Raw genomic sequence first — 56,205 nt, forward strand, 5'->3', positions numbered from 1 at the left:
CGGCACGAAAACACCGCGGCCGGAGGTCTGCTGTTGGCGCAGCCAGTCATCCTGCCAAGCGCGCACAAAGGCAGCGACCCGCCGGTACGAGCCGTCATAGCCGAGCCCGGCCAGTTCCGCGTGGAACTGCCGGGCCGTGCGTTTCTGTTTGCGCGGTCTGCGGGCATCCGTCCGCAGCCAAGCTGCCAGCCGCTCGGCAAAGGGATCCAGCTTGCTGGGGCGATCAGGTGTCCTGAAAACAGGCTCCACCGCCTCGGACCGCAGGTACTTGCGGATGGTGTTCCGCGACAAACCGGTCCGGCGGGTGATCGCCCGGATCGATAAGTGGTCCCGGAAATGCCAGCGCCGAATAACGCTCAACAACGCCATGTCCAACACTCCCGCCGCCTCCGCCCAGAAAGCCGAGGCTAGCGTCCGAACATGGGTCAACTCTCAGTGGCAACTTCACCCCAAACCAGGTCAGATCTCAGTGGCAATCAACACCGACCGTGCATCTGTGTGCCGAGATGATATTGCCGCACACCATTCACGCCGCTCCCTGCCAATCTGAGGGGGACTGGCGCCGCCAGTCGTGGTCCCAAGCTGAATGGAGACGTCTAATGGTGATGCTGATCGCTCTGGCCCTGGCTCTGCCTCTCACTACAGCAGGCGCAATGGTCGTCCGACACGACCCTGGAGCTGCGGCGCTGCTCTGGTCAGGCGTGGGATTAGTCAGCGGCTTGGCTTGGTACGCATCCATTTAGAGCAGAAATGGGCGTAGAGCTGGGTACTATCTACGTGCTCGTTGTACCGGTGACGCGCTGACCCTCTACGACCGTCTCCTCCGCATCGCCAGTCGCCTGGACCAAGTCGGCCCGCTGGCAGCATCCGTGCGGAAATTTACGGTAAGGGCCTGAGCGGGGTCAGATCGAAGCCGCCTCGGCCGTCTCGTCCTGCGGCCAGCCCAGGAAGTAGGTGCCGTTGGGGATGATGCGGGCGTGCTGGAGCGGCCAGACGTGGGCGAGGTCGGCGGGATCGATCTCGGCCCCGCCCGCGCGGAGGCGCCCCACCACGCGCTCGATCTGGACCGTGTTCCACAGCACGGCGGCGTTGGACAGCAGCCCGAGGCAGCTCGCCTTGCTCATCACCTCCTCGTAGTTGCCGACCCGGAACTCGCCGCGGTTGGCGAAGAACAGCCAGCGCGCGAGCGAATGGCACGCCTCGCCGCGGTTGAGCTGGCGCTGGATGGCCAGGCGCGTCGGCTCCTCGTGGATGTAGCGCAGGATGAAGAGCGTCTTGCAGGCGCGGCCCAAGGCGGTCAGCGCCTTCGAGACCCGGTCCGCCGGCGAGGCGTTGATGAGCCGCTGCAGCACGACGTGCGCGGGAGCGGTCCTGTCCCGCAGCGAGGCGGCGATGCGCACGAGCTGATCCCACTGCTCGGCGATCAGCGCCGTGTCCACCACGCCGCGGAACAGCGGCTCCAGCGGGCCGTGATCCGTGGTCTTGTCCAGCTTGTAGAGCTGCTGGTCGGGCAGGTCCTTCAGCCTGGGCATGAAGGCGATGCCCAATAAATGACACAACCCAAACAATTGCTCGGTGAAGCCGTGCGTATCTGTCGTGTGGGCCAGCGGTCGGACCAGCGTGTCGTTCTCCAGCAGCCCGTCCAGCACGTAGCCGGCCTCGCGCGGGGCGCAGGAGATCGCCTGCGTCGCGAACACGCCGAACCGGTCGGAGAGGTGGGTGTAGAGGGTGATCGCCCGGTCGTAGTAGCCGAAGTAGCGGGGGTAGACCGCGCCGAGCAGGCCGTCGCGCTGCACGGCGAAGCGCTGGCCGTCGGAGGAGGACAGGGTGCCGTCGCCCCAGGTGGCGCTGAACGGCAGCGCGTGGTGGTGGTCCACCACCGCCTTGCTCGCCGTCTTCAGCGTCGCCTCGCGCAGGAACCACTGCGAGGCGTGGTGCAGGCGGTCGGGCGTCATGCCCTCGATGCTGCCGGCCATGGCCGCGACCCCGAGGTTGGTGCCGTGCGCGATGAGCGCGGCCAGCAGCGTGCGGTAGGTGTCCTCCCCGCCCCTCGGCTCGTAGCCGCCGAGCGGGGCGAGCGCGCGGGTCAGGCCGGTCCAGCGGTCCACCTGGCGCAGCATATCCTCGACGCGGACCTGCGGCAGGCTGGCGGCGATGACCGCGCGCAGCTTGCGCAGCGCGGGCGTGACCGGCAGCGCGTCGGCCTGGCGCAGCCGCAGCTCGCCGTCCTGGATGCGCGCGAACAGGTTGCGCGGAAGGCCGCGCGCCGCCGCGCCCGCGGCCTCGGCGAAGCGGGCGCGCAGGGCACCGAGCGCCTCGTCGGGACGGGGCGGCACGGGCAGGTGGGCGTAGGCGTCCGCCTTTGCCTCGGCCCACTGCCGCTCGCCCATGAGCAGGTTCCAGAACGACACGTGCCGGCGGCTCGCGGCCAGGAACAGGTCGCCCGAGCGCAGCGCGTCGCGCACCGCGAAGGCGAGGGCGATCTCCCACAGCGCCCGGCGCGGCCGCTGGCCGGCCGGGCAGGCCACCTTGCGCCAGGCGGCCGGGACGAAGTGCCGGGGCGCGTCGTCCAGCAGCCTCTCCGAGGCACCCGCATCCAGCCTGCGCGCGACCTCGACGGCGGCGAGCAGGGCCTCGCTGCCGGCCGCCGCCTCGAAGGGCAGCCGGAGGAAGGCGGGCAGGTAGCGGCGCAGGTCGCCGTGGCGCGCGGCCAGCTCGTCCAGGAGGCCGCGCTCCTCCAGCCGGGCGAAGGCGCGGCAGTCCGCCGCCGCCCCGCGCAGCGCGGCCTCCTCGACGGCCTCGTAAAGCCGGGAAATGGGTGCGTCGCGGTCGGCGTCGAGCAGCACGTCCACGGCGCCGAGCAGGGTGTCCAGCCCGCTCTTGGCCCGCCGGCGCAGGGCGCGGTGCTTCTCCTTGTATGCGAGCCGGGAACGCCGCTCGAACCCGGTCATGTACTGGTCGTGCATGGCCACGACCTGGTCGAGCAGCCCCTTGCGGGTCTCGACCAGGAAGGCCGCGACGAGGGCGTGCCGCTTGGGCGGGGCGAAGCGCCTGAGCGCCTGGGCGTCGTAGCGGCGCCCGAGCTGGGCGAGATGCTGCTGCAGCTGCGGCGTCGCGGCCGAGAGGTCCGCTCCGGCCCCGAGCAGCTCGTCCAGCAGGTCGAGCCGGGCGAGACGAGCCGAGATCGCCTTGGCCCGCGCCGCGGGCGGGGGTTCCTTGAGGTGGGCGAGCGGGGAGCGGTGCTCGCCCTCGGGCACGTCCACCAGGTCCTCGATGGCGTCGCGCAGCCGTTCCGGCAATCCGGCGGCGATGCGCTCGAACAGGTCCTGGACGGCGTGCGCCGCGGCGGAGGCGACCAGGCGCTCCAGCGTGCCCGGCGCTGGCAGCACGACGCGCGCGGTGCGCAGCAGGTCCTCGGCCAGCGCCAGCAGCGGCCCGGGCGTCATGCCCTCGGCCGCGCGCTCCTGCAGCCGGTCGCGCAGTCTCTGTTCGGCGGCGTGATCGAACTCGCCCCAGCCCAGGTGCCGGCGGATGCGCGCGAGCTGGGCGCTCTCGGTGGCGGGCCGCTCCGGCTTGGGCAGCGCCAGCACCGGGTCGAGGCCGAGCTGGGCGGCGAGGTGGTTCACCGCCTCGGGCGGCACGCGCCGGTAGTCCGCGGCGAAGCGGCCGGTGGCGCGCAGGGTGCAAAGCTGGACGGCGCAGCGCAGCCGGTGCTCCGCCCCGCGTGCCCGGAGCACCTCGGCCGCGTCCGCTGCGGTCAGTGTCCAGCGCCGGGCGAGGGCGTCCTCGCCCGTGTCGCCCCGAGGTGCGTTGGCCCGGGAGCCCACCCGCGGTCTCGGTCAGGACGCGTGGGGCGGGCGCTCGGCAGCGCGCCCGGCGCCGAGCAGCGCGAGGCCCGGCGCCTTGAGCGTGCCGTCGGCGTGCAGGTAGTGGTACAGCGTGCTCGCGGGCACGCCGCCCAGCTCGCGGCAGATCGCGGGGACGCTGCGGCTCCCGTCGGCCATCAGGTGCTGGGCGTAGCGCAGGCGTTCGGGCGTCATCCGGCGCGGGCGGCCGCCCTTGCGTCCCCTCGCGCGCGCGGCGGCGAGGCCCTCCTTCACGCGCTGGCGGATGACGTTGCGCTCCATCTCGGCGAAGGCGGCCTGGATCTGCAGGAAGGCGCGGCCCATGGGGGTGGTGGTGTCGAAATCGGCGTTCAGCGCGCGGAAGCCGATGCCGCGGCCCTCCAGCGCGTCCACCAGCCGGATCAGCTCGCCGGCGAGCCGCCCGAGGTGGTCGAGGTCGAGCACGACCAGCACGTCGCCCCTGCGCAGGTAGTCCAGGCACCCCTTGAGGCCCGGCCGGTCGGCGTTGGCCCCGCTGCCGCGGTCGTCGAAGATGCGTTGGCACCCGGCGGCCCGGAGGGCGTCGATCTGGCGGTCGAACACCTGCCGCTCCTCGCGGGTGGACACCCGGGCATAGCCGACCAATTCCATCGCCTTCGCGCCCCTGCCCGCTCACGACAACCTCTGCCAGGGCGGGTTATTCATCAACTGATTGCTGCGGGGTTGTCGTGAAGCGAAAGGCCGGATCCGGCGTGCCGGCCGGCCGCTCACGACAAGGACGTGGTTTTCGCGAGTTCGCGCCCGCCGTCGGCGTGCAAGGGGTCGCCGTACGGTTTGCTGGAGGCCGCGCGTCGAGGCGGCGGGGCCCGGGCCGGGCCAGTCACTCGGCTCCGCCCCCGGTGCCGGACCGCGCCGGCGTGGCGGCGGCGGCCGCGGCGCCGATCCGCCCCGCGCCCATCCGCCGCAGCGAGACCTCCAGCCGGGCCTCGGCCTCGCGGATCTCCTTCAGCGCGCCGTGGGTGAAGCTGATGTGGCGCTCGGCCGCGGCGCGGGCGGCCTCGGGGTCGCGCGCGGCGATGGCGTCGTGGATGGCGCGGTGCTGGTCGCGCAGCAGGTCGCGCACCTCGGGGCGGTTGTAGAGCTTCTCGCGGCTGTAGAACACGCCGGCGCGCAGCATCTGGGACAGCGCCCGCATCACGTGCAGCAGCACGGCGTTGTGGGTCGCCTCGTAGATGGCGATGTGCAGGTCGGCGTCGGCCTCGGCCTCGGGGATCGGGTCCCGCCCGCCATGCGCCGCGTCGATGCGGCGCATGCAGGCGGCGATCGCCTCGAGGTCCACCTCGGTCGCCCGCTGGGCGGCGAGGGCGGCGGCGTCGCCCTCGATGAGCTCGCGGAACTCCAGGTAGTCGTAGGTGGTCTCGGGGCGGGAGGCGAGCAGCGCCACCAGTGCGTCGGTGACGCTGGCGCCGAGCGGGGCGACGTGGGTGGCGCCGCCGGGCTCGCCGACGAGCAGGCCCTTCTCCTCCAGGATCTGGATCCCCTCGCGCAGGGTGGGGCGGGAGACGCCGAGGCGCTCGGCGACCTCGCGCTCGGGCAGCAGGCGCTCGCCGGGGCGCAGCGAGCCCTCGAGGATCAGGCCCTCGACGTGGCGCGCCACGGTCGCGGCGGCGCGTCCCGGCGGTTTCTGCGTCGAATCGGGGGGCAAGGCCGGCGCCTCCGGTCGGTTTCGCTTCGGCAGCCTGACACGGGAAAGCGATCTGTCCAGGGCAGATTACACGGTCTTCATAATTTCCTCTTTGGCGGTGATGGTAAATCTATTTTACCAAACCTTGTTCAATGGGCAATCGCGTTGCCACCGCCCGCCAGTGCGGACCGGCAGCGAACCGACCCGGTGGGAGGATACGATGCGTGACAGACCAGGCAGGGCTTGGCCCGACACAGCCGGCGCCACCCGCGGCGGCGCAACCACCCGCATCGCCATCCCGTGCCGCCGACGCCGGCCGGCGGCGTGCCCGGAGCGGCACCCGGCCCGATGGCTGCCGCCCTGACCGGCCGGCACGCCCGGTTCCGCGGCCCTCTCAACCCGCTCACCACCGCGCCGCGCCCGCGCCGTCCGTCGGCCGGGTGAGGTCGCCCGCCGCCTTCCCGCCACCCCCAGTCAGGGAAACGCCTCATGGTCTGGTCGCAGGTATACGATCCGCTGAACAACATGTGGCTCTCGACGCTGCTCGCGGCCGTGCCGATCGTCGTGCTGCTCGGCGCCATCGGCCTGCTCGAGATCAGGGCGCACATCGCCGCCGCGCTCGGCCTGCTCGCCGCGCTCGCCATCGCCGTGATCGGCTTCGGCATGCCGGCGGACATGGCCGCCGCCACCACCCTCTACGGCGCCGCCTACGGGCTGCTGCCGATCGGGTGGATCATCCTCAACGTGATCTTCCTCTACCGCCTGACCGAGGAGGCGGGGCTGTTCACGGTGCTGCGCGACAGCATCGCCGCGATCACCCGGGACCGGCGGCTGCAGCTGCTGTTCATCGCCTTCTCCTTCGGCGCCTTCTTCGAGGGCGCGGCGGGCTTCGGCACGCCGGTGGCGGTGACCGGCGCCATGCTGATCGGCCTCGGCTTCTCGCCGCTCGCCGCCTCCGGCCTGTCCCTGATCGCCAACACCGCGCCGGTGGCCTACGGCGCGCTCGGCACGCCGGTGATCGCGCTGGCGGCCGTCACCGGGCTCGACCTGCTCGAGCTCTCGGGCATGATCGGGCGGCAATTGCCGCTGTTCTCGCTCATCGTGCCGTTCTGGCTGATCTGGGCCTTCGCCGGCTTCCGCGGCATGCTCCAGGTCTGGCCGGCGCTGCTGGTCAGCGGCCTCTCCTTCGCCGTGCCGCAGTACCTGGTGTCGAACTTCCACGGTCCCTGGCTGGTGGATGTGGTGGCCGCCATCGCCTCGATGATCTGCCTCGCCGGCTTCCTGCGCGTCTGGCACCCGAGGACGTTGTGGCTGGCCACCAGCCGCACCGAGGACCCGACGGTGGACAACGCGCCGGCCTCCGAGCCCCGCTCGGCCGGCGCCGCGGCGGCGCCGCGCGCCGAGGGCGGCGCGGTGCTCCGCGCCTGGCTGCCCTGGGTGATCCTCTCCGTCTTCGTCTTCCTCTGGGGCGTGCCGCAGGTGAAGGCCTTCCTCGACGGCCTCTGGATCTGGCGCCTGCCGGTGCCGGGGCTGCACAACATGGTCATGAAGGTGCCGCCGGTGGTCGCCGAGCCGCACGCCGAGGCGGCGGTCTACAGCCTGAACCTGCTCTCCGCGACGGGCACCGGCATCCTGCTCGCCGCGATCGTCGCCGGCCTGGTGATGCGCTACTCGCCGCTCGCCCTGCTGCGCGCCTACGGCCGGACCTTCTGGGTGATCCGCTACTCGCTGCTCACCATCGCGGCGATGCTCGCGCTCGGCTTCGTCACCCGCTACTCCGGCACGGACGCCACGCTCGGCCTCGCCTTCGCGCAGACCGGCTGGATCTACCCGCTGTTCGGCACGCTGCTCGGCTGGCTCGGCGTGGCGCTGACCGGCTCCGACACCGCCGCCAACGTGCTGTTCGGCGGGCTGCAGAAGGTGACGGCGCAGCAGCTCGGCCTCTCGCCGGTGCTGATGGCGGCGGCCAACTCCTCCGGCGGCGTCATGGGCAAGATGATCGACGCGCAGAGCATCGTCGTCGCCTCCACCGCGACCAAGTGGTACGGGCACGAGGGCGACATCCTGCGCTACGTCTTCTTCCACTCCATCGCCCTGGCGGTGCTGGTCGGCCTGTTCGTGATGCTGCAGGCCTACGTCTATCCCTTCACCCTGCTGGTGCCCTAGAATCAGGAGCCACGCCGCGCGGGGCGGATCCGCCCCGCGCGGCGCACCTCCTTCCATCCATCCGAGAAAGAGGCCGCGCCGCCATGACCGCCACCCCCAGGGGAACCGAGCAGCGCCCCCGCGTCGGCCTGTTCGTCACCTGCCTCGCCGACGCCATCCGCCCCCGGCTCGGCTTCGCCGCCCTGCACCTGCTCGAAGCCGCGGGGTGCGCGGCGGAGGTGCCGCGGGCGCAGACCTGCTGCGGGCAGCCCGCCTGGAACTCGGGCGACAGCCGGGGCGGGGCGGCCCTCGCGCGCCGGGTCATCGCGGCGTTCGAGGGCTACGACTACGTGGTCGCCCCCTCCGGCTCCTGCGCCGGCATGATCCGCATGCACTACCCCGAGGCGCTGGCGGAAGACCCGGCGTGGCTGCCCCGCGCCGAGGCGCTCGCCGCCAGGACGCACGAGCTGCTGAGCTTCCTCGTGGACGTCAGGGGGTGGCGGCCCGAGGGCGTGTCGCTCGCGGCCAGCGCCACCTACCACGACTCCTGTGCCGGCCTGCGCGAACTGGGCATCCTCGCCCAGCCGCGCGCCCTGCTGCGGGAGGTCGAGGGGCTGGAGCTGCGCCCGCTCACCGGCAACGACGTGTGCTGCGGCTTCGGCGGCACGTTCTGCGTGAAATACCCATCCATCTCCGACGCCATCGTGAAGGAGAAGGCCGTGCTCATCGAGGCCACGGGGGCGGAGCTGCTGCTGGGGGGCGATCTTGGCTGCCTGATGAACATGGCGGGCGCCCTGCACCGCCGGGGCAGCAAGGTGCGCGCCTTCCACACGGCCGAGGTGCTGGCCGGCATGGGCGGCGGCCCGGCCATCGGCGAGGAGGGCTGAACCGTGGCGGCGGTATTCCAGCAAGGCGTCGCCCGGGCGCTGTCCGACCCGACCCTGAAGCTCGCCATCGACCGCACCACCGTCACGGCCGAACGCAAGCGCGCGGCGGCGCTGGCCGACTACCCGCAGTTCGCCGCGGCGCGGGAACGCGGGACGGCGATCAAGGACCACGTCGTTGCCAACCTGGACCACTACCTCGATGAGTTCGAGCGCAACGCGACGGCGAGCGGTGCCGTGGTGCACTGGGCCGCGGACGCGGACGAGGCGTGCCGGATCGTGCTGGGCATCTGCCGGGGCGCCGGCGCGCGCCGGGTCACGCGGGCGAAGTCGATGCTGGGCGAGGAGATCGGCCTGCCGCACGCCCTGGAGGAGGCGGGGATCGAGCGGGTGGAGACGGACCTCGCCGAGCACATCGTCCAGCTCGCGGGCGAGACGCCGTCCCACATCGTCTGGCCCGCCCTGCACAAGACGCGCGAGCAGGTCTCGGCCCTGTTCAAGGCCGCGCACCGCGTCCCGCACGAGGCCGACACCGTGGAGGCCATGGTCGAGAGCGCGCGGCGGGAGCTGCGCGACCGCTTCCTCTCGGCCGAGGTGGGCATCTCCGGCGCCAATTTCCTGATCGCCGACAGCGGCGCGGTCTGCACCGTGACGAACGAGGGCAACGCCGAGCTGACCACGACGCCGCCCCGGGTGCACGTCGTCACCGCGGGGATCGAGAAGCTCGTGCCCTCCCTGGCGCACGCCTTTGCGATGCTCCGTCTGCTCGTGCGCTCGGCCACGGGCGCGGACCTGACGCAGTACACCACCTTCCACTGCGGCCCGAAGCGGCCCGGCGACCGCGACGGGCCGGAGGAGTTCCACATCGTGCTCGTGGACAACGGCCGCAGCCGGATGCTGCGGGACGCGGGCCTGCGCGAGATGCTGCGCTGCATCCGCTGCGGCGCCTGCATGAACCACTGCGTCGTCTACCGCCAGATCGGCGGGCACGCCTATGGCGGGACCTATCCCGGCCCGATGGGCGCGGTGCTGACCCCGGCGCTGGAGGGGGTGGACAAGGCGCGCGACCTGCCGCACGCCTGCACGCTGAACGGCAGGTGCCAGGAGGTCTGCCCGGTGGGCATCCCGCTGCCCACCCTGCTGCGGGGCTGGCGCGACCGGAGCTGGAAGGAGGGGCTGGTGCCCCGCGGCGTGCGGTCCGGCCTGGGGCTGTGGCGTTTCGCGGCCGAGCGGCCCTGGCTCTACCGCCTCGGCACCGCGGCGGCCGTGCGGGCGATGCGGCTGTTCCGCCGGGGCGGCTGGATCGGGCGCATGCCCTTCGCCGGCGCCTGGACCCGCTACCGCGACCTGCCGGCGCCGGCTGGGCGCACCTTCATGGAGCAACTGCGAGATCGGGAGCGGGGCCGGTGAGCGCGCGCGAGACCGTGCTCGGCGCCGTGCGCGCCGCGCTGGGACGCCCCCGCCCGGACCCGGCCGCCGTCGCCGCGGAGGCGCGGGCGCTGCTGGCCGACCCGGACGCGATCCGCCCCTCCCTGCCGCTGCCCGACCCCGCCGCGGCCTTCGCGGCGCGGGTGGTCTCACCCAAGGTCGGGGCCACCCTGGACCGCATCGGCGACCTGCAGGAGCTGCCCGGGGCGGTGCGGCGCTACCTCGCCGGACACGAGTTGCCGCACGCGCTGACGCTGCAACCCGACCCGGCGCTGTGGCGCCTGGACTGGACCGGCTTCGAGCTGCGCGAGGCGGCGCGCCCTGACGAGGCGGCGGCCCTCGGCCGAGCCCGCTGGGGCATCGCCGAGACCGGCTCCCTGGTCTTCCACTCGGGGCCGGAGACGGCGGTGCTCAACCACTTCCTGGCCCTGCACCACCTGGTCGCGCTGCGGGTCGCCGACATCCTGCCGCACCTGGAGGACTACGCGGCGGTCGCCGGCCCGGCGCCGCGCAACCTGAACCTGATCACCGGCGCCAGCGGCACCACCGACATCGAGGGCAGCTACGTCCGCGGCGCCCACGGTCCGGCCTTCCTGCACGTTGTGCTGGTCGGGGCGCCCCTGCCCTGAGCGGCCACCGCCGCGGCGGCGGCGCGCCCGACGCGGGCCCCCGCTAGCCGCCCGCGGCCGCGCGGCACCCAGGGTCCTGGGGCCGCCGTACGCCGGCATTCAGGCCCTTACTGGTGCATCCGGCAAGTTGATTGCATCTTTTCGGCGGCCCGCATGTTGGGCCAAGCGTTGGCTGTCCGGGAGTGCGGTCATGACCATCCAGGTGCGCGCCGTGAGCGGCGAGGAAGCCGAAGGACTGGCGCGCATGGCGCGCTCGCGGAGCCTCGGCGCCGGGCTGGTCCGTCGGGCGCAGATCGTGCAGCACGCTGTGCAAGAGGGTCTGAGCGCGCCGGACATCGCGGCGAAGATGGGGCTGTGCGGTGCCACGGTTCGGTTCTGGCTCAAGCGGTTCAATGAGCGCGGCCTGCGGGGGCTGGAGGAGGATATGCGCTCGGGGCGGCCGCCGACCTACACGGCCGAGGAGCGGAGCGCGGTGATCAAGGCCGCCCTGAGTCGTCCGACGGAGCTGGGCCTGCCCTTCGCCACGTGGACCCTGGATCGCTTGGTCGCCTACCTCGGCGAGCAGGGCATCGGCATGCGGCGTAGCCGGATCAGCGAGGTGCTCTTGGCCGAGGGCCTCAAGTGGCGCCAGGAAGAGACCTGGTTCGGGGCACGGGTGGCCCCCGACTTCACCCGCAAAAGGGGGCGGTCGAGCAGCTCTACACCGCGCCACCGGCGGGCAGCGTAGTTGTCTGCCTCGACGAGATGGGGCCGCAAGCCAGCAAGAGCTATCCCGGGCGGCGCTTGGTCAAACCGGCCGGGCCTCGAGCGGAGCGAGCCACGCAGGAGATCGATTACGGCCGGCGTGATGTCGCGGGCTACGTGTTCGGCGCCCTGCAACCGGCCACAGGCGCCGCCTTCACCGTGACCTACGAGCGCCGGACCACCGCGAACTGGATCGACTTCCTGGGCCAGGTGGAGGGCTGGATCGGGCCCGAGGCCGAGCGGGTCTACGCCGTGGCCGACAACCTCAACATCCACGGCGGCATGGACGTGCTGCTGTTCGCCCTGGCGCATCCACGCTGGGAGTTCGTGTTCCAGCCGAAGTATGCGGCCTACCTGAACCTGATCGAGCCGTGGTGGAAGGTGCTGCGCTCGCTGGCCCTCAAGGGGCGGCGGTTCGACGCCCGGGCCGAGATCGAGCAGGCCGCCGCGCGTGCCACCGCCTACTGGAACGCACACAAACATCCGTTCCTCTGGGGCCGCCGCCGGCGCCACCATACCCCGCGCCGCCTCGGCATCGCCGCCCCGCCAAATGTCGCACTCATTTAGCGGATGAACCACTTACCGCAAATTTCCGCACGGATGCTGCCAGCGGGCCAAGTCAGCGCCGGCAGCGCCGCGGCCGACACAGCGATTCATCGGGTGCGGCGGCACGCCGGAGGCCGAGGCTCGACATAGGCCTAGATATCTCCGAGGCGGAACTCCTTCGAGGGTTCGGTCTGGTGCTCGGCCGCCTTGGCGAAGAGGCTGACGGTGATGCTTCGTCCAATGGCATGGCCGCCCGGTAGCGCGCCTGCATTCCCACCCTACTCGCCGCCCCGTTGCCCGAGTCGCATCGCTAGTAGTCCGTCTCGTCCGGCAGCGGCTCTCGCGGTGCCACTTCGCCAAATGGCAGCGTATATGCGAGCTGAGGTACGAATCATACGCGCCAACTATCTGATAAATATGGGATTAAACTCGAAGTTGAATCCCTCTTAGACGTCAAGGGATCTCATCATTTACGTGAAATATGAGGTTTTCCTTGAAAACTGGCGGCGGCAGCGGCATCTGTTCGCCACTCAAACCCGCAGGATGTCACCCATATGGACGGAAAATTCTCGCGCTCTCGGTCAGAGCCCGACGTCTCTGACGTCGAGGATGGGGAGGAGACTTCCTCCGGCACCACCGATACCGGCGCCAATGACCTCGCCTCCAAGCGGGAACGCTTCCGACGTCTGGCCGAGAGTCGCACCAATAAGGCGCTCTCTGCCATCGCCATCATCGGCAATCTCTCCAACCGCCACGTCTATGAGTACGAGGACGCGGAGGTGAGGAAGATCGTAAAGGCGCTGCGCGAGGCGGTCAGCGCCGTGGAGGAGCGCTTCAACGCTCCGAAGGCGCGCGCCGGCGCCAGGTTCAAGCTGTAAGGCGGGCTAGGAACATGACCGTCGTGCAGCAGATCTCACCGCTCGCGGTGCAGGATCCCGACTTTCTCATCAGCTCTACCATCGAGCGCTGCCCCCGCGTGATGATGGCACGCGAGCTCATGCAGAACGCCATCGAGGCGGCGATGCGGGCGCCAGGGGGGAAGCGCGTCGTGGAGGTCCGGGCCGTAGATATGGGCGGTGTCCGCAAGCTGAGCCTCTGGAACACCGGCCCTGGCCTGGGTCCGGATGAGCTCCGCGAGATGACGAACCTGGCCTCGTCGATCGGCAAGACCCTTGGTCTTGACGCCAATTTCGGCATGGGCGCCAAGGTGGCTTCCCTGCCCTCGAACAAGTACGGCATGCGCTACCGGTCCTGCCTCAACGGCCAGGTCAGCCAGGTAATCATCGCCAAGCGGGGCAATACCTACGGCCGCGTCCGCTTCGACTTCGGGGATGGCACCTTTGGCGACGTCGCGGACGTCACTGCGGTCGCTGTCGAGGAGGGGCAGGATACCTCCTTCGACTGGACCGAGGTGGTGCTGCTCGGCAACCGGCTGGAGCAGGATACGGTTGCCGATCCCTATGACGGTGATCCGAAATCTACGAGGCAGTGGCTGCAGGACGAGCTCTACCACCGCTTCTACCGCATCCCCGACGGCGTGCAGATCCTCATGCAGCCCGGCACCCACAAGCTCGATGGGCGCCGGACCTTCAAGACCCTCCAGCAGCGTATCAAGGAGGACGTGTTCGCGCAGTATGAGGCCGTCACCACCGAAGACGGCATCACCATCCACTATCTCTATGACCCACCCTACGACCAAGTATCAGGCAAGGGGCACAACGCCTCAGTCTCGGGCGCCCTGCAGACCGACGCGAGCACCTGCGCCGTGGTCTGGCGCAACGAGATGTATGCGGTGAAGAAGGGACGGCAGTGGACGCGGGATGCGCCTGCCTGTGGCATAACTTTTGGTGCCAAGCACATCTCTGTCCACATCGAGCTGCCTGACAACTACCCCGTCCTGGCCGATGGCTATCGGCAGTTTCTCCGATTCAATGGCGGTGCTCAGGATCAGGTGGAGGTGGCCCATTTCTCTGCTCTGGCCCTGCAGAACCGGCCCCAGTGGGTAATCGATCTCGTGCGCCAGTATGCGCCTGACAGCGGTGGCGCCGGCGAGATCCGCGACGAACTTCAGGAGCTCCTGAATAACCTCCGCATCCAGCGCGAGGGGCCGCGACCGAACTCGCAGGGCACGACCGGCGTGAACCCGCAGCCCGGCGCGCCCGGCATGGACAGCGAGCGAGGCGGGCCGAACTCCATGCCGCGTGGTGGTGGCCGAGGCGAGGGGTCGCCGCGGCCGGCGAGGCCGGCGGATCTCACTTCCCTGCCGCCTGGGGCTAAGCCTGCCTCGACTTACGATAACGTCGAGCGCGCGCCGGAGGTCCTCTTCATTCGGACCCAGGAGGAGGCCGAGGAGAAGGAGCTGGAGGGGCGTGCGGCCCGCTACATCCGCGGCCCGAACCAGCTGATCGTCAACCTGCTCTACCCCGCGGTGGACCAGATGCGGCAGGACCTAGAGACGTTCTACGCGGATGTCGGTGACCAGGAGACCATGCGGGGCCTGGTGCAGGTGCAGTCCGAGAAGACCATGACGCTGCGCATTGGCCGCGCCGTCGTGTTCGCCCTGGCAAAGTCCCTCTCGCCGTCCTGGACGCTCGAGGACGTTGGCAAGGCGATGAGCCCGGAGAGTCTCTCCATCGCCGCTGACGACTACTGGAGCAGCATGGAGACGGCTCGCCGCAGCCTGGGCCAGCAGCTCCGCCCGGGGCCGCGCCGCGGCGCTCAGGTCGAGGCCGCTTGACCCGAAACGGATGTGGGCGGTCTTTCTGGGGTCGGACTTCAGGAGAAGTTCGGCCCCTTCCTTGCGTTCTTAGGCTGCCGAGCTGATCCAGGCGGTCGTCGGCAACAAATAAGGCAAGCCCGGCTCACTTGTGGTGTGGGATACTTATCGCATGTGAGCCACATCCAATCACCGCCTAGGAAACGCAGTTGCAGATCGGGTATCCTACCTGGGGAGCCGGAAGGGGCAGGCCGCCGGGAAGTGCCGCTGCAGTGTGCCGGGGCCGGATGGCCCCCTCTCACTCTCTCGCCAACATTGCCAAAGCCCACATCACCGTGCCGCACATCGCCAGCGGCTCCGTTGCGAACCATGGTCCGTGGTGGCGGTAGGGGTATTTCTTTCATCCCGATGCGCCAGCACGAGGTGTAGGGGATGTGATCGCCATTGAGGCTGATGCAAAGGGCCACCCTGGGGAGCAATCCACAGGGTGGCTTGTTGGCCTTAGTGACTGTTTGAGAATCAGCGGTGGGCGACGCGACGGAGTAGGAGGGCGCCCATGCTGACGTGGATCATGGCTTCGGACACGTCGAGGCGCCTCTCGTAGTCCCGCACAAGACGGCGCCAACGGATCATCCAGCCGAAGGTGCGCTCTACCACCCAGCGGCGCGGCAGGACGTGGAAGCCCTTTGGATCGGAGCGCCGGACAATCTCGACGACGAAGTCAAGGAAGGCGGCCTTGTCCATCAACGTCGTGCGGTCGTAGCCCGCGTCGGCGAAGAGGTGCTTCAGTAAGCGTCCGGTGACGGTGCGGAGCACGGTCAGGCAGCGTGCGCAGTGCTGGTCGGCTTGAGGTTCCAGGGCAGGAGTTCGGCGACGCGGTTGACCGGGTGATCGGCGATGCGCTCCAGAACGGTGCGGAGATAGGCCTCTGGGTCGAGGCTGTTGAGACGAGCGGTGGCGACGAGGGATGCGATCGCCGCGGCGCGGTGCCCGCCTGCATCGGAGCCTGCGAACAGCCAGTTTTTCCTGCCCAAGGTCAGCGGGCGGATGGCGCGTTCGACGGGGTTGTTTGTGATTCGGCGTGGAATAGGGACCCTCTTGGAGGGGTGATCGGCGTCCAAAAGGGACCCCTCTGAAGGAGGGGTTCACGCTGGCTTCCGGGACGGACGGGAGCCATGGACGGGATGCTGGTCGTGGAGACGGTAGCGAAGATCCGACGGCTGCATTTGGCGGAAGGTCGGTCGATCAAGGCGATCTGCCGCGAGCTGGGTTTGTCGCGGAAGGTGGTCCGGAAGGTCCTGCGGTCGGGCGCGACCGAGTTTCGCTATGAGCGGACGCGCCAGCCCTTACCGAAGCTGGGGGCGTGGCAGGCCGAGCTGGATCGGCTGCTGGAGGAGAACGCCGCCCGGTCGACGCGCGAGAAGCTGACGCTGATCCGCCTGTTCGAGGCGCTGCGGGCGCTTGGCTACGAAGGCGGCTACGACACGGTGCGGCGGCATGCGCGGGCGTGGGAGAAGGCCCGTGCGTCGCTGTCGACGGCGGCTTTTGTGCCGCTGAGCTTTGCGCCCGGCGAGGCGTACCAGTTCGACTGGAGCCACGAGGTCGTGGTGATGGACGGCGCGACCGTGACGGTGAAGGTCGCGCATGTGCGGCTGTGCCACAGCCGGATGATGTTCGTGCGGGTCTATCCGCGCGAGACGCAGGAGATGGTGTTCGACGCGCACGATCGCGCCTTCGCATTCTTCCGGGGCGCCTGCACGCGCGGGATCTACGACAACATGAAGACGGCGGTGGACGCGATCTTCGTCGGCAAGGAGCGCGCCTATAATCGACGCTTCCTGCAGATGTGCAGCCACTACCTGGTCCAGCCGGTGGCCTGCACGCCGTCCTCGGGCTGGGAGAAGGGCCAGGTCGAGAACCAGGTCGGGCTGGTGCGGGAGCGGTTCTTCGCGCCGCGGCTGCGGGTGAGGAGCTATGAGGAGTTGAATGCCCAGCTGCTCGACCGCTGCGTGGTCCATGCCCGGGCGCACCGGCATCCCGAGCAGCGGGAGCGGACGATCTGGGAGGTGTTCGAGGCGGAGCGGCCGAGCCTGGTGGCCTACACCGGTCGGTTCGACGGCTTCCACGCCGTGCCCGCCGCGGTGTCCAAGACCTGCCTGGTGCGGTTCGACAACAACCGGTACTCGGTCGCGGCGAGTGCAGTTGGGCGGCCGGTGGAGATCCGCGCCTATGCCGAGCGGATCGAGTTCCGCCAGGACGGCCGGGTTGTCGGCGAGCACCGCCGCTGCTTCGGGCGCGACCAGACGATCTACGATCCCTGGCACTACGTGCCCGTGCTGGCGCGCAAGCCCGGGGCGCTGCGGAACGGCGCGCCGTTCAAGGACTGGCTGCTGCCGAATGCGCTCGAGCGGATCCGCCGCAAGCTGCGCAGCGCCGAGGATGGCGACCGGCAGATGGTCGACATCCTCACTGCGGTGCTGAGCGACGGGCTGACGGCGGTCGAAGCGGCCTGCGCCGAGGCGCTGCGCGAGGGCGTGCACTCGGCCGACGTGGTGCTGAACATCCTGGCCCGCCGACGCGACCCTCCGGTCCCGGCGCCGATCCTCATCCCTGAAGCCCTGCGGCTGCAGCACGAGCCGCTGGCCGACTGCAGCCGTTATGACAGCCTGAGGAGCAACGCGTGATGGAACGGTCCGAGATCCTCGCCGCCATGGGCGAGCTACGGTTGTTCGGCATGAAGGCCGCGTTCGACGGCATCATCGCGGCCGCGGTAAAACGCCAGCATGAGCCACAGCGGGTGATCGGCGACTTCGTCTCGGCGGAGATTTCCGAAAAGCAGGCCCGCTCGATCAAGTACCAGATGACCATCGCCAAGCTGCCGCTGGCCAAGGACGTCGAGGACTTCCAGTTCGAGGGGACGCCCGTCAACCAGGCGCTCGTGCGTGACCTGGTGGGCGGCAACTTCCTCGCCCAGCAGCGCAACGTGGTCCTGGTCGGCGGCACCGGCACGGGCAAGACGCATCTGGCGATCGGCATCGCCCGCGCGCTGATCCGCAGTGGCGCCCGCGGCAGGTTCTACAACGTCGTCGACCTGGTGAACCGGCTTGAGGCCGAGAGTAGGTCAGGACGCGGCGGCCGCATGGCCGATCATCTCTGTCGGCTGGACTTTGTCGTGCTCGACGAGCTCGGCTACCTGCCGTTCGCGCTCTCCGGCGGCCAGCTGCTGTTCCACCTGGTCAGCCGCCTGTACGAGCAGACCTCGGTGATCGTCACCACCAACCTCGCATTCGGTGAATGGCCGACCGTGTTCGGCGACGCCAAGATGACCACGGCCCTGCTGGACCGGTTGACCCACCACTGCGACATCGTCGAGACCGGCAACGAGAGCTGGCGGTTCAAGAACCGCGCCTGATCACCCGAACGCCGAGGCCGCCACTGGCTGGTCGGCCGCCCCTCCGCCTCCGGCTCCGAGGCGACCGACCAGCCAGTGCCTCAGCACAGCCCAAGGGGTCCCTTTTGGACGCCGATCCGGGGTCCCGATTCCAAGCCGATTGACAGGCATCCGGCGGCGGAGGATCTGCGGTGAATATTATGGCAGGATCCATTGGACCTCAGGAAGCCGAACGCCCAATGGTGGTGGCGGTACCGCCGGAGGAGCTGAAGGCGCACTACGCCCGCATTGTCGCGGCGCACAGCTCCGAGAGGCTGCGCGAGCGACGGAGGGAGCGGGGAGGGCGGACCATCACCTTCGCCTTGGCCGCCACCACACTGGCACTGGCTGGGGCGCTGGCGGCGTCCATGCCACTGCGCCGGACGGTGCCGGTGTTCGTCCATTTGCACGAGGATGGATCCTTCACTTCCTCGATCTCGCAGCGCGATCTGCCAACGACGCTGCAGGAAGCCACCACGAAGGCGTCGCTATGGCTCTATGTCCGGGCCCGCGAAGGCTACTCGTCGGCGACCTGGTACGAGGACCAGCGCGTCGTCTATCTGCTGTCCGACAAGGGGGCTGGCGACACTTACGAGACGCTCGTCCATCCCCGCAATCCGGAAAGCCCGGGCCGCAAGTACGGCACCCGCACGGTCATTCGCCTTGAGCGCGTCTCCGAGCATTTCCCCTGCGCCTATGAAAGCTGTCTCGGGCGTGAGCCGGATGCCTATCAGGTGCGCTTCCGCCGGATCGTCCATACCGAAGGTCAGTCGCCGCAATCCCGTGCCTGGGTAGCCACCATCCGGTTCCACCGCGTCGACGGCATCCCGGCATGGCAGCGCGTCACGTACAACCCGCTCGGTCTGCAGGTCGTCGAATACCGGGCTGAGGAAGAAGGAGCCGGTCGATGATCCACCGCCTGCTGGCCTGTACCCTCGCTCTCGGGCTTTCCGGCCCGGCCTGGGCGCTACAGGAGCCTGAACCCTGCCCCGGCGGCGACCCGCGTGTACGCTGCGTTTCGGCGCGTGCCAGTCAGGTCATGCTGCTGCTCGCCCGTCCCGGCGCATCCCTTGTGATCGAGATGCCGGAGGGCGAGAAGGTCCTTGCCGTCCCCGTGAGCGATAACACGCTGATCCAGCGTGGCCGCGGCGAAGCCTCGACGCGCATCAGCACGGAGGAAGATGGCGGCGCGACGGTAGACGGTAACCTCGCGGTGGCCGTTCGCGGGACGGCCGTCGTGGTGAAGCCCTTCGGTCCGCTCGCACCCCAGCCCTTCTTCGTGCTCACCGAGCGGGATGGCAAGCAGCAGCGCTATGCCTTCGAGCTGCGAGCCGATGCCGATGCGCAGGCGCCCTACTACTACAGCGTCCGGCTGCGCAATGTGGCCGCCGAGGAAGAGGATCGCCGGGTCAAGGCCGAGGCCGAGGCCCGCCAGCGGGAAGAGCGCTTCGCCCGTGACCGGCTGGCTCAGGCGCAGGCGGCCCCGTGCTCCGGGATCCCGGGGGTGAACCGCCGCTATGTCGGTCGCGGTGACGCCGCGCTGGCACCCGCCGAGATCTGCGACGACGGGCGCAGTACCTATCTCCGCTTCCCCGGCGTCCAGCGCATGCCCGCGATCTTCACCACCCTGCCCGATGGGCGGGAAGCATCCGTCAACGTCTCCACTGGGCCCGGCGGCTGGGTTACCGTGCATGACCAGTCGCCGATGCTCCGCCTGCGGGATGGCGGGCGCGTCCTCTGCCTCATCAACCGGGGCTTCACGCTCACTGGGCGGAACCTCGAAACCGGTACGATCGCTCCCGACGTGGTGCGCTCGCCGTCACCGGGCGGTGCTCTGCCCGGACTGGATAGCGGGCGGTGAGCGGCACTTCCCCTCCGCCTGCCACCCCTACGGTGGCGGGCGGCCGACCGCCGATGTCGGGCGCGGGCAAGATCGGCATCGTCCTCCTTGCCCTCGTCCTGCTCGTGGTTCTGTACTGGCTCGGCAGCGGGCCGGGCACCTCGCGGCGCGATGAACTGGGTGTTGGTGCGTCCATAGGCGCTGCGGGCGTAATCCGGCGGATTGAGCCTCTGCCGCCTCCGGTCCTGCCTGAACCGACACCTGCGGCCCTTCCGGCACCGCCGCCCCGCTTCGCGGAGCTGACACCACGCCCGGCACGTCCCCGCACGCCGATCCGCCCCGCGCCGATCATGGGGTACGAGGAGCAATCCACCGGCCGCCGGGAGGGTGATTCCCAGACGGCGCAGCGCGAAGCAGGAGAGGGTGAAGACGCTCTGGCCGGACGGCTGCGGGCTACTCGCACCGAGGCGGTGAAGGCCAGGCGGCTGCGCGATCCCGACCTCACCATCACCATGGGGACGATCATCCCCTGCACGCCGCAGCAGCCGCTGAATACCCAGCTCGAGGGCTTCCTCACCTGCGTCGTGCCGACCGAAGTGCGCGGCACGTCCGGGCGTGTCGTCCTGCTCGATCGAGGAACGCGGATCGCCGGCCAGCTGAGGAGCGGCATGCGCCAGGGCCAGAACCGGGCATTCGTGCTGTGGACCCGGGCGGAGACACCGGACGGCGTTACCATCCAGCTTGCCAGCCCCGGTACCGACGCGCTCGGCCAGAACGGTCTGGACGTCGACGTGGAAACCAACTTCTGGTCGCGCTTTGGCGGAGCGATCATGCTGAGCTTCATCGATGCAGGCCTGCAGGCGGCCGCGCTGGGTGCATCCTCGCTGGTCAATAGCGGCGGTAGCGGGAGCAACAACATCCGCTTCTTCCAGCTGCAGTCGGGCGGCCGCAGCGCCGCCGCCTCCGCGCTCGATGCCACCGTGAACATCCCGCCCTACGGCACGCGGCCGCAAGGCGAACCGGCGGCGATCTTCACGGCGCGCGATCTCGACTTCACCGAGGTCTACCGGATCAACAGCACCCGCAGCACGGGCAGATAGGAGGGCGTCATGGCCAAGCGTGGCCGCTGGCAGGCGGTGAAAGTGACCGGCGTCAAGCGGGGGCCCGACAAGCTGAGGCTGCCGAAACTCCGCAAGCATTCACGAAAGGCGCGGCGCAAAGCCGAGCGCCGCAGGTAAGAGGAGATGTTCGAATGAGCGCCGCGGTCCCGCTGCTCGCCCATGCCATGCAGCCGCTGGCAGAGGCGCTGGCCGATCCCACTACCGAGGACGTCATGGTCCAGCGGGAGGGGGAGTTCTTCGTTCGGCGCGGCGCGGAGACGACGCGCCATGAAGCGGCGGGCCTGCAGTTTGCCGATATTGAAGCTATCGCGATTCTGGCCGGTGCCGCGCGTCATCAGGATGTCGGACGCGCACGACCTCTTCTTGCCACTGAGCTGCCGACCGGCGAGCGGCTTCAGGCCGTTCTGCCGCCGTGTGTGCGGCCTGGTACCGCGTCTCTCACCATCCGGCGCGGCTCATCGGAGTTGCCGACGCTGGACGGGCTCGCGCGCTCCGGCATCTTTACCGCCACCCGGCCGCAGCCGGGCGGAATGTCGCAGGAAGACCATGCGCTGGTCGAGCTGTACCGCTCAGCGAACTGGGAGCCGTTCCTGCGGGCGTGCGTCCGGGCCCGAAAGACGGTCGCATTCGTTGGCGAGACAGGCTCGGGCAAAACCCATCAGACCAAGGCGTTGGTAGGAGAAATCCCGCACGAAGAGCGCATCGTAACGGTCGAGGATACTGACGAGTGGGGCGGGCTGCGTCATCCTAACCGGGTGGCGCTGTTTTATTCGAAGGGTGATCAGGGAGCAGCCCGCGTCGGAGCCAACGAGCTGGTCGAGGCGGCGCTCCGGATGGCGCCTCGCTGGCTGCTGGTGCAGGAGCTGCGCGACGGGGCGGCCTTCTCCTTCCTGCGGGCACTGGCTTCCGGACACCCCGGCATTACCACCTGGCACGCTAAATCAGCGGCGACCGCATTCGACCCGCTGACCCTGATGGTCCGCCAACATCCCGCCGGTGCAACACTTCCGAGCGAAGACATTCGCCATCTGTGCCGTAGATTAGTCGATGTGGTGGTTCATTGTGCACGAGGCCAAGGAAAGTTCTACATATCCGAAGTATGGTTTAACCTGCTCGACAAGGAATAGGCATGCGCTACGTCTTCGGCCCCGTGCCCGGCGTATCCTGGCGCACCGTGGCTGGGGTATTCCTGCTGTTCTTCGCGCTCGCCGTCTGGAGCGTGATCTCGTCGTTCGTCTTTCTGCTGCTGGCCGGACTGCGTGACGCCTTCGATTGGGTGCATATCCAATGGTGGTGGTACCTGCGGGACTACTGGCATTATCACGGCGTCCCGGAGCGCCTGGCCGCCTCGGGCGCGCTTGCCACGCTGCTGGTCGGCGGCGTTAGCTGGCGGGCCTACCGGATGACGTCCAGCGGCGGCAGGCCGCTGTTTGGTGCTTCCCGTTTCGCCACCCGCGCTGACGGCGAGCGGGTGGGCCTCAGTTACAGTGCCACTCCGCGGCCGGACACCATTATCCTCGGCCGGACGGAGGGCTGGCAACCGCGCTATGTCGGTCTGCCCGGTACCGAGCATGTGCTGTTGGCGGCGAAAACCCGCTCGGGCAAGGGCGTCTCTTTCGTCCTGCCCAACTGCTTTGCCTGGGGCGAATCGCTCGTCGTGCTCGACGTGAAGCGCGAGAATTGGGACGCGACGGCAGGGCATCGCAAGCGGATGGGGCAGGAAGTGTTCCTCTTCCAGCCGCTGGCGGAGGACGGACGCACCCATTGCTGGAACCCCCTCGGCGACATCGATGTACGCCAACCAGACTACGTCTCCAAGCTCCAGCGCCGGGCCTACGACTTCTTCCCGGAAGTCATGGGACGCGAGCGCTTTTGGCAGGATGGGGCCCGCTCGGCCTTCCTCAGCATCGCCGTGCTAATCACCGAAACCCCGGGGCTGGTGCTCAACCCGGCCACCGTGTTCCGCTGGTTCGCCAGAGGGGATGCTTCCGCCGAGCTCGCCCGGATGATCGACGTACGGCGCAAGTCGGGTAATCCCTATTCTCAAGCCTGCGTCGACCTGATCTCCGATTATCTCAGCGGCACAGAAGAAGTGGTCAAAGGCGTTCGCAAGCACGTTACCGCCACCATGGGCCTGTGGTTCAATCCGAAAGTCGCCGCGGCTACGGAGCGCTCGGACTTCGACCTGAAGCAGCTGCGCCGCCGCCGCATGAGCGTCTACGTCGCGGTGATGCCGGCGGATCTCGGTCAGCTCGGCGTGCTGCTCCGGCTGTTCTTCACCCAGCTCTTCGAAAGCAACACGGACGTGCTGCCGGACCAGGACCGCTCGATCCGCTACAAATGCCACGTCCTGCTAGATGAGTTCACCTCCATCCCGGCCATGCGCCCGCTGGCCAAGGCGGCGGGCTTCGCGGCGGGCTTCGGCTTGCGCTTCTCCTTCGTGGTGCAATCCAAGAACCAGGTCCGGGAGGAATACAAAGGGCAGGGCGAGGCCTCACTGCTTGAGAATCTGGGCGCGGAAGTCTATTTCGGCACCAGCGACCCTGCGCTTTGCAAGGAGATTTCGGAGCGATCTGGGAACGACACGGTCGAGGTGATGAGCCGCTCCACACCCCGCTGGATGGCTTGGCTTCGCCCCGATCGGCAGAGCGAAACGGCGCACTTGCAGAAGCGAGCGCTACTCCTGCCGCAGGAAGTCGCCCAGATGCCTGCCGAGCAGGAGCTGGTGTTCCGGGCGTCGGTCCCGGCCTTTCTTCTCAGAAAGCTGCGCTGGTTCGAAGATCCCAGTTTCCGGCGGCTGGAGCGCCGGGCGCCGGAGGTACCGAAGGTCAGCTACACGCTTGCCCGTGATGATGGCACGGTGACGATTCCGACCACATCGGGGCTGAAGGCGCGGATTAAGACGAAGAAAGCGACGGCGTGATTAGCGTTATCGCCCGATCCTCTGCCCCTGACCCCGCTCTCTCACCGGCCCGCGCAGCCGCTCGAGTTTCTGCTGAACGGCATACGTGACGGCGGACGGTAGCCTCTTCACCCTTTCAATGACCGCCTGCTGCCGCGACGCGGTACGCTCCAACGCCGCTACGATCGGGGCCAGTGCCTCAGCCTGATTGCGCTGCGCAAAATTTTGGCTGAGCATCATGGCGGGCTCTCCCTTTGCCGCCCTGATCTCCGCAGGCCGCAAGCCTTGCTGCAGCGACCTCGCCGTTCCTTTGCGAACCGCTCCGGCTTTGGCGAGGAAGTCGATGGCCAAATCCTTCTTAGGCTGGCGGGAGAAGTTGCGCGCGACGTTCTCCCATGCGTTGTCCTTGGTGATCGGCCGCATGTCGTTCATCGGGCGGAGCTTGGCGATCTCGCTGCGCTCCGCGCCCTCGCTCACCACCAGAAATGACGTGCGCCGGTGCCGGGTACCGGAGGAATAGGCGGAAAACCCGTTGATGGTCTTGGATCCTGACGGGATGGCATAGATATGTTCAGTCGCTGTCGAGCCTTGCGCGGTGTGCGTGGTCATCACCTCGCCATACGCCAGCCGGACCCGTCCCGAGCCGTCATTCAGCGTCTTCCAGGTGATCCGACCTTCCCTGCCTTTGGCATTCCTGACCTGCATGCCCTTGGCATCGGCGGCCAGCACGGTGAGGACGGAGCCGTTGCGCCCGATGGATCCGCGCTCCCCCTCGGCCCGGGTTGAAGCGAACAGGCGCACCTTGTCGCCAGCCGCCAGCGCCATGTCATAGGTCTCCTTGCCATTCCCGATCGCCCTGATCTTCACCGCGTCGGGCCCGATTTGGCCAAGCCGCCGCCTCTCTTCGCGGATGGCGACGCCAAGCCGGTGTGCATCGGCGTTGGTCGGGGCTGAGACGGTCAGCGAGTACCGCTCGTCGTCGGCGTTGGCGCGCAGGCGCTCGCCGGCCAGTGCCGCCACCCGTGCCAATGCCTCGCGCTGCCCTCCCGGCACTAGCTCGGCGGTGCCGTCCGCACGCTTCAGGGCAAGGGCTTCTGCCGCTTTCCCTTCGCGGAACAGCCTGACGATCTCCTTCTCCTCCTTGCTCTTCTGACGCAGCGTGGTGAGGATTTCGGGTACCTGGTCGGGTCCCAGGGCGCGGCGGGCCAGATCGATAACCGGGCCCGCCTCGATCGACTGGCACTGCCTATCGTCACCAAGCATCACCAGCCGGAAGCCATGCTTTTGTTGCAGCTCAAGCAGCTCCAGCCCTTGCCGGGTACCGAGGAGAGAGAGCTCGTCCACCACCACGACGGATTGCCTGGAGAGAGCGACGTCCCCCTTCGCCACCGCCTCGACGAAGACACTGTACGCCTTCGTACGATCGCGGGAGATGCCTGCGTCAATCAAGTCGTCGGCCTGACGCCATGCCAGCGCGATGCCATGCACATCCTGCTGCCGGGCATTCCATGCCGATACCAGCGGCTTCAGCGAGGTGGTCTTGCCCATGCCGGCGGCGCCGATCAGCACGGCGATGCGTCCGCCTTCGCCGAGCCGGTGAATAGCGTCCCGCTGGGCCCTGCCGTGCGCTTTCTCGAAGGTGAGGCCCGACTGCTGGATGGCGTGTTCGATCTCGCTGGCGCTCAGCCTGCCGGTCCGGTCGGCAGCCGCGGCCGTTGCAAGCTCGATGAATGCCTTCTCCTGATGGACATGCAGGGCGGTGGTCAGCTTCGCCTGCCTTGGATTGTCATGCTCCTGCCAGTACAGCCGGGTCCTCTGCCCCTGCTGGCGGACGCCTTGTTCCATAAAGCGCTCGGTCACCCGGTCGATATCGACAGTGGTGTCGATGCCGTGGGCGATCAGGCCGCGCAGGGCGGCCGTGCGGGCGTCCGGCGCGGTGATGACGGCCCGCTTGTCCAGCTCGGCCTCCATCCAGGGCAGGGCCGTCTCGTAAGCCTTCTGCAGCCGCTCCTCAGGCGAGAGTGGCGGCGGGGAAGGGCCGTACGTCTCGATCCCCCGATATTGCCAGTTCAGCGCATCCGCCTGCCGGTGCCAGTCGGCGAAATCGGCCATATCATCCTTTTTCAGCCTCTCCCGGGTCTCCCCATCGATGCCGGGGATCTCGCCCTGTGTCCCTGCCTTCAGCAGCCCGGTGCGGCGCTCCGGCGTCAGCTCGTCCCAGACCAGCCCGAGCGAGGCGGCATAGGCCCGCGCCGCGTTTTCACCGCTCTGGCTGCGCTTGCTGAAATGATCGCGGACCTCGGTGGGGATCGCGTCCAACCGTGCCATGCCGGTGTCCGGGTCGAGCGAAACGCTGGCCTGCAGGCGGTCCCGCAGGTTGGTGGCGAGGTGCGCCTGGTAAAGCGCGCCGGTCTCCTTGATCAGGCCGTCCAGCTGGCCGAGATCGAGGGAGCCGACGCGGCCGGATTCGCAGAACACGGCATTCATGACGGTGAAGTGGGTGTGCAGGTCCGGGTCGCCCGCGATCGGCACCGCGACGCGCTCGGTCTGGCCGTTCTGCTCCATCCACAAAGTCGGGCGGGCGGTGTAGTGATCGAACTCGATCCAGCCGATATGGCCCGGCTCCGATCCGTCCTTGCCGCCATGACCCAGCTTCGCCTGCGCGATGTGCGCCTCCAGGTAGGCCATTGCTTCCGAGGCGGCATCCCGATGCGCCTGATAGATGGCGGCTTGCTCCGCCGGTACCGCGAAGGCCCACGCAACCGAAACGCTCTTGTCCGGCGTCAGGGTGAAGTCGACGGAGCCGAGCGGGATCTTCTCCTTCGTCTCGCCGGTCTTCGGGTCGGTGTACTCGCGCAGGGTCGAATAGTGCTTGCCCTCGATCACCTCGCCGTCTGTCCGGAGGCCGACCAGCAAGGCATTGATCTGCTGGCGGGTGAGCGGCTGCTCGGGGTCGATGCCAAGTCCCTTGGCCACCAGCGGGTGCATGTCGCGTCGCGGCTGGGCCGCCGCTTCACCCATATCGCCATCTTGGGTCCGGCTGGCTGCCTTGGCGAGCGCCTGGCCGAGCCGCTGCTCGGTTTCCATGCCATAGTCGCCGCCCCGGTCCCCGTCGCGCCGCATCAACTCGTTTAGCGCCTCGCTGTAGGTGAGATCGCCGGTTGCGACCTGCTCCGCCAGCTCCGCGATGTCGCGTTGCTCCGGGGTATCCGTGCCCTTGGTGTAGTAACGGGCGAGGTTCGCCACCTCCTGCGGCACCGTCGGGGTGAGAAGGTGGTTGGTCAGGGCGGCGGCGTCGGAGGGTGAGCCCGCCGCGATGGTGGCATAGGTCAGGATGGCGCCGCTTCCTCCACGAGCGCCTGGGCGATCTTCTCCGGCAGGTCGACGAGCCGGACCTCCAGCGTGCCGAGCGTCTCCTGCTGCTGCTCGAGGATGGCTGCGATCCGCTTGAGGGTCTGGCCAAGATCGGATTTTGGCGGGGGCTGGGACGCTGCCAGCAGGATCTGCTCGAGCATGGCGCTCTGCAGGGCGAGGGTCTCGTTCATCTGAGCCACGCCCCGGATCAGCGCTTCCTGGCGCTCCTCCACCCGGGTCAGGCGTTCGTCGTCAGGCACCGTTCTGCCTCCGATCTGTGGTGAACCGCCGTTAGGCGGGTTCCTTGGTCTGTCAGACCTTCTGCCTCCACGCTTCGTGGCCCCCGCCTCAGCGATCTGCACTAGACGCCAATCTGCTAGTTGAACGCAAGCTATTTGCTGTGCCATGCTGCCGCCCATGGGTAGGCAGCGACGCGACGAAGAGCTGAGCCGGATTGCCGAGGTCGTCCGTCAAGGCGGCGGGCGGTCTCCCCTCTATCGATGGCTGCACAATCGGCACGATGCGTTTGCCGAGCTGCTGGCCGAGGTACGCCCGGAATGGCGTGCCTTGGCGGCGGAGTTCGCGGCCATGGGACTAAGCGGCGGAGACGGCAGGGCGGTCAGTCCCGAGGCGGCCCGGCACACCTGGTGGCGGGTGCGGCGTGACGTAGCGAAGGCACAGGCGAAGCGCCGCCCCGCCGTGCCGCCGGTGGTGACGACTGTTCACCGCCCGCCGGGTCCCGCGTCCGGCCTGCTGCCTGCCGCATCGTCGCCGCCAGACACTGGCGACGCCATGGCCCGGCTCCGGGCGGAAATGGCGCAGCGTTCAGGGAGAGGGTGATTCATGCCGCGCGATAAGAATGAGGACGTGCCGCTGCTCGATGCACCGGCGGAGACGGCTCCGGTACTCATGGTCGGGCTGGGTCGAGGCGGCTCGGGCAAGTCCCTGCTGCTGGCCGAAGCGGTATGGCGGGCCCACAATCAGGGGCGCCCGGTCATCGTCGCCGATGGGGACGCCCGGTCAAAAACCTTGCTCGGCCTGTTCCCGGACGCGCTGACGCCCGTCAGTGAGGAGCTGCCGGACGTCAAGGCGTTCCTGTCCAGCCTGCTCAACCGCATGGCTAAGGAGCGGCGTTCCGCCGTGCTCGACCTCGGTGGCGGCGACCGCTCCCTGCTCGAATACGGGCGCGACCTGCGGCTGGTCGAGTTCTGTGCCCGCCGGGGGATCGAGCCGCTCGGCCTGTATGTGCTGGGGCCGGAGGATGAGGACCTGTCGCATGTGGTCTCGATCTTCGAGGCCGGGTATTTCCGGCCGCGCCGGACCCTGCTGGTGCTGAATGAAGGGGTCATTCGCACCGGCCGCACCGTCGCGGGGGCTTTTGAGCGGACGATGTCCAGCCCCGGCTTCGCCCGGCTGATCGAGGCGGGCGCGGTACCACTGCTGCTCACGCGGTTGGCCTGCATGGACGATGCAAGGCGGATGCCCGGCGGCTTCTATGAGGCGGCGGGCGGGGACGCGCTCGACCCGGTGGAAGGCTTCATGCTTGAGGATTGGCTCGCCGATCTGGAGCGCAAGCGCCGGGAGGCCGGGGCGGCGGGTTGGCTGCCGTGAAGCCTGAAGGGTTCGCGGCCCGGCTGACGGCGGCGGGCATCCCGCCGGACAAGCCGCTGCATGGGGTGCTGCTAACCGTCCATGAGGCGGCAGAAACCGCGCTTGCCACTGTGACGGACAAAGCGCGGGGCCTCACGCCGCAGGGCGAGGCTGAGCTGATCGCCCGCGTTTCGCGCGAGGCGGCGGACGCGGCGGAAAGCCGGGTTGATCGCATGGTGCGGGGATTCAGCCTGCGCACGGCGCTGCTGGCCGCCTTTGGCGGGCTGGTGCTGCTGGGTGCTGGCTACGCGGTTGGGCGCTGGGACGGAGTGCGGGTCGGCGCACAAGGCATCGAAGGCAGCGTCTTCATGGCACAGATTGCCAGCCTCAACGATGCACGCGCGCTGGCCCAGCGCTGCCGTGAAACGCAAAGGCAGGCGCAGGGTGGCACTGCGTGTGACCTGCCTCCGGTCTGGGTCAATCGACGCTAGGAGGGGAGCGAGATGGACGCGCTGGACGAATGGACCATGGAGCACCTGCAAAACTATCTCGGGCTCATCGAGAAGGTGCAGCCCTTTGTCGAGCAGGGCCTGAATGCCGATCCACCCTTCCGCCAGTTGCAAATCCGGGTGGACTGGAAAAATGCCGGTAGCCCCTGCGCGTTAACGGTGATTCTCGCCAATGAGAAACTGGAAGGCCGCACGAAGCGAGCGTCCACGGGGTGCCATTGGACGGACGATGCCTACAAGCTGAAGACACGGCTCTATTTCTGGCTTGTCGAGCGCTACGGCTTGGAAGCGCGGTATCTGCCGATCTCGCATAGGCAGAAGCGGTCGGAGTACCAGGGCGCGTGAGGTGGGGATCAGAATGGCAGGTCGTCATCGAGTACGGCAAGTGCATGTCGGGGCTGCGATGCGCGGCGCATCTCCAGCTCCGCCTCGATGCGCTCGATAATGTCAGGAAGTTCGGGGCTTTCCGGGACGCTGGAGAAGAGCGCTTGCAGGGCGGCCACCTCGTCGGGTTCGCCGTCCATCATCACGATGGCATGGTACGGGCACCAAAGATGCTCGGCCAGCTCGTCGGTCGAGGCGGAGCGCAGCCCTCCGGCGTTCGCCACCGGTACGGCGTAGATTTCTTCGCCAGCACGGGCCACGTAGAAGGCATGATCCAAGGTAAGATGAAACGTCGCGCCAAAGAGCGCGATGGCGTGTTCGGGTCCGTGCTGCTTGCCGCATCCGTAGCAAAGGCCCTCCGGTGTCTGCCGCGTGTACGCTCCCGTCTCCTCGCAAGCATCGACGACAAAGCTGGTTTGATCCTGATGCACGCCGTCACCTTCGTAACCGCACATCCCGCACTCACCGAGTTCGTAAAGCGGCTGGCAGCCATTCGGGCACCAGTCATTGCCTTTGGCGGGCTTGGCGTGTTCGTCGTTCATGGTGTCGTCCTTTCCTGTGAAATGAGGTGAGCAACCGCTCACCTCTCTAGGCCGCCGCCAATGAGGCCGGGGGTGTCGCTGGCAAGTCCGAGCACGGGGTGGAGGCTCCGTCTGCAAGGAGCGCAGCGACTGAAGATGGAGGTGCCCCGCGCGCAGCCTGCGAAGCAGGTTGACTTGCCTGCGGAGGGGGTCGGCGGCCCCCTAAAACAAAGCCGCGTCTGCGGCGACATAGCCTTATCTCGGCTTGGTTGCGGCGCATGGCAGGAGCACTACCAGCAGAGCGGAAAAAGGGGCGGCCTGCGCCGCCCCTTCGCTCCGTGCCGTCCAGTCAGGCCGCTTCGTCCAGCGCTTCCGCTTCGGCCGTCGCCTCAACGGGACAGCGCAGCACCGGGGGCAGCCAGCGGGTTCCGGCGATCCGCTGCTCGGCCAGCTCGGCCAGCACGGTTTTCGTCATCCGGTCGGCATCGGGCACCAGCGCCTGTGCCTCGCTCAGCGCCTCGACCACCTTGCCCTTCGACACCCGGCCAAAATACCCGGCGGCGGTGGCGCTCCAGTATTCCGCCATGTCGAGGCCGAGGGCGGCATGGAGCGCCTGCGCACCCGGCGCGGCGTCTCTGCCGCCCGACTGCACCGCGTTGAGAGATTCGGCGACAAGGTACGCCAGCAGGTCAAGTTTCACCGCCTGCTCTGCCTGACGCAGCCACGGCCAGAGCTGTTCGGCCTCCTCTGGCAGGGTCTGCGTCCACTGCTCGCGCAGCTCGGCCAAGACCTGCGCGGCAACCGTCTCGGCCAGCGCGGCGGACGCCATCAGCGGATACCGCGTGGTGGCCGCGATCTGGAGGCAGGACAGCGGCGGGCGGTCGTAGAGGCTGGACAGGGCAAGGCCATGCACCAGCGCATCCAGCGCGATGGAAGGGGTGCGGGCCAGCACGGCCTGCATCGCCTGCGTCCGGTGCGCGGTCAGCTCCTCCAGCAGCGACGCCGACAGCACAGGCTTCGGCTTGGCCTCCACGGCACGGGCCGGAAGGGCAGGGGCCATCGCCTCCGCATCTTCCCGGCGAAGACAACCGCGCTCGATGCCGAGGGTGCCGTCGGCGGTCAGATGGACGACCGCGCCCGCGCTGGCCTTCATCTCCTCGGGGAAGGAGTGACAGGCGGCTTCCAACGCGTCGAGCTGCTCCTGCAGGGCGAGATAGGTGTCCTCGTCGTCGTCGCTTCCCGACAGGGCGATCTCGTCCGCCTGTTGGATCAGCCGGTCTACCTGCGCCTGTTCGTCCTCGGTGTAGTCGCGGACGGTCGGCGGCACGGCCTGATACCGGCTGCGATCCAGCCGCTCGGCGGCCTCCACCCATGCCCAGCCCTCGGCGCGGACGGCGACGGCTTCCTCCTCCAGCGTCTTGGCGACGAGCCGGTCCAACAGCGCCGGAGGCTCGAAGAAACAAGCATCGGCGGCGGAGAACAGGTCGCGGGTGAGGGTGCCGCCTGCCGCCAAGAACCGCTCCTCGCCGATGAAGCGGGCCCGCCGGTCCGTGCCGGCCACTTTGTCTTCCGACAGGCGGTGGCGGATGGCACGGGCGCTGGTGTCGTAGGTGGCGCTCACGGCCTGCCAGACGGCCTCCTGCCGTGCGTGATCGTCGCTGAGGGTGAAGGCCATCAGCTGCTCCAATGTCATGGCATCGGTGCGGTACATTTCGAACAGTGCCGGACTGACGCGGGCCAGCTTGAGCCGCTGCTCGACGATGCGCGCGGCCACGCCGAAGCGGGCTGCAATGTCGGCGGTGGAAAGGCCGTTATCCGACAAGGCCTTGAAGGCGTCGAACTGGTCGGCGGGGTGCATGGGCTGGCGAATCTGGTTTTCCGCCAAACTGACTTCCGCCGCGTCCTCACCCTCCTCCAGCACGCGGCACGGCACGGGGAAGTTTTTGGCGATCCGCTTTTCCTTCACCAGCCGTTTCAGCGCGGCGAGGCGGCGTCCTCCGGCGACGACATCGTACTTGCCGCCGGGGCGGGGGCGGACGTTCAGGCATTGCAGCAGACCATGCGCGGCGATGCTGGCGGCGAGATCGTCGAGGCTGCCGCCGCCGGTCTTGCGGACGTTGGCGTCGGACGGGAGGAGCTGGGCGAGTGAGATGGAAATGATGGACATAAAAGGACTTTCTCTAAAATGGGTTGAATGAAAGGGGGTCGGCACGGCGGTTAGTATTCGTCGGGCAGCAGGAAGGTGGTGACGCTGCGGTCGGCCTCGGTGATGATCCACAGCGTGTTGTCGCCGAAGCCCTTGCACGGCTGGGCGGGATCGATCGGGTAGGCGGACAGGATGCGATCCCCGGCGGCCACCGCCTCGTCATTGGTGGCCTTGTCGTCGTCGCAGCAGCAGCCCCAGTCCCCGGCGAGGTGCCGGGCCAGGCAGTGCAGCTGATGGGCCTCGCTGACGGCAGCGAGGACGCCGGGCGTGGCGACGATCTGGCCCGTGGCGAAGCGCGGTTTGACCGGCAGCGGCTGGGCGTGGGGATGTAGAATGAGAGCGTTCATGGAAATCTCCTTGGGTTGGGTTACGGTGTTGAGCGGCGCTCAACCCGTCTTGGCCCGCGCCTAGGAGCGGTGGGGTAGCGGTCCAGGCCGAAGCGCCGGGAGGGGGATCACCCGGAATGCGAAGCATTTTGGGGAGACCCGGCGCGGAGCCTGCGCAGCAGGTTGCCTTGACCGCGGGGGAGGCGGCGGCCTCCCGCACAGAGCCGCGTCGGCGGCGACATGGCTCTATCTGTCCATGCATTCCTGCATCCGGTCCGCGCCGCGCGTCAGGGAGCGTCACCCGCCAGGGCCGATCCCGCAGGGTTCGGGGAGCACCGCGACTAGCGCCCGGCCCCACCGGGGCGACGCCCGGTCAGGCGAGCTTGCGGGCCGGTATTACTTTTCGTTTGGCTCAGGGCAGGGCGAGCGCCGACAGCGGAGGCGCGAGCCGCCCCAGAGGTCGCCCCGACGGCGCTGGGCCGCCGGAGCACCCGTGACCGCTTCAGGCGGCCTGTTCCTCGGCGGCGGGCTGCAGCGACCACAGGAAATCGCAGGCGCGCTGGGCATGGGCGGCGGCGACGAAGATGAACTTCTTGTCGCTGGCCAGCACCTTGAGCCAGGAGCCGATATAGGCCGTGCTGTCCTGCTTCAGGTCGTGATCGATGCCGAGCGACGCGCAGGTGAAGGCGGCGGTCAGCTCCGCCAGGATCTCCTCGACCGCCCGCGCCTCCTCACTATGCCGCTTGACGATCGTCTCGCGGTTCAGGCGGCTGGGATGGCCGGTCCAGTGGCCAAGCTCATGCGCCAGGGTGGCATAGAAGGCTTCCGGGTAAACAAACGTCTCCATGTCCGGCATGCGGATATAGTCGAGGTTCGGCGTGTAGAAGGCGCGCTCGCCACCGAGCCGGATATCCGCTTTCGTGTGGGCGATGAACGCGTCGGCATGCGCGATGCGCTCGGCCGGTGCCGCCGTGGCCGGCTCCAGGGTTGGATAGTAATGGGCCGGCAGTCCGTCGATCTGGCCGGCATTGAACACGGCGTAGCTTTTCAGGAACCAGATGCTGCGCTCGTCTTGGGTGCCGTCCGGCTTCTCCTCGGTGCGCCGGATCGTGTCGGAATAGGTGACGGTGGTGGCCTTCTCGCCCTTGCGAACCTGGGCGCCCATCGAGGCGGCCTGCTTGTAGGTCATGAAGTAGGGCGAGCTGTAGCCCTTCGCCGTCATCGTCATCCACAGCACCAGGGTGTTGATGCCGCGGTAGGGCTGGCCGTTATGCCGCAGCGGAAACCCGGCGCCGGTCGTCTTCCAGGGCCGCTTCCACGGCTTCAGCCCCTGCTCCAACTCGGCGACGATGGCATCGGTCACCGCTTGGTAGAGATCCACGCGCCCGGTGGACGTCTTGCTGTGGTTTGTCATGGTCTCGTCCTCCTTGAGAAAGCCAACAGCTTTCTCGGAGGAGGCGAGGCACGCGCCGGGGAGCGGGGGAGCGCGTCACGGTCAGCGCCGGGGGAGGGGGCTCACCCAACCTGCACGGAACGCCAGTGGAGGAAGGTTGGGGACACCGCCGGCGCTGCCTGCGCAGCAGGTCGCCTTGACGCGCGATGGGCCGCAGGCCCTGCTAGGCCGCGTCTGCGGCCCCAAAATGGAACAGCGGTCAGTGCCGCCATACCTTGATCGCTGAAACCACTAGAATGGCGGCGAGCAGCGGCAGCAGCACGGGCGTCGGCGCCATCCCAAGCAGTTGACCGCCGATGAAGCTGCCGAGCACCGAGCCGGCAGCCATCACCAGCACGAAGCGGCGATTCTGGCCGAGCACGGCAAAGCTGCGGTCCCGGCTGTAGCGGGTAAAGCCGACGATCATGGTGGGCAGGCTCACCGCCAGGGACAGGCTGCCAGCCAGCTTGATATCGGCGCCAAACAGCAGCACGAGCGTTGGAATCAGCAGTTCGCCGCCGGCCACCCCAAGCAGCGATGCGACGATGCCGATGCCGAATCCCGCCATGACGCCGGCCACGGCCTGGACCGGACCGGTCAGCATGGCGCCCGATCCGCTCGCGCCGTGGCCGAGCAGGAGAACGATGGCAATCAGCCCGAGCATGATGGCGATGACGCGGTAGAGCGTATGCGATGTCAGCCGGGTGGCCCAGCCGGCGCCGAACCAGGCGCCAAGCAGGCTGCCGGCCAGCAGGTTGACGATAATCGGCCAGTGCGCGGCGACCTCGCTGAACGGCACAGTGTTGGCGCGAAAGGGCAGCGCCGAGGCGACCACGACCAGGCTCATCGCCTTGTTGAGGATGACCGCTTCGAGCGCCGCGAACTGAAACAAGCCGATCAGCAGCGGCAGGCGAAACTCGGCACCGCCCAGCCCGATTAGCCCGCCCAGGACGCCAATGACGGCCCCGCCGGCAAAGGCCGCAGGCATGCGACGCGCCCGAGTGGACGGAACGGATGGGGCGAGCATGGTGGCATCCATCGATATAGCGTGATGACTATATCGATGGATGCCGGAACTACACCAGAGGCGGTTGCGGCTGCGCCAGTGCGGCCAGTTCCTGCAGCTCGCTTTCGACGGCCCTGGCTGCCTTATCTTGAAGGCGGTGGTATAGCCCGAGCACGGTGCGGCCAGTTTCGGTCAGCTGTGCGCCGCCGCCCGTCCGCCCGCCTTTGGTCGATACCACCAGCGGCGCGCGGAAATACCCGTTCAGGGTGTCAATGAGATACCAGGCGCGCTTGTAGCTCATCCCCATGCGGCGGCCGGCTGCCGCGATGGAGCCGGTTTCCGCAATCCCCGCCAGCAGTTCGGCTTTGCCGGTACCGAGCAAGGTATCCGGGCCGAGCACGACACGCAGGGTGACAAATGGAATATCAGGCACGGGTCAGCCTTCCTGGCCACCTTGGCCGGTGGCTTCCGTTGCAGCACTTGCCTGGCGTCGGGCACCGCTACTTCATGATGGACGGTTTCGTTGTTTGATGAAGAGATAAGCGCTTGCGGACGCGCGCTGAAGCTGACTAGTGCGACGAAACCGTCGGCAGTCGAGACCGCTCAAGGTCGAAAACGCTTTTGATAGTAGCGCTTAGCGCCTTTTAGTTTATAGTAGTATAGAACAGCCAACCCATGATTGATCCTGTGTCCCTCTTCTTTCCCCATGTCCGTACGTGGTTCGCTGCCGATATGGCGACGAAGCGGATGGTGGCATCTGGGGTAAGGACTGGCGCGCAACGGCGAATGCTTTCAGTCAGGACCGTGCAGGCCTATGATCGGGCCATGCTTCGTCGCTTCTCCCGGCAGTTCGTCTTCCTGGCCACGCTCGTCGCGTTCCTCTGCGCCGGCGTCACCCAGGCGATGCCGTCGGCCACGATGCTGGCGCCGCCGGAGGCGGCGATGACCATGCCGATGGTCATGGAGACGACGGATGACGGCACGGCCATGCCCTGCAAGGACTTGGCGCCCTGCCAGGACCGGATGCCGGGCTGCATGCTGGATCTTGGCTGCGTCTTCATGATCGGTCTGCCGATGCCTGATCCGTCGGCGGTCACGCGGCTTGACTGGTCGGCGATCTATTACTGGATGTCGGACGTCGACCCGGCCGGGCTAACCCGGAAACCCGCCCTCGATCCCCCTATCTCACGCGTCTGAACGGCCGGGCAGTGCGCAAGCACCGCCCCGGTTCGCCTCTGCTCGCTCGCCGATGTCTGGTCATCTGACGCCCTTGGCGTCGCGTGATCGCCGGACCTAGCGCGATCGGAGTTCCTCGCGGAGCCGGCTTCATCGCCGTTTCGTATCAGACGAACCTGTCGCTTGCGTCGTGACGCAGGCGCTCCACCAGTGAGATAGTAGTATGATTTTCCATCGTTTTCGCGCGGCCGTGCTGGGCACGGTCGCAGTGCTTGCGGCCGCCTTCCTGAGCACGGCGGCCATGGCGGCCGCTCGTGATTACCGGATCGAACTCGTCAGCGCCCAGGCGGCCGGCGCAGGCAAGACGGACGTCACCGTCCGCCTGATCCATCTGCCGGACAGCAAGCCGGTGCCCGATGCCGTCATTTTCCAGACCCGGGCCGACATGGCGCCGTCCGGCATGCCAACCATGACCGGTAAGGTCTCGCCGGCGGCCGCCCAGCCGCAGCCGGGCACTTACCGGCTGCAGGTCGAGACCGGCATGGCCGGGGGCTGGGCGCTGAGCTTATCGGCCAAGATTCAGGGCGAGACCGAGACGGTACGCAGCACGATCGCCTTCAACGCGGCGCAATGAGATGGTGTACCCATCTTCGGGGGCCGCGGCGCCCCTGCGGCCCGCCGGGCGACGTCCCGGCGCGGCCATGGCGCTCGGCCTGACGCTGCTGCTGCTGGCCGGAACCGGCCAGGCGCAGACCCGGACCACCCAACGCGCGCCGGGGGCCTCGCTCCCTGGGGCGACGCTGGACAGCGTGCTCGCCCTCGCGCGCCAGCTCAGCCCCGAGCTGGCCGCCCGCGGCATGGAGACCGCCGCCGCGCAGGCGCGCGTCGCCATCGCCGGCTCGCTGCCGGATCCGACTATCCAAGTGATGTCGGACGATATCGACCGCACGTCGGGGCCGCGGCCGAACAAGATGATCTACAGCTTCCAGCAGGAAATCCCGCTATGGGGGCGGCGCGACCTGCGGCGCCAGGTCGCCCGCGCCGAGGTCGGCCAGATGACGGCCCAGGCCCAGGCAGCGGAAGCCGAGGTGATCGAGCGCGTGAAGGTCGCCTTTGCCCGCTACTATACGTCCTACGAAGCGGTGCACCGGACCGAGGATCTGCACCGGGCGATTCACGGCATCGCGCAGGTCGCCCGCGAGCGCTATGCCCAGGGCCGCGGCGAGCAGCAGGAGGTGTTCCGCGCCGAGGTCGAGACCACGCGTGTCGCTACCGAGATCGTCCGCCTGGAGACGGCGCTGAGAAGCGCGCAGGGCCAGCTGAACGCCTTGCTGGTCCGCCCGACCACGGCGCCGCTCTCCGCTCCGGAGCGGCTGCGGCCCCTGCCGGAGGTCCGTGCGCTGGACGCGGTTCGGCTCGCCGAGCGCGCCGGGGCCGCCAATCCCGCGCTGGCCGCCGACGCTGCCGCGGTCAGCGGGGCGGACACCAACCGGCGGCTGACTGACCGGAACTGGTACCCGGATATCACCATCGGCGGGGCGGCGGTCGACCGCTCGGGCTTCGGGCCTGGCGGCTACCAGGCCTGGGTAGCGATGAAAGTCCCGCTGCAATGGGGCCTGCGTGAGGCGCAGACGCGCGAGGCCGGCGCCCAGGCGGGCGCGGCGCGCGCCCGGCGGGATGCCCGCGAGCTGCAGATCCGCAGCGACCTGGCGGAGGCGGTGGCCGGTTTCGAGGGCAGCCGCCGGACGGCGGACCTGATCCGCCGCCAACTTCTGCCGCAGGCTCAGGCGCTGGTGCGCTCCGGAGCCGCCGGCTACGGCGTCGGCCGGGTGGATCTGGCCGCGGTGCTGCGGGCCCAGCACGATCTGGCCGATTTTCGGCTGCAGCTTCTGTCGGCCGAGTTCGACGGGCAGCGGCAGCTGGCCGCGATCGAGCGCCTGGTCGGGGGCAACCTGTGAACCGCCGCCTGTGGGCCGGCGGCGTTGCACTGGCCGTGGTCCTGGCAGCAGGGGGTGTCTGGCTGGCGCCGCGCTCGCCGGTGGCGAGCAGGGCGGCCCTGGCGCAGCCGGCTCCGGCGCGGCCGGCGGAGGCACGGACGCCGCTCTATTATCGCAATCCGGCGGATGCCGCCGACTTCTCGCCGACCCCGAAGCGAGACGCCCAGGGTCGTGACTATCTGCCGGTCTATGAGGAAGAGACGCCGGCCCCCGTGGCGACCGACGCGGAGCGCACGCCGCTCTACTACCAGGACCCGTCGGGCCGGCCCGCCTACTCGGCGGTTCCGAGGAAAACCGCCGACGGCCGCGATTTCGTAGCGGTGTACGAGGACCCGAGTGCACCGCCGGCGGCCGCGACGGCCGCGGCACCCACGCCGGCGCCGGGCGGCGGCCCCGGCCGACTTCTCTATTACCGCAACCCGATGGGCCTGCCCGACACCTCGCCGGTGCCAAAGAAAGACTCCATGGGGATGGACTACATTGCCGTTTACGAGGAGGAAGCGAACCAGCCAGCCGGCACGGTCACCGTCAGTCCGCAGCGGGTGCAGATGCTCGGTGTGCGTACCGAGGCGGCCGTCGAGCGGGCTCTGACCCGGTCGGTGCGGGCGGTGGGCACCATAGCGGTCGATGAGCGCCGCCTGGTCGTGGTGGCACCGCGCTTCGAGGGCTGGATTCAGCGGCTGCTGGTCAATGAAACCGGCCAGCCGGTACGCCGGGGACAGCCGCTGTTCGAGGTCTATAGCCCCGAGCTGGCGGCGGCCGAGCAGGAATATGTCATCGCCCGCGAGGCGGGGCGCGCCATGGCCGATGCCGACCGCGCGGTGCGCAGCAGTACGGCCGGCATTGCCGACGCCGCCTTGGCGCGGCTGCGCAACTTCGACCTGCCGGAGGGTGAGGTTACACGGCTGCGGCGCTCCGGCACGGTCAGCCGCACGCTGACGCTGAGCGCGCCGATCGACGGTGTGGTGCTGGAGAAAAATGCGGTGCAGGGCATGCGCTTTGCACCGGGGGACACCCTCTACCGATTGGCCGATCTATCGACGGTCTGGCTGCTGGCCGAGGTGTTCGAGCAGGATCTCGGCCTGATCCGGCCGGGGCAGGAGGCCACCATCGGCCTGACCGCCTATCCGGAGCGGTCGTTCGATGGGAAGGTGACCTTCCTCTATCCGACCGTGAATGCCACGACCCGCACCGCGCGGGTGCGCATCGAGATCCCCAACCCCGACCAGCTGCTCAAACCCGACATGTACGCCACCGTCGAGATCGCGGCGGCGGTGGGCACCGCGCCGATGGTCGTCGTGCCGGATTCCTCGGTGCTCGATACCGGGACGCGGCAGACCGTGCTCGTGGAGCGCGCGGCAGGGCGGTACGAGCCGAGGGCAGTGTCCGTCGGGCGGCGGGCGGACGGCTATGTCGAGATCCGCCGCGGCGTGGCCGCGGGGGAAAAGGTGGTGGTGGGCGCCAACTTCCTGATCGACGCGGAAAGCAACCTGCGGGCCGCGCTGCAAGCCTTTGCGCCGCCGCCTGCCGCACCCGGCCAGGAGGCACCGCGATGATCGCGCGCATCATACGCTGGTCGGTGGCCAACCCCTTCCTCGTGCTGCTGGTCACGCTGTTCGTGGTCGGCACCGGCGTCTGGGCGGTGCGCAACACGCCACTCGATGCGATTCCCGATCTCTCGGATACTCAGGTCATCGTCTATACTGATTATCCAGGCCAGGCGCCGCAGGTGGTCGAGGACCAGGTCACCTATCCACTGACCACGGCGCTACTCACGGTGCCACGCTCGAAAACGGTTCGTGGCTTCTCGTTTTTCGGCGCCTCCTTCGTCTATGTGGTATTCGAGGACGGCACCGACCTCTACTGGGCGCGCTCGCGCGTGCTGGAATATCTAAGCCAGGCGGCGCGGCGCCTGCCGACCGGCGTCACACCGTCGCTCGGCCCCGATGCCACCGGCGTCGGTTGGGTGTACCAGTACGTCGTCACCGGGGCGCAGCGGACCCTGGCCGAGCTGCGCTCGGTCCAGGACTGGTTCCTGCGCTATCAGCTGGCCCGCGCCGACGGCGTGGCCGAGGTGGCGAGCGTCGGCGGCTTCGTCCAGCAATATCAGGTAGTGGTCGATCCGCAGCGGCTGCAGGCCTACCGCATTCCGCTGTCGCGGGTGACGGAGGCCATTCGCGCCAGCAACCGCGACGTTGGCGGCCGCTCGGTCGAAATGTCGGAAACCGAGTATCTGGTCCGCGGCCGCGGCTATCTGCGAGGCATCCCGGATATCGAGCAGATCGTGCTGATGATGCAGGGCGGCACGCCCGTGCTGCTGCGCGACGTGGCCCGGGTCGAGCTTGGCCCGGAAGAGCGGCGCGGCATCGCCGAGCTGAACGGCGAGGGCGAGGTGGTCAGCGGCATCGTGCTGCAGCGGCAGGGCCAGAACGCCCTCACCGTGATCGATAGCGTGAAGAAGACTTTGGCCGATATTGCCGGCAGCCTGCCGGAAGGCGTGACCGTCACGGGGGTCTATGACCGCTCCACCCTGATTGGGCGCGCCATCGACACCCTGAAGCATACGCTATTGGAAGAAAGCATCATCGTCGCGCTGGTCTGCGTCGTATTCCTGCTGCATGTCCGCAGCGCGCTGGTGGCCATCATCATGCTGCCGGTCGGCGTGCTGATCGCCATGGCGCTGCTGCACCTGCTGGGATTGAGCTCGAACATCATGAGCCTGGGCGGCATCGCCATCGCCCTTGGTGCCATGGTCGACGCGGCCATTGTGATGATCGAGAACGCGCATAAGCGCCTCGAGCAGGCCGCACCCGGCGCGTCACGCGTGCAGGTGCTGACCGAGGCGGCGGTCGAGGTGGGCCCGGCGCTGTTTTTCAGCCTGGCGGTGATCACCGTTTCCTTCTTACCGGTCTTCACCCTGGAGGACCAGGAAGGACGGATGTTCCGCCCGCTGGCCTTCACCAAGACCTTCGCCATGGCCGGCGGCGCCTTGCTGTCGGTGACGCTGGTGCCGGTGCTCATGGTGCTGTTCATCCGCGGCCGCATTATGCCGGAGCGCAAGAACCCGGTGAACCGGCTGCTGATCTGGCTCTACCGGCCGGTGATTGCCCTGGTCCTGCGGGCGCGGACCCTGACCATCCTGCTGGCCGTGCTGGCGGTCGGCGCCACCGCCTGGCCCTGGTCGCAGCTCGGCAGCGAGTTCATGCCGACGCTGAACGAGGGGACGCTGATGTATATGCCGGTCAGCCTGCCCGGGTTGTCCGTCACCAAGGCGGCCGAGCTGCTGCAGACGCAAAACCGCATCATCCGCGGCTTCCCGGAGGTGGAAAGCGTCTATGGCAAGGCCGGGCGCGCCGCGACGGCGACGGATCCAGCGCCGACCGAGATGTTCGAGACAATCATCAATCTGAAGCCGGAGGCGGAGTGGCGACCCGGGGTTACGGTAGACTCGCTGACGGCCGAGATGGATGCAGCCCTGCGAATGCCGGGCGTTTCCAATGCCTGGACCATGCCGATCAAGGCCCGCATCGACATGCTCTCGACCGGCATTCGCACGCCGGTCGGCGTCAAGGTGTATGGCCCGGATCTGGGCGGGATCGATCAGCTATCCCGCCAAGTCGAGGCGGCCATCCGCTCGGTGCCCGGCACCACCAGCGCCTTCGCCGAGCGGGTAGAGGGCGGCTTTTACCTGGAAATTGAGCCTGACCGGGCGGCGCTCGCCCGCTACGGCCTGACGGTGGGCGATTTGCAGGAGACAATTGCGACGGCGCTCGGCGGCGAGCCGGTCACCACCACGGTCGAGGGCCGTGCCCGCTATACGGTGAACGTCCGCTACCCGCGCGGCCTGCGCACCGACCCGCAGAGCATCGCCGGCCAGGTGCTGGTGCAGGCGCCAAGCGGCGCGGCCATTCCGCTCGGCCAGCTCGCCAGCGTGCAGCTGCGGCGCGGTCCGCCGACCATCCGCACCGAGAACGCCCAGCTGGTGAACTATGTCTATGTCGACATGCATGGGCGCGATGTCGGCGGCTATGTCGCCGATGCACAGCACGCCGTCGCGGCACAGGTGCCGATGCCGGCCGGTTTCCATATCGAATGGAGCGGGCAGTTTGAGTACATGCAGCGCGCTAAGGCGAAGCTCATGGTGGTGGTACCGGTGACGCTGCTGCTGATTTTTGTGCTGCTCTATATGAATTTCGGACGCCTCACCGAGACGCTGATCGTCATGCTTTCGGTACCCTTCGCGCTCGTCGGCGGTGTATGGCTGATGTACCTGATGCATTTCAACCTGAGCGTCGCCGTGGCGGTCGGTTTCATCGCCCTGGCCGGGGTCGCCGCGGAAACCGGCGTCATCATGCTGATCTATCTGGATCACGCATTGGCCGAAATTCGCGAGCGTTGCCGTCTCGAAGCGCGAGTGCTTACCCAGGCCGATCTGCGCCTCGCCATCATGGAGGGCGCTGTCGAACGGGTGCGGCCGAAGATGATGACGGTCACGGCCATCATGGCGGGGCTGCTACCCATTCTGTGGAGTTCCGGCACCGGGTCGGAGCTGATGCAGCGCATCGCCGTGCCGATGGTCGGCGGCATGGTTTCGTCGACGGCGCTGACGCTCCTGGTCATCCCGGCGATTTTTGGAGCCGTGAAAGGGTGGCGCTTGCCGAGGACAGCAGCGGCCGCCGCGCCGGTACCTGCATCATTTGCGGTGGCGGAGTAGACCTGGGCCCGGCGTGAGGAAGGCAGAAGGGACACCACATGATGCACGATGGCGGCATGATGAGCGGGATGATGTGGGGCATGGGGCTCGTGTGGCTCCTCGTGATTGTCCTCCTTGTGCTGGGTGTTGCCGCACTGGCGAAATATCTGTTTGGCCGGCGGGGATAAGCTTCAGCGCTCGACTGATACAAGCACGGCGGGAGGGTGCCGTGCCGTCCGGCGCGCTAGCCAGAAGGCGGCGAGCGGCACCACCAGCCACTGCAGCAGCGGTGACAGGCCGGTATGGATCACCGGAACTACCGGCATCAGCTCGGAATAGGCCCAGCTCTGCCGCACCACGATGTTCAGCCATTCGCTGAAGATCGTGTAGCCCAGGCCGAGCATGGTGGTGACGATGGCGACGGGGCCGTACGCTTGTAGCGGCCAGTCGCGATGGCCGACGCTGAGTAGCGCAGCGGTCAGGCAGCTGAGCGCAATGAGCACATCGCCCGCCGTGCAATGAATGACCGCAAACAGCTGCTCTCGCAACGTGCCGGAGCGCCAGATGGTATAGAGTGGTAGGTGCGCGGATTCCCAGACGAGATCGGTCACGGCGATGGTGCCGAGATAGACGCGAAGGGCGCGCAGCCAGTCCGTCCCGGCGGTACCCACGGCATTGGCAACGCCGGGAGCACTCACTGGCGTAAGATCCGTCGCACCAGCCGCGTTGGCGGCGACCCGAAGGCTGCGCCATACGCATCGGCGAGCACCGATCCGGGCGTCGCATCGCTGCACAAGGTTTCCACGGCACGCAGCAGGTGCTCGGCGGCGTCCGTCCGGCCTTCGGCGAGCGCTTGCGTGAGCGCTGCGATGATGTGGTCTTCGAGTGGGCGCGCAGGTCGCATTGGAGGATTCCGTCAATGATGCCATTCGAACGGATGACGCTGCGGCTTCCGACGGTAGGAAGGTCAAGACAGAAAACGCCGGGCATGTGCCTTGCATTCGCAGGGCGGCATCTGATCTGTTGCGACGAGGCGACGGTGTGGTTGGGAAAGCACGCTTTAGGACGTGGGCATTCGCTTTTATTCGCCGGCCTATATCCCATCCGATAAAGGACGTTATCGGATGCGATGTATGCCGACTGGTCATTTCGACTAGTTGACGTTGACAGATGTTGCGCAGGCGAGTAGACTGGTTGATATGACTAGTTGGAATGGAAATGACATGCGCGAGGTTCAGGCGTCGGAGGCCAAGACGCACCTGCCTCGGCTGCTCGACGAGGTCGAGCGCGGCGAGACCATCGTCATCACGCGCCATGGCCGTCCGATCGCCCGCATCGTGCCCGAGGTTACTCGCCGCCAGGCCGAGATCGCCAAAGCGGTCGTGGAGCTGCGCGCGCTGCGCCACTCCATCGCGGAGCGCGGTGAATCACTCTCCTGGGATGAGCTGAAAGCCTTCCGCGACGAAGGCCGCCGGTGACGCGCTGCGTCCTCGATAGCTCGGTGGCGCTAGCCTGGGTGCTGCCCGGCGAAGGCACCGACGCCACGGAAACACTACTCGACGAGATCGCCGCAGCGGGCGCGATAGCGCCGGGTCTGTGGCCGCTCGAGATGGCCAACGTCCTGCTGTATGCCGAGAAGGCGCGCCGCATCACCCAGGACGAACGTCGGCGCTCGCTCACCACGCTGGCGGCCCTGCCCATCCATATTGACCCGGACACGGCGGCGCAGGCCTGGAGCCGCACCCTCGCCTTGGCCGAAGCGCAGGGGCTGACCCTCTACGACGCGAGCTATTTGGAGCTGGCGCTACGCGCCAGCCTGCCCTTGGCATCGCTCGACAAGAAGCTGCGTCAGGCGGCGGCGGTGAGTGGCGTGGAACTGCTCGGGATGGCGGAATGAACGAGCTGATCACCCCGGTCGGTTATCTCCCTGCCTTGCCGTATGGCGGGATGATGGTGCCGTCGCTGGTCGCCGATCAGGGCGAGCGTGCCGCCAAGCGCTATATCGAATTCTTCGCCGCCAACATCCGCAACCCCAACACGCGCCGCGCCTATGCGCGCGCCGCCAGCGACTTCCTCGGCTGGTGCGAACAGCACCGCCTCACCCTGCCCAGTATCGAGCCGGTGCATGTGGCGGCCTATGTCGAGCTACTGCTGAAGACTGGCCTGTCGCGGAACCCCGGCGAGCCCCCTGCCCCGCTGGCGGCCCCAAGCGTCAAGCAGCAGCTGGCGGCCGTCCGCATGCTGTTCGACTGGTTCGTGGTCGGCCAGATCGTGCCGCACAACCCGGCCGCTTCCGTGCGCGGCCCGAAATACGTGGTCACCCGCGGCAAGACGCCGGTGCTGCCGCGCGAAGACGCAAAGGCGCTGATCGATGCCATCGAGACCGACACGCTGATCGGCCTGCGCGACCGCGCGCTGATCGGCACCCTGCTCTATACCTTCGCTCGCATCGAGGCAGCGCTCGGCATGGACATGGAGGATTACTTCTCTGCAGGCCGCAAGCGCTGGCGCGTGCGCCTGCATGAGAAGGGTGGCAAGGTCCACGAGATGCCGGTGCATCATACGCTGGAAGAATACTTAGACGCTTATATCGAGGCGGCTAGCATCGCCGAGGACAAAAAGGGCCCGCTGTTCCGCACCGCGCCTGGCCGCACACGCGATCGCCTAACTACTCACCGCCTGCAGGCGCGCGAAGCTTTTGCGATGGTCCGCCGCCGCGCGCTGGCCGCAGGCATCGACGCCGCGCTTGGCTGCCATAGCTGGCGCGCGATCGGCATCACCACCTATTTGGAGAATGGCGGCTCGCTGGAGCGTGCTCAGCAGATGGCGGCGCATTCCAGCCCGCGTACCACCAAGCTCTACGACCGAACCCAGGACGAGGTGACGCTCGACGAGGTCGAGCGGATCGTTTTGTAAGAGCGCCCCCAATGAGATTGCAACATTTTGGCAGTAGACGTAGATCTCGGAAATCATGCGAACAGATTGTATGGTTGGCGATAAAATGAGCCACCTTGACGATCTTCCAAAGCGTGATGGTAATCACGTAACTGAGGAAAAGGCCGTGGTGGCTTTCCAAAAGCGCCTGCTGGAAAGCGGAGCCTTCATTCTTCAGAGCGCCGATCGAAAGGATTATGGGACAGACTGTCAGATCGAGGTTCTCAATCAGGGCAGCGCAACCAACGTCAGAATCCATGTCCAGCTCAAGGGCACCGAGCGGTCTTTGAACGCGGACGCTTCTGTCAGTGTTGCGATTGCACGTACCAATCTTAACTACCTACTGACGCAGCCACACAGCTTCTACGTCTGCTACCATGTGCCGACAGACTCACTGCGCATCTGCTTCGCAGAAGCGGTTCTGCGCCAATACGAGCACGGCGGCAGAAACTGGACGGAGCAGCAGACACTGACGTTGTCGTGTACCGACGAGTTGACCGTCGAGCAGCTCAAGACGGTGGCGTCTCTCGCTAAGTCGAGCGCGTCGTTGTTGCGAGACCGTAGAACCGGGCAGGTGACGGCAGCGCCCTCTGAAATACCAGGAATGCTTAGGAGACAGATCGCGGACGTCCACGTCCCGGAAAACCGCGAAGCAGCCGCAAAGATCCTTGAAAGCCTCTACAAGGATGGCGCAGATGATGTGATCAGCGCCGCCTTTGACAAGTTCATTGCGGTTCTCGGCACCGACGACAACGCCATGAACTACGGCTACATGGCGGAGATCAACCTCGGAATGGCAGGTCGCAGCTCGAACTCTGGCCGGATCGAGGCCGCGATCGGACATTTCCAGTCTAAGCTCAACGTTGGCAGCTACCAACACGGCAGCCTGCACTACACAATCGGCAACGCCCAGTCTGCACTGGGCAAAGAGAGCGAAGCGAAAAAAGCCTACGAGACGGCGCTTGAAGATCAGGAATTCACAGCAGCGCCGGAGCTGGCGGCAAAGATACATAAGAATCTTGGAACGAGTATCGAGCGCTCAGGTGACCAAGAGCTTGCCGTTAGTTACTACTATAAAGCGCTGCACCTCGATCCAAATCTTCCGGAAGCACATAACGCTCTCGGAAACCACTACATCCGTATCGGCGATTATCAGGCCGCGCTGGATCACTTCGACCGTGTCGTGTTCACGGAACGTCAGCTCGGCGCGACATCGACAGTTGCCGGATGGCGGGTGAACGCGCTTTTCAATCTTACTGATGGTCGCGGTGCGTTTCGCGAGATCGCCTCGCTTTTGGGGAACGCTGACGACCACCCTTGGATCTGGCCTTGGTGCGCTCAGCAAGTCGCGAACTTCGGGCGCGCGACGGTTGGAAACGCGCGGCAGGCAATCGGTTTTTGGCAACGCTACATTGCTGCGCATCCGGCTGCCTCCGCCGCAAGACGAGAGCTGCTGCTTGCGACATTTTATTTGCGGGCCCAGGAGCAGGACATACAGCAGACTTACGCCGAGTTCCGTAAGGAATTCGAACGACAGATTGCATACATTGATGACGAAGATGCCGCCCTGCCGTGGGACCGGCTGGGTCACTGGGCTCAGGACGAGGGTGATTGGGCGGAAGCCGAGCGGTGCTTCCGCAAAGCCTTCGAGCTAGAGGGTGGTCATTACGGCTACTGCCTTGGGACTGCCCTCAATTTCCTCGCCAAGTTTGATGAGAGCCTTCCAATCTTACTGGAACAGGCTGAGGTCATACAGCCCGACGCGATGAGTTGGTTTCAGGCTGCAGTCGCGTATGAGAACCTCGGCAGGCCAGCCGAGGCAATCGCAGCCTATGACCAAGCGCTAACGCTAGATCCAAACTACGATCTCGCCATGTTTAACCTTGGTGGGGTCCATTGGAACAGTGGCGACCATGTTGAGGCGAAGAAAGTATGGGCGGGGGCCATAAAGCGGTTCCCCGACCACGAGCTTGCTGCCACGCTTCGCTGCATGGTGCCCTCCCTCTTTCCCCACGTACCGGATTCCAATTGATAGAGCACCTTCATCGACGCTGCAAAAGCGCAGTCGATGGCTGGAGGGCGCTCACCAGATGGCAGCGCACTCCAGCCCCGTACCACCAAGCTCCACGACCGCATCAAAGGCGAGGTAACGCTGACAGAGGCAGAGCATATCCGTCGGTAATTGTTGAAGAATCTTTGCGCCATGCGTTCGCAGGGCACTCGCCCTGCGTCTCCTGCAGCGCAATCGTCACCGCTGGGCAAGGCGAATAGGCGGCGCGCCTATTTACGCCGCCCGAACCCAATCATCACACAGTGCCGGGAAGGACGAATGGGCGGCATCGGCTGCTTGCCCGCCCAGCATAGCGCGGTCGTTCAAAACGCCACGTAAGGCATAAGCGTGCAGGATATCAGGGTCGAAGGCGTCGGCGCTGCTTAGTTTGTTCATGGTCGTGTGAATGAAAACGATGCCGCCGATAAACGGGTAGTCACGCAGAATGCCGTTTTGGGCGAGCGGGCCATTATCGTTTTCTTCCCTCGCCGGATCAGGCTGCAACCCGTCGGGGTGTGGCCACCAGAAGTGGTCACCCACTTCATGGGCCGCGAGTGTCCACAAATGGCCATTCACCTTGCCCAGCCTCGCATCGTGCCGCTCTGCTTGAAGCTCGACGGCATCACCTCGGATCAATGTACGGGGCAACGCGACGACCAGGAACGTCGGCTTTTCTTCGAACTGGCCTCGCTTCACGTTGCTGCCGATCTGACGCATGACGCGCTGCATGATCTGCAGCCAGTTCTCCACCGGGCCGTGCGGAGTGACAAAGGAACGGCCGATGCCGACGCCACGCCGCTGAGCAGTCTCCTTGGCCTGTCGCTGGCTCTCTCGGCCTGCCGTCACAATGGCCGGGTAAGCGTGCACCCCGCCAGACAGGTCGAGGGTCTTCACCTCATAATTCTCGGCATAGGCGTTGGCGCTAAAATCAGGCGTCTTACCGGCCACTTCCTTTACAGGCCGCAGCGCCACGCCACGGGCCCTTGCTAGGAGGTAGAACAGGCCCTCGTGATAGCTCTCAAAAACCGCGTTGAAGGTGGCTGGATCATGCGGCCAACGGCCGCTTTTGATCGCTTTGCGAATTTTGGTGCAGGTGGCAACGGCCGCAGCCTCGCCCGCGGTGGCAGATGCATCCAGCAAATCAAAGATACTCCGCGACAGAAGGAAGCTGGTGAAGTTACCCCCATCGCTGTTGATCTCCTGTAGGACGGGCAGCATCTCATCCCAGAGCGTCATCACCGCGCCTCGCCGTTGGTCACAACATGCGATGTCATGCCTGGCGCGCTCCCGCTTCGTACCAGCCTCGGCTGCGTCGCACGATGTGCACAATTGAAAGCATCACCGGCACCTCGACCAGCACGCCGACCACCGTGGCAAGTGCCGCCCCGGACTGGAAGCCGAACAGAGCGATGGCGGCCGCTACGGCCAACTCGAAGAAGTTGGAGGCACCGATCAGCGCCGAGGGTCCGGCGACGCACCATTCGACGCCTAGCTTGCGGTTCAGCCAATAGGCCAGGCCGGCGTTGAAATAGACCTGGATCAGGATCGGTACCGCCAGCAAGGCAATAACGGTCGGCTGGCGGACAATCTGCTCGCCCTGCAGGCCAAACAGCAGCACCAAGGTCAGCAGCAGCGCCGATAGCGACACCGGCGCCAGCCGCTCCAGCGTGCGCGACAGTGCGCCCGGCCCGCCGGTGCGCAGCAGCAGGGCGCGCCAGAGCTGGGCCACGATGACCGGCACGACAATGTAGAGCACTACCGAAAGGATCAGCGTGTCCCAAGGCACGGTGATGGCCGATAAGCCGAGCAGCAGCCCGACGAGTGGCGCGAAGGCCACCACCATGATCAGGTCATTCAGCGCTACCTGGCTCAGGGTGAAATGTGGCTCGCCGTCCACCAGGTTCGACCAGACGAAGACCATGGCCGTGCAGGGCGCGGCGGCCAGCAGGATCAGCCCGGCAATATAGCTATCGATCTGACCGGCCGGCAGGTACGGCCGAAATAACCAGCCGATGAACAGCCAGCCCAGCAGCGCCATCGAGAAGGGTTTTACCAGCCAGTTGATGCCGACGGTGGCGGCAATGCCCCGCCAGTGGCTGCCGACCTGGCGCAGCGAGCCCAGGTCGATTTTGAGCAGCATGGGAATGATCATCAGCCAGACCAGCACGGCGACCGGCAGATTGACCTCGGCCACTGTCGCCTCACCAATGGCACGGAAGGCGCCCGGCGCGAGCTGGCCGAGCACGATGCCGACGATGATACAGAGCGCTACCCACAGCGTTAGGAAGCGCTCGAAGGTGCCCATGGCCGGTCGGGCCGGCGCAGCGCTGGCAGGAAGAGCAGTATCAGACATTTTGGTTTCCTTCAGCGCACCCGGTGGCCCTGCTCGTCCACCACCCGCTCGCCATCTTCTTTAATGAAGGCACCGCGTTGCGGCGGGGTGAGCAGATCGAGCACGGCTTCGGACGGGCGACAGAGCTTCACGCCCCGGTCGGTGACCACGAGGGGTCGGTTAATGAGGATCGGATGCGCCATCATGGCATCGAGCAGCTGGTCGTCGGTCAGCGACGGATCGCCGAGGCCCAGCGCGTCATACGGCGTGCCCTTTTGCCGCACCACGTCGCGCACCGAGAGGCCGGCGCGCCGGATCAAGTCGGCCAGTTCCGCGCGGGTCGGCGGATTCTTCAGATACTCGATAATCTGCGGCTCGACGCCGGCATTACGGATCAGCCCGAGCACGTTGCGCGAGGTGCCGCATTGCGGGTTGTGGTAGATCGTCACGGTCTCGTTCATTTGGCCTGCTCCTGGCGCGCGGTAGCCGCGTCGCGGCCAATGGCTTCGACCTCTCGGCGGGTCGCCAGCGTGTCCAAAGCATTCAGGGGCAGGCTGGCAAAGATAGCGATGCGCCGGCCAAGCACGGCGAAGGCATCGCGGAAGGCCAGCATGCGCTCTGCTTCATTGCCATCAGCGGCGGCCGGGTCTGGCACGCCCCAATGCGCGGTGATCGGATGGCCCGGCCAGATCGGGCAGGGTTCATTGGCGGCCTGGTCGCAGACCGTGAACACGAAATCCATCGTCGGCGCGCCTGGCGCGGTGAACTCTTCCCACGACTTGCTGCGCAGGCCTTCGGTGGGGAAACTCTGCTCGGACAACAGCCGGAGGGCCAGCGGATGCACCGTTCCCTTGGGAAAGCTGCCGGCCGAATAGCCTCGGAAGCGGCCGCTGCCATGCTGCTCCATCAGCCGCTCGGCCAGAATGCTGCGCGCCGAGTTGCCGGTGCAGAGAAACAGGACGTTGAAGGTTCGCGTCATCGGAGCCGTCTCCTCACGCCGGCCGCTGCGGGGCAGGACAGCAGGCCGCGACCGGCAGCGCCGCATCGAGCAGCGGGCCACATAGCTCAGGCCGGCCCTGGCAACAGTCCTGGACGAGGAAGGCGAGCATTTCCCGAATGCCGGGGAAGTCCGCCACGTAGATGATCGAGCGGCTGGCGCGCCGCGAGCGGATCAGCCCGGCGCGCGTCAGCTGCGCTAGGTGGGTGGACATGGTGTTGTGCGGCACGTCGAGCCGACGGGCGATCTCACCCGATTGGAGCCCGTCATCGCCGGCTTCCACGAGCAGGCGGAAGGCGCGCATGCGCGTCTCCTGCCCCAGGGCGTTCATGGCTTCTACAGCGGCTATTAGGTCCATACGTCGATAAATATGGACATAATATCTGGCTGTCAATGCTGAGAGACTGTTGCGCGAGCTGCTATTTCGAAGATTCTAAAAATAGGGTTGCACGAGCGCGGCAGCTCCCCTAGCTTATTTCCATGGATATCGAACAAGCAGCCGCGCAGCTCGAAGCGCTCGGCAATCCGACCCGGCTCAAGCTGTATCGAGCCCTGGTGCGCGCCGGCGATCACGGGCTGCCGGTCGGCCGCCTGCAGGAGCGCTTGAGCATCGCGGCCTCGACGCTGTCGCACCATCTCCACAAGCTGATGACGGTCGGCCTGGTCACGCAGGAGCGTCAGGCCACCACCCTGCTCTGCCGTGCCAACTACCCGATCATGCGCGACCTGCTCGGCTTCCTGGTCGAGGAGTGCTGCGTGGAAAGCACCTGCAGCACCGCCCTCCCCGATATCCCTGATGCGGCCGCCTGATCGGCCTTTTGGGCTTACATATTTCGATTATCTTAGAACCACAGAACAAGGAGAACTCCATGAACGTCGTCACTCCCCTGCAAGAGCTGGCCGCTACTTCGACGGCCCCTGCCCTCTCCACCGACCGCCGGCCGGCGACCGGCCCGCTGCCGGTCGTCGTCATCGGCGGCGGCCCGGTCGGATTGGCCGCCGCTGCGGAGCTGCTGGAACGCGGCATCAAGCCGCTGATCTTGGAAGCGGGCACCCAGCCGGCGGCGGCGGTGCGCGCTTGGGGTCATGTCCCGATGTTTTCCCCCTGGACCTACAACATTGACAAGGCGGCACGCGCGCTGCTGGAACGCCATGGCTGGACGGCGCCGCAGGAGGATGCCTATCCCACCGGCCACCAGCTGGCCGAGGCCTATCTCGATCCGCTCAGCCGCACCCCGGAAATCGCTGCGCGGCTGCGGCTCGGGGTACGCGTGACCGGCGTGGCGCGCGTCGGCAATGGCAAGGTGCGCAATGCCGGGCGCGAGGCGCAGCCGTTCGAGGTGCGCTTCCTCGATAGCGCCGGCCGCGAAGGGCGGACCTTCGCCCGCGCCGTCATCGATGCGTCAGGCACCTGGACCTCGCCCAATCCGGCCGGAGGCAGCGGCCTGCCGGCGATGGGCGAGCGCGAGGCCGCCGCCGCCGGCCGGCTGCGCTACGGCATGCCAGATATCCTCGGCGCACAGCGGGCACAGTATGCCGGCAAGCGCGTGCTGGTCGTCGGCAGCGGCCACTCCGCCGCCGGCACGCTGATCGACCTGGCGAAGCTGCATGAGGCCGAGCCCGACACACGGGTCATCTGGGCGCTGCGCACCCGCGACCATCTGACGCGCGTGTTTGGCGGTGGCGACCAGGACCAGCTGGCGGCGCGCGGGGCACTCGGCTCCGCCCTGAAAGGCCTGGTCGAGCGCGGCGTGTTCGAGATCGCCGCGCCGTTCACGGTCGATACCATCGAGCAGGCTGCGGGCGGTACTCTGCAGATGAGCGGGGAAAGCGGTGACGATTGGCAGACGCTGCAGGCAGATGCGGTGATCGTGGCAACCGGCCTGAAGCCGGACCTCAGTTTCCTGGCGGAGCTGCGCACCGATCTTGATCCGGTACTCGATTGCCCGAGCGCCTTGGCACCGCTGATCGACCCGAACCTCCATTCCTGCGGCACGGTGCGGCCGCATGGCGCTATCGAGCTGGCACAGCCGGAGCCGGGCCTGTTCATCATCGGCATGAAGGCTTACGGCCGCGCACCAACCTTCCTGCTGGCAACCGGCCATGAGCAGGCCCGCTCCGTCGCGGCCTATCTGGCCGGCGACATCGAGGCGGCCAAGCGGGTCGAGCTGAACCTGCCGGAAACCGGCGTGTGCAGCGGCCCTGGTCCCGTCGCAGACGTGCCGAAAGCTGCCAGTTGCTGCGGTCCGGCACCTGTCGCCGAAGCAACGAAGGCTTCGGGCTGCTGCGGCCCGGCGACGCCGCAGCCGGCGCCTGTCGCTGCCACGTCCTGCTGCGGCGCGTGAGATATGGCGGAGCCTCACAGGCGGACTAGCGTCGTCATCGCCCTCGGGACGGCGCAGACGCTGGCCTGGGGCTCCACCTATTATCTGCCGGCGGTGCTGGCCCAGCCGATGGCGCGCGAGTTTGGCGTGTCGCCATCGTGGATTTTCGGGGCCTTCTCAGCGGCGCTAATCGTCTCGGCTTTGTTCGGACCTGCCGCTGGCCGCGCTATCGATGCACGCGGCGGGCGCGGCGTTCTGGCGATCTCCAACCTGGTCTTCGCTGCCGGGCTTCTCCTGATGGCAACGGCCAGCCAGGTCTGGATGCTGGCTGCCGGCTGGCTGGTGCTCGGCATTGGCATGTCGATGGGCCTCTATGACGCCGCCTTTGCGGCGCTGGCCTATCTCTACGGCCGCGAGGCACGCGGGCCGATTACTGGCATCACCTTGATTGCCGGGTTTGCCAGCACGGTCGGCTGGCCGTTGTCCGCGCTGTTCGAGGCGGAGTTCGGCTGGCGCGGTGCCTGCCTGTTTTGGGCGGCGGTGCAGCTCTGTGTGGCCTTGCCGATCAACCGGTTTCTGCTTCCTGCCACCCCTGCCCCGGCATCGGCGTCGCCCATAACGAATACGACCGCCGAGGCGACCGCGTCCGGTGGCACGGCACCCCGGCATGCCATGATGCTGCTCGCGTTCGTCTTCTCCGCCGCCTGGTTCGTCACCGGCGCGATGGCCGCCCATCTGCCGCACCTGCTGGAAGCATCCGGTGCTACGCCGGCCGCAGCCATCGCCGCCGCCGCGCTGGTCGGCCCGGCCCAGGTCGTGGCGCGCGTGGCGGAGTTCGGCTTTCTGCGCAAGGCGCACCCGCTGATTTCGGCGCGCCTAGCCTGTATCGCGCACCCGATTGGGGCCGCCGCGCTCTTCCTGTTCGGTGCGCCAGCTGCGGTGGCCTTCGTCCTACTGCATGGGGCCGGCAACGGCGTGCTGACCATCGTGAAGGGCACGCTGCCGCTCGCCATCTTCGGCCCGGACGGTTACGGCCTCCGCCAGGGGTTGCTCGGTGCCCCTTCCCGCTTCGTCCAGGCCTGCGCACCGCTACTCTTCGGGTTGCTGATTGATGTCTATGGGGCAGCGTCCGTCGCAATCTCAGCGGCGTGCTGCCTTCTGGCTTTTGGAGCGCTCATGGCGCTGCGACCAGCTTTGTCGGTAGCTTCCGCAAGACTGCCGACATAACGGTTGGAGCGCGCTCATGCGGCACGCGGTGCTCAGAGATGTTGGTGGCGCCGGCAAGGCAAACGATGAACTCAATCAGGTCCCACTAATTTCACCGGACGCCTTCGACCAGCAAAAGCCCGATGAATACTGCGGCACGTTGAAACACGCGCAGCAGATGGTGGCGCATTCCAGCTCCCGCACGACCAAGCTTACGATCGAACAAAGGATGAGGTGACGCTGACAGAGATCGGACGTATTCGCTTGTAATCACAACGCATTATTAGCGCCCTGCATTCGCCCTGCGCTTGCAGGGCGCCTTTGTGGAGAAGGTTAGGCAAGGACAGGTGGCCTTCGGCTGGCTACGACATCGCCGCGCTCCGGCGATTATACCAGAAGCCGACCGCGATCACCGCCAGGGTCAGGATCTGTGCTGTCACACCTTCAGCGGTCGGGTAAATGCCGAGGAAGGCCAGCCGGGGAAGACCTGTGATGGGCTGCACATCAAGCATGCCGGCCTCTTGCAACGCTGCAATGCCTTTGCCGGCCAGGACGATGGATAGCACCATCACCAGTAGCGAGCTCACGGCGAAGAAGCGTCCGATAGGCAGCTGGCGGCTATAACGCAGACCCGCCCAGCCGATAATCCCAAGCAGGACAACGGCGCAGGCGATGCCGCCGAGTAAGGGCGCGGCACTCTCTGGCCGCCACATCGCGCTATAGAACAGGATCGTTTCAAACACTTCGCGATAAACGACGACGAAAGCCAGGAGGAACAGGACCCACCCGGAGCGGCGGGAAAGTGCTTCCGAGAGCCGCTCACGAATGTACCGCTGCCAGTTATCGGCCTGGCTCTTGCCATGCATCCAGATCCCGACGGAGACCAGCACAAGCGCAGCGAAGAGAGAACCAAAACCTTCGGTCAGCTCGCGGCTCGCGCCGCTGATGGCTATCAAATAGGTCGCGGCAAACCAGGTAGCGCCACCTGCCACCAACGCGGCAGCCCACCCGCCATGCACGTAAGGAAGTACCTCCTCACGACCAGCCTTTCGCAGAAAGGCGATCATCGCCACCACGATCAGCAGTGCTTCCAACCCCTCCCGCAAAAGGATGGTGGCAGCACCGACAAACATGGTGACATTGCTGTCGGTATCTGCGGTTAGCGTGCGCTCTGTTTCGTCGAGCAGTGCGCTGACCGCCGCCGCCTGGCCTCGGACCACTTCGGTAGACTGGCCGCGGCTGATGCCGGCGCGCAATTCATTCATCGCTGTTTCG

Annotated in this window: 52 protein-coding genes and 4 pseudogenes (1 of these 56 only partly in view); 33 read left to right on the forward strand and 23 right to left on the reverse strand. The window is 67.4% G+C overall.

Annotated elements, in window-relative coordinates:
• The 4 genes and pseudogenes from HJG45_RS24260 to HJG45_RS24275 all read right to left on the reverse strand — a co-directional run.
• A pseudogene (locus HJG45_RS24260) lies at positions 1-369 on the reverse strand (IS21 family transposase); the annotation flags it as partial.
• A gap of 533 nt (positions 370-902) precedes the next feature.
• Positions 903-3,827 (reverse strand): Tn3 family transposase, encoded by a 2,925-nt coding sequence (locus tag HJG45_RS24265; RefSeq protein WP_171615965.1) that lies wholly within the window; start codon positions 3,825-3,827, stop codon positions 903-905.
• 12 nt (positions 3,828-3,839) lie between these two features.
• Positions 3,840-4,475, reverse strand: coding sequence for a recombinase family protein (locus HJG45_RS24270; RefSeq protein WP_171615967.1), 636 nt, complete (start codon positions 4,473-4,475; stop codon positions 3,840-3,842).
• Between the two features lie 229 nt (positions 4,476-4,704).
• The gene (locus HJG45_RS24275) at positions 4,705-5,529 is read right to left on the reverse strand and encodes an FCD domain-containing protein (protein WP_171615969.1); all 825 of its coding nucleotides are present in this window, start codon (positions 5,527-5,529) and stop codon (positions 4,705-4,707) included.
• Between the two features lie 468 nt (positions 5,530-5,997).
• On the opposite strand from HJG45_RS24275, the gene HJG45_RS24280 reads away from it, so the two are divergent.
• The 8 genes from HJG45_RS24280 to HJG45_RS24315 all read left to right on the forward strand — a co-directional run bounded on the left by HJG45_RS24280 (position 5,998) and on the right by HJG45_RS24315 (position 14,621).
• On the forward strand, positions 5,998-7,674 hold the full coding sequence (locus tag HJG45_RS24280) for an L-lactate permease (protein WP_171615971.1): 1,677 nt from the start codon (positions 5,998-6,000) through the stop codon (positions 7,672-7,674).
• 83 nt (positions 7,675-7,757) lie between these two features.
• Positions 7,758-8,540, forward strand: a complete 783-nt coding sequence (locus HJG45_RS24285) for a (Fe-S)-binding protein (RefSeq protein ID WP_171615973.1) — start codon at positions 7,758-7,760, stop codon at positions 8,538-8,540.
• Between the two features lie 3 nt (positions 8,541-8,543).
• On the forward strand, positions 8,544-9,947 hold the full coding sequence (locus HJG45_RS24290) for an LUD domain-containing protein (protein WP_171615975.1): 1,404 nt from the start codon (positions 8,544-8,546) through the stop codon (positions 9,945-9,947).
• The gene (locus tag HJG45_RS29515; protein WP_171615977.1) at positions 9,944-10,594 is read left to right on the forward strand and encodes an LUD domain-containing protein; all 651 of its coding nucleotides are present in this window, start codon (positions 9,944-9,946) and stop codon (positions 10,592-10,594) included. The genes HJG45_RS24290 and HJG45_RS29515 overlap by 4 nt, the downstream gene beginning before the upstream one ends.
• A 190-nt stretch (positions 10,595-10,784) precedes the next feature.
• Positions 10,785-11,321: a helix-turn-helix domain-containing protein gene (locus HJG45_RS24300; protein WP_171615979.1), complete on the forward strand. Its 537-nt coding sequence runs from the start codon at positions 10,785-10,787 to the stop codon at positions 11,319-11,321.
• Positions 11,216-11,905 (forward strand): transposase, encoded by a 690-nt coding sequence (locus tag HJG45_RS24305; RefSeq protein ID WP_368040670.1) that lies wholly within the window; start codon positions 11,216-11,218, stop codon positions 11,903-11,905. Before HJG45_RS24300 ends, HJG45_RS24305 begins: the two co-directional genes overlap by 106 nt.
• A gap of 533 nt (positions 11,906-12,438) precedes the next feature.
• On the forward strand, positions 12,439-12,762 hold the full coding sequence (locus HJG45_RS28490; RefSeq protein ID WP_217363030.1) for a hypothetical protein: 324 nt from the start codon (positions 12,439-12,441) through the stop codon (positions 12,760-12,762).
• Between the two features lie 14 nt (positions 12,763-12,776).
• Positions 12,777-14,621 (forward strand): ATP-binding protein, encoded by a 1,845-nt coding sequence (locus HJG45_RS24315; protein ID WP_171615983.1) that lies wholly within the window; start codon positions 12,777-12,779, stop codon positions 14,619-14,621.
• A gap of 498 nt (positions 14,622-15,119) precedes the next feature.
• On the opposite strand, the pseudogene HJG45_RS24320 reads toward HJG45_RS24315, so the two are convergent.
• Positions 15,120-15,422 (reverse strand): annotated as a pseudogene (locus tag HJG45_RS24320) (transposase); the annotation flags it as partial.
• Positions 15,419-15,676: pseudogene (locus HJG45_RS24325) on the reverse strand (transposase domain-containing protein); the annotation flags it as partial. The pseudogenes HJG45_RS24325 and HJG45_RS24320, both read right to left, overlap by 4 nt.
• A 108-nt stretch (positions 15,677-15,784) precedes the next feature.
• Here HJG45_RS24325 and istA point away from each other — a divergent pair.
• Positions 15,785-17,272, forward strand: a pseudogene (istA, locus tag HJG45_RS24330) (IS21 family transposase); the annotation flags it as partial.
• Here istA and HJG45_RS29520 read toward each other — a convergent pair.
• The gene (locus tag HJG45_RS29520; protein WP_408902034.1) at positions 17,205-17,357 is read right to left on the reverse strand and encodes a hypothetical protein; all 153 of its coding nucleotides are present in this window, start codon (positions 17,355-17,357) and stop codon (positions 17,205-17,207) included. The pseudogene istA and the gene HJG45_RS29520 overlap by 68 nt on opposite strands.
• Here HJG45_RS29520 and istB point away from each other — a divergent pair.
• The 7 genes from istB (at position 17,284) to HJG45_RS24360 (ending at position 23,914) form a co-directional block, all read left to right on the forward strand.
• A complete protein-coding gene (istB, locus tag HJG45_RS24335; protein ID WP_171615985.1) occupies positions 17,284-18,012 on the forward strand; it encodes an IS21-like element helper ATPase IstB in 729 nt (242 codons plus the stop codon). The two genes, HJG45_RS29520 and istB, sit on opposite strands and share 74 nt — an antisense overlap.
• 218 nt (positions 18,013-18,230) lie before the next feature.
• A complete protein-coding gene (locus HJG45_RS24340; RefSeq protein WP_171615987.1) occupies positions 18,231-18,941 on the forward strand; it encodes a VirB8/TrbF family protein in 711 nt (236 codons plus the stop codon).
• Positions 18,938-19,891, forward strand: a complete 954-nt coding sequence (locus HJG45_RS24345) for a TrbG/VirB9 family P-type conjugative transfer protein (RefSeq protein ID WP_132294166.1) — start codon at positions 18,938-18,940, stop codon at positions 19,889-19,891. Before HJG45_RS24340 ends, HJG45_RS24345 begins: the two co-directional genes overlap by 4 nt.
• Positions 19,892-19,944: 53 nt before the next feature.
• On the forward strand, positions 19,945-20,970 hold the full coding sequence (locus HJG45_RS24350) for a TrbI/VirB10 family protein (protein WP_132294163.1): 1,026 nt from the start codon (positions 19,945-19,947) through the stop codon (positions 20,968-20,970).
• 9 nt (positions 20,971-20,979) lie between these two features.
• The gene (locus HJG45_RS29295; RefSeq protein WP_302479805.1) at positions 20,980-21,108 is read left to right on the forward strand and encodes a hypothetical protein; all 129 of its coding nucleotides are present in this window, start codon (positions 20,980-20,982) and stop codon (positions 21,106-21,108) included.
• A gap of 14 nt (positions 21,109-21,122) precedes the next feature.
• Positions 21,123-22,118 (forward strand): P-type DNA transfer ATPase VirB11, encoded by a 996-nt coding sequence (gene virB11 / locus HJG45_RS24355; RefSeq protein ID WP_132294160.1) that lies wholly within the window; start codon positions 21,123-21,125, stop codon positions 22,116-22,118.
• Between the two features lie 2 nt (positions 22,119-22,120).
• Entirely contained in the window at positions 22,121-23,914 is a 1,794-nt protein-coding gene (locus HJG45_RS24360; protein WP_132294157.1) for a type IV secretory system conjugative DNA transfer family protein, read from the forward strand.
• Between the two features lie 6 nt (positions 23,915-23,920).
• Here HJG45_RS24360 and mobF read toward each other — a convergent pair whose 3' ends face one another.
• Together mobF and HJG45_RS24370 are read right to left on the reverse strand one after the other, a co-directional pair.
• Entirely contained in the window at positions 23,921-27,139 is a 3,219-nt protein-coding gene (gene mobF / locus HJG45_RS24365) for a MobF family relaxase (RefSeq protein ID WP_132294154.1), read from the reverse strand.
• Positions 27,140-27,222: 83 nt separating this feature from the next.
• The gene (locus HJG45_RS24370; RefSeq protein ID WP_132294151.1) at positions 27,223-27,507 is read right to left on the reverse strand and encodes a hypothetical protein; all 285 of its coding nucleotides are present in this window, start codon (positions 27,505-27,507) and stop codon (positions 27,223-27,225) included.
• Positions 27,508-28,090: 583 nt separating this feature from the next.
• Between HJG45_RS24370 and HJG45_RS24375 the strand changes: the two genes are divergently transcribed.
• Genes HJG45_RS24375 through HJG45_RS24385 form a run of 3 tightly spaced genes read left to right on the forward strand, consistent with a single transcriptional unit; the run spans position 28,091 to position 29,691 of the window.
• On the forward strand, positions 28,091-28,858 hold the full coding sequence (locus tag HJG45_RS24375) for a hypothetical protein (RefSeq protein WP_171615989.1): 768 nt from the start codon (positions 28,091-28,093) through the stop codon (positions 28,856-28,858).
• Positions 28,846-29,328 (forward strand): hypothetical protein, encoded by a 483-nt coding sequence (locus HJG45_RS24380; protein WP_171615992.1) that lies wholly within the window; start codon positions 28,846-28,848, stop codon positions 29,326-29,328. Before HJG45_RS24375 ends, HJG45_RS24380 begins: the two co-directional genes overlap by 13 nt.
• Before the next feature lie 12 nt (positions 29,329-29,340).
• On the forward strand, positions 29,341-29,691 hold the full coding sequence (locus HJG45_RS24385) for a hypothetical protein (RefSeq protein WP_171615994.1): 351 nt from the start codon (positions 29,341-29,343) through the stop codon (positions 29,689-29,691).
• An 8-nt stretch (positions 29,692-29,699) separates the two neighbouring features.
• Here HJG45_RS24385 and HJG45_RS24390 read toward each other — a convergent pair whose 3' ends face one another.
• From HJG45_RS24390 to HJG45_RS24415, 6 genes are all read right to left on the reverse strand, one after another.
• Entirely contained in the window at positions 29,700-30,272 is a 573-nt protein-coding gene (locus HJG45_RS24390; protein ID WP_171615996.1) for a hypothetical protein, read from the reverse strand.
• 328 nt (positions 30,273-30,600) lie between these two features.
• Entirely contained in the window at positions 30,601-32,418 is a 1,818-nt protein-coding gene (locus tag HJG45_RS24395) for a ParB/RepB/Spo0J family partition protein (protein WP_171615997.1), read from the reverse strand.
• 50 nt (positions 32,419-32,468) lie between these two features.
• Positions 32,469-32,804, reverse strand: coding sequence for a type I restriction endonuclease subunit M (locus HJG45_RS24400; protein ID WP_171615998.1), 336 nt, complete (start codon positions 32,802-32,804; stop codon positions 32,469-32,471).
• 481 nt (positions 32,805-33,285) lie between these two features.
• Positions 33,286-34,197, reverse strand: coding sequence for an ArdC family protein (locus tag HJG45_RS24405; RefSeq protein WP_171615999.1), 912 nt, complete (start codon positions 34,195-34,197; stop codon positions 33,286-33,288).
• Between the two features lie 238 nt (positions 34,198-34,435).
• Complete coding sequence (locus HJG45_RS24410) at positions 34,436-35,203, reverse strand: sulfite exporter TauE/SafE family protein (RefSeq protein WP_254452758.1); 768 nt, start codon at positions 35,201-35,203, stop codon at positions 34,436-34,438.
• Between the two features lie 88 nt (positions 35,204-35,291).
• Entirely contained in the window at positions 35,292-35,654 is a 363-nt protein-coding gene (locus HJG45_RS24415) for a winged helix-turn-helix domain-containing protein (RefSeq protein WP_368040671.1), read from the reverse strand.
• Positions 35,655-35,896: 242 nt separating this feature from the next.
• Between HJG45_RS24415 and HJG45_RS24420 the strand changes: the two genes are divergently transcribed.
• The 6 genes from HJG45_RS24420 (at position 35,897) to HJG45_RS29300 (ending at position 43,275) form a co-directional block, all read left to right on the forward strand.
• A complete protein-coding gene (locus tag HJG45_RS24420; protein WP_171616001.1) occupies positions 35,897-36,418 on the forward strand; it encodes a hypothetical protein in 522 nt (173 codons plus the stop codon).
• A gap of 202 nt (positions 36,419-36,620) precedes the next feature.
• On the forward strand, positions 36,621-37,031 hold the full coding sequence (locus tag HJG45_RS24425) for a FixH family protein (protein ID WP_171616002.1): 411 nt from the start codon (positions 36,621-36,623) through the stop codon (positions 37,029-37,031).
• A 67-nt stretch (positions 37,032-37,098) separates the two neighbouring features.
• A complete protein-coding gene (locus tag HJG45_RS24430; protein WP_171616003.1) occupies positions 37,099-38,355 on the forward strand; it encodes a TolC family protein in 1,257 nt (418 codons plus the stop codon).
• Positions 38,352-39,950: an efflux RND transporter periplasmic adaptor subunit gene (locus HJG45_RS24435; protein ID WP_171616004.1), complete on the forward strand. Its 1,599-nt coding sequence runs from the start codon at positions 38,352-38,354 to the stop codon at positions 39,948-39,950. Before HJG45_RS24430 ends, HJG45_RS24435 begins: the two co-directional genes overlap by 4 nt.
• Positions 39,947-43,108: an efflux RND transporter permease subunit gene (locus HJG45_RS24440; RefSeq protein WP_171616006.1), complete on the forward strand. Its 3,162-nt coding sequence runs from the start codon at positions 39,947-39,949 to the stop codon at positions 43,106-43,108. The genes HJG45_RS24435 and HJG45_RS24440 overlap by 4 nt, the downstream gene beginning before the upstream one ends.
• Before the next feature lie 38 nt (positions 43,109-43,146).
• Positions 43,147-43,275 carry a hypothetical protein gene (locus HJG45_RS29300; RefSeq protein WP_255466932.1) on the forward strand — a complete coding sequence of 43 codons (129 nt, stop codon included), beginning with the start codon at positions 43,147-43,149 and terminating at the stop codon, positions 43,273-43,275.
• A gap of 3 nt (positions 43,276-43,278) precedes the next feature.
• Here the strand turns inward: HJG45_RS29300 and HJG45_RS24445 are convergent, their stop codons facing one another.
• Both HJG45_RS24445 and HJG45_RS24450 read right to left on the reverse strand, forming a co-directional pair.
• Complete coding sequence (locus HJG45_RS24445) at positions 43,279-43,785, reverse strand: hypothetical protein (protein ID WP_205963643.1); 507 nt, start codon at positions 43,783-43,785, stop codon at positions 43,279-43,281.
• The gene (locus HJG45_RS24450; RefSeq protein WP_132294112.1) at positions 43,782-43,991 is read right to left on the reverse strand and encodes a hypothetical protein; all 210 of its coding nucleotides are present in this window, start codon (positions 43,989-43,991) and stop codon (positions 43,782-43,784) included. The genes HJG45_RS24445 and HJG45_RS24450 overlap by 4 nt, the downstream gene beginning before the upstream one ends.
• A gap of 319 nt (positions 43,992-44,310) precedes the next feature.
• On the opposite strand from HJG45_RS24450, the gene HJG45_RS24455 reads away from it, so the two are divergent.
• The 4 genes from HJG45_RS24455 to HJG45_RS24470 all read left to right on the forward strand — a co-directional run bounded on the left by HJG45_RS24455 (position 44,311) and on the right by HJG45_RS24470 (position 48,053).
• Complete coding sequence (locus HJG45_RS24455; protein ID WP_171616008.1) at positions 44,311-44,565, forward strand: type II toxin-antitoxin system Phd/YefM family antitoxin; 255 nt, start codon at positions 44,311-44,313, stop codon at positions 44,563-44,565.
• Positions 44,562-44,984, forward strand: coding sequence for a type II toxin-antitoxin system VapC family toxin (locus HJG45_RS24460; protein ID WP_171616010.1), 423 nt, complete (start codon positions 44,562-44,564; stop codon positions 44,982-44,984). Before HJG45_RS24455 ends, HJG45_RS24460 begins: the two co-directional genes overlap by 4 nt.
• Positions 44,981-46,003, forward strand: a complete 1,023-nt coding sequence (locus HJG45_RS24465; protein WP_254452759.1) for a tyrosine-type recombinase/integrase — start codon at positions 44,981-44,983, stop codon at positions 46,001-46,003. The genes HJG45_RS24460 and HJG45_RS24465 overlap by 4 nt, the downstream gene beginning before the upstream one ends.
• A gap of 85 nt (positions 46,004-46,088) precedes the next feature.
• Complete coding sequence (locus HJG45_RS24470) at positions 46,089-48,053, forward strand: tetratricopeptide repeat protein (RefSeq protein ID WP_171616012.1); 1,965 nt, start codon at positions 46,089-46,091, stop codon at positions 48,051-48,053.
• Positions 48,054-48,305: 252 nt separating this feature from the next.
• Here HJG45_RS24470 and HJG45_RS24475 read toward each other — a convergent pair whose 3' ends face one another.
• Genes HJG45_RS24475 through HJG45_RS24495 form a run of 5 tightly spaced genes read right to left on the reverse strand, consistent with a single transcriptional unit; the run spans position 48,306 to position 51,704 of the window.
• Positions 48,306-49,307 carry a hypothetical protein gene (locus HJG45_RS24475; protein WP_171616014.1) on the reverse strand — a complete coding sequence of 334 codons (1,002 nt, stop codon included), beginning with the start codon at positions 49,305-49,307 and terminating at the stop codon, positions 48,306-48,308.
• Positions 49,308-49,341: 34 nt separating this feature from the next.
• Complete coding sequence (gene arsB, locus HJG45_RS24480; protein WP_171616111.1) at positions 49,342-50,376, reverse strand: ACR3 family arsenite efflux transporter; 1,035 nt, start codon at positions 50,374-50,376, stop codon at positions 49,342-49,344.
• Positions 50,377-50,435: 59 nt separating this feature from the next.
• Positions 50,436-50,864, reverse strand: a complete 429-nt coding sequence (gene arsC, locus HJG45_RS24485) for an arsenate reductase (glutaredoxin) (RefSeq protein WP_171616015.1) — start codon at positions 50,862-50,864, stop codon at positions 50,436-50,438.
• Positions 50,861-51,382 (reverse strand): arsenate reductase ArsC, encoded by a 522-nt coding sequence (locus HJG45_RS24490; protein ID WP_171616017.1) that lies wholly within the window; start codon positions 51,380-51,382, stop codon positions 50,861-50,863. Before HJG45_RS24490 ends, arsC begins: the two co-directional genes overlap by 4 nt.
• A gap of 13 nt (positions 51,383-51,395) precedes the next feature.
• Positions 51,396-51,704 (reverse strand): ArsR/SmtB family transcription factor, encoded by a 309-nt coding sequence (locus HJG45_RS24495; RefSeq protein WP_368040672.1) that lies wholly within the window; start codon positions 51,702-51,704, stop codon positions 51,396-51,398.
• A 176-nt stretch (positions 51,705-51,880) separates the two neighbouring features.
• Here HJG45_RS24495 and HJG45_RS24500 point away from each other — a divergent pair, with 176 nt between their 5' ends.
• The 4 genes from HJG45_RS24500 to HJG45_RS24515 are packed head-to-tail and all read left to right on the forward strand — an operon-like array spanning position 51,881 to position 55,168.
• The gene (locus HJG45_RS24500; RefSeq protein ID WP_171616021.1) at positions 51,881-52,210 is read left to right on the forward strand and encodes a helix-turn-helix transcriptional regulator; all 330 of its coding nucleotides are present in this window, start codon (positions 51,881-51,883) and stop codon (positions 52,208-52,210) included.
• Positions 52,211-52,269: 59 nt separating this feature from the next.
• Complete coding sequence (locus HJG45_RS24505) at positions 52,270-53,745, forward strand: FAD-dependent oxidoreductase (RefSeq protein ID WP_171616023.1); 1,476 nt, start codon at positions 52,270-52,272, stop codon at positions 53,743-53,745.
• A gap of 3 nt (positions 53,746-53,748) precedes the next feature.
• Complete coding sequence (locus HJG45_RS24510) at positions 53,749-54,951, forward strand: MFS transporter (RefSeq protein ID WP_171616025.1); 1,203 nt, start codon at positions 53,749-53,751, stop codon at positions 54,949-54,951.
• A gap of 16 nt (positions 54,952-54,967) precedes the next feature.
• Positions 54,968-55,168, forward strand: a complete 201-nt coding sequence (locus tag HJG45_RS24515) for a hypothetical protein (RefSeq protein ID WP_171616027.1) — start codon at positions 54,968-54,970, stop codon at positions 55,166-55,168.
• Positions 55,169-55,292: 124 nt separating this feature from the next.
• Here HJG45_RS24515 and HJG45_RS24520 read toward each other — a convergent pair whose 3' ends face one another.
• Positions 55,293-56,205, reverse strand: partial view of a cytochrome c/FTR1 family iron permease gene (locus HJG45_RS24520; RefSeq protein ID WP_171616029.1) — the end only. Its footprint extends 1,007 nt past the window's final position; the window shows 913 of its 1,920 coding nt (coding positions 1,008-1,920); its start codon lies beyond the right edge, outside the window; the stop codon is at positions 55,293-55,295.

The organism is Roseicella sp. DB1501, from assembly GCF_013112485.1.
Classification (GTDB): Bacteria; Pseudomonadota; Alphaproteobacteria; order Acetobacterales; family Acetobacteraceae; genus Paracraurococcus.

Bases quoted from the DNA above. Each gene is read 5' to 3' on its own strand.
- HJG45_RS24385 (WP_171615994.1), top strand. From the start codon at position 29,341: ATGGACGCGCTGGACGAATGGACCATGGAGCACCTGCAAAACTATCTC.
- HJG45_RS24395 (WP_171615997.1), bottom strand. From the start codon at position 32,418: ATGTCCATCATTTCCATCTCACTCGCCCAGCTCCTCCCGTCCGACGCC.
- istB (WP_171615985.1), top strand. From the start codon at position 17,284: ATGGAACGGTCCGAGATCCTCGCCGCCATGGGCGAGCTACGGTTGTTC.
- HJG45_RS24405 (WP_171615999.1), bottom strand. From the start codon at position 34,197: ATGACAAACCACAGCAAGACGTCCACCGGGCGCGTGGATCTCTACCAA.
- HJG45_RS24285 (WP_171615973.1), top strand. From the start codon at position 7,758: ATGACCGCCACCCCCAGGGGAACCGAGCAGCGCCCCCGCGTCGGCCTG.
- HJG45_RS24425 (WP_171616002.1), top strand. From the start codon at position 36,621: ATGATTTTCCATCGTTTTCGCGCGGCCGTGCTGGGCACGGTCGCAGTG.
- HJG45_RS24470 (WP_171616012.1), top strand. From the start codon at position 46,089: ATGAGCCACCTTGACGATCTTCCAAAGCGTGATGGTAATCACGTAACT.
- HJG45_RS24390 (WP_171615996.1), bottom strand. From the start codon at position 30,272: ATGAACGACGAACACGCCAAGCCCGCCAAAGGCAATGACTGGTGCCCG.
- HJG45_RS24465 (WP_254452759.1), top strand. From the start codon at position 44,981: ATGAACGAGCTGATCACCCCGGTCGGTTATCTCCCTGCCTTGCCGTAT.
- HJG45_RS24350 (WP_132294163.1), top strand. From the start codon at position 19,945: ATGTCGGGCGCGGGCAAGATCGGCATCGTCCTCCTTGCCCTCGTCCTG.
- HJG45_RS24400 (WP_171615998.1), bottom strand. From the start codon at position 32,804: ATGAACGCTCTCATTCTACATCCCCACGCCCAGCCGCTGCCGGTCAAA.
- HJG45_RS24280 (WP_171615971.1), top strand. From the start codon at position 5,998: ATGGTCTGGTCGCAGGTATACGATCCGCTGAACAACATGTGGCTCTCG.
- HJG45_RS24510 (WP_171616025.1), top strand. From the start codon at position 53,749: ATGGCGGAGCCTCACAGGCGGACTAGCGTCGTCATCGCCCTCGGGACG.
- HJG45_RS24440 (WP_171616006.1), top strand. From the start codon at position 39,947: ATGATCGCGCGCATCATACGCTGGTCGGTGGCCAACCCCTTCCTCGTG.
- HJG45_RS28490 (WP_217363030.1), top strand. From the start codon at position 12,439: ATGGACGGAAAATTCTCGCGCTCTCGGTCAGAGCCCGACGTCTCTGAC.
- HJG45_RS24340 (WP_171615987.1), top strand. From the start codon at position 18,231: ATGGTGGTGGCGGTACCGCCGGAGGAGCTGAAGGCGCACTACGCCCGC.
- HJG45_RS24490 (WP_171616017.1), bottom strand. From the start codon at position 51,382: ATGACGCGAACCTTCAACGTCCTGTTTCTCTGCACCGGCAACTCGGCG.
- HJG45_RS24500 (WP_171616021.1), top strand. From the start codon at position 51,881: ATGGATATCGAACAAGCAGCCGCGCAGCTCGAAGCGCTCGGCAATCCG.
- HJG45_RS24315 (WP_171615983.1), top strand. From the start codon at position 12,777: ATGACCGTCGTGCAGCAGATCTCACCGCTCGCGGTGCAGGATCCCGAC.
- HJG45_RS24455 (WP_171616008.1), top strand. From the start codon at position 44,311: ATGCGCGAGGTTCAGGCGTCGGAGGCCAAGACGCACCTGCCTCGGCTG.
- HJG45_RS24430 (WP_171616003.1), top strand. From the start codon at position 37,099: ATGGCGCTCGGCCTGACGCTGCTGCTGCTGGCCGGAACCGGCCAGGCG.
- HJG45_RS29295 (WP_302479805.1), top strand. From the start codon at position 20,980: ATGGCCAAGCGTGGCCGCTGGCAGGCGGTGAAAGTGACCGGCGTCAAG.
- HJG45_RS24270 (WP_171615967.1), bottom strand. From the start codon at position 4,475: ATGGAATTGGTCGGCTATGCCCGGGTGTCCACCCGCGAGGAGCGGCAG.
- HJG45_RS24515 (WP_171616027.1), top strand. From the start codon at position 54,968: ATGCGGCACGCGGTGCTCAGAGATGTTGGTGGCGCCGGCAAGGCAAAC.
- HJG45_RS29520 (WP_408902034.1), bottom strand. From the start codon at position 17,357: ATGCCGTCGAACGCGGCCTTCATGCCGAACAACCGTAGCTCGCCCATG.
- HJG45_RS24420 (WP_171616001.1), top strand. From the start codon at position 35,897: ATGATTGATCCTGTGTCCCTCTTCTTTCCCCATGTCCGTACGTGGTTC.
- HJG45_RS24450 (WP_132294112.1), bottom strand. From the start codon at position 43,991: ATGCGACCTGCGCGCCCACTCGAAGACCACATCATCGCAGCGCTCACG.
- arsB (WP_171616111.1), bottom strand. From the start codon at position 50,376: ATGGGCACCTTCGAGCGCTTCCTAACGCTGTGGGTAGCGCTCTGTATC.
- arsC (WP_171616015.1), bottom strand. From the start codon at position 50,864: ATGAACGAGACCGTGACGATCTACCACAACCCGCAATGCGGCACCTCG.
- HJG45_RS24495 (WP_368040672.1), bottom strand. From the start codon at position 51,704: ATGCGCGCCTTCCGCCTGCTCGTGGAAGCCGGCGATGACGGGCTCCAA.
- virB11 (WP_132294160.1), top strand. From the start codon at position 21,123: ATGAGCGCCGCGGTCCCGCTGCTCGCCCATGCCATGCAGCCGCTGGCA.
- HJG45_RS24475 (WP_171616014.1), bottom strand. From the start codon at position 49,307: ATGACGCTCTGGGATGAGATGCTGCCCGTCCTACAGGAGATCAACAGC.
- HJG45_RS24345 (WP_132294166.1), top strand. From the start codon at position 18,938: ATGATCCACCGCCTGCTGGCCTGTACCCTCGCTCTCGGGCTTTCCGGC.
- HJG45_RS24360 (WP_132294157.1), top strand. From the start codon at position 22,121: ATGCGCTACGTCTTCGGCCCCGTGCCCGGCGTATCCTGGCGCACCGTG.
- HJG45_RS29300 (WP_255466932.1), top strand. From the start codon at position 43,147: ATGATGCACGATGGCGGCATGATGAGCGGGATGATGTGGGGCATGGGG.
- HJG45_RS24505 (WP_171616023.1), top strand. From the start codon at position 52,270: ATGAACGTCGTCACTCCCCTGCAAGAGCTGGCCGCTACTTCGACGGCC.
- HJG45_RS24410 (WP_254452758.1), bottom strand. From the start codon at position 35,203: ATGCCTGCGGCCTTTGCCGGCGGGGCCGTCATTGGCGTCCTGGGCGGG.
- HJG45_RS24375 (WP_171615989.1), top strand. From the start codon at position 28,091: ATGCCGCGCGATAAGAATGAGGACGTGCCGCTGCTCGATGCACCGGCG.
- HJG45_RS24300 (WP_171615979.1), top strand. From the start codon at position 10,785: ATGACCATCCAGGTGCGCGCCGTGAGCGGCGAGGAAGCCGAAGGACTG.